This window comes from Bradyrhizobium sp. UFLA05-108, assembly GCF_059803455.1.
The window spans coordinates 1-57,671 of the sequence record NZ_JBANAZ010000056.1 but is presented as its reverse complement, the minus strand read 5'-3'; the positions used below and the strand labels follow the sequence as shown (position 1 = coordinate 57,671).

Genomic DNA, 57,671 nt, shown 5'->3' with positions numbered 1-57,671 from the left:
GCGACAGCCGCCCTCCGTATCATTACGTAGGGTCCCATCAGCAATGTCGCGATGATTTCGCAGCGCCCCCCTTAAGCTAAGATTCTTGAACGGTGCCTAAGCCGCTTTGCAGAGCGATGTTCGTCGGACGCGCGGCATCATTTGCCACCTTGCAATGCTCTATGATGAGATCAAAGAGCTTAGGTATGAAAGTTCGAGATCCTGCCTCGTGCTCGTCTTTTTGAAGACCTGCGCTTTTCAGACGGAGACTGCACCAGACGGCGGTATTTCGCCGCCCCGGCGCAATGCGAAAGGTTTCCACTCCCTCGCAACTGCGACTACCGGGATTAGACAGCGCATCGGATATCGCAAACCCGTGACGTTACTTCGTAAACCTTACCTACGAGGTTGTGACGTTAGGTTGGCCTCGCTGCCGCTTGTGTGTGGTGGCAGCACATGTTGTCGTAGGGACAACGTGCCTGATGTCGGGAATGCGCCAAGCTGTTTGCGAATATGACATCGGGCAGGTTGCTGCTTGCGCAGCCAGTGGCCCTTGTGGAGGAGAAGAGTATATGCAGTTTAGTGCGAGAGGCCTGTCGATCCTGTTGTCCTTGCCTTTGGCTGCAAGCGTGAGCACGATCGCCAAGGCTGATGATCCCTCGCCGAAATACGCCGAGGTGCTCAGCGCCCTGCAGGCCGGCAAGGATGTCAGGCTCGTACTGGATCTCAGCCGCTGTACCACCATCGATGGCGGTAAGCCCGGGCCGGCTGTGCAGGGCGGACTAGTTATCAGCGCCTTCAGGGTGAGCACGCAGCACGGCATCAGCTTTGCAAATGCGCACCAAACGGTGGACAGCTCGGGACATCCGGTGACGGAATACATTCGCCACAGCCTCAGCCGCGAAGGCAAGCTCACGGTGCGGGCCTCCAAGCTGACTGTCGGGGCGACCGAAGTCGTCAACCAGGGCGAATTCGTCTGCGAACTACCGGACGGCGCGAAGTTCGTCTGGTAATGGAACTGCGCACGACCTCGGTCCGGTTTCGCCTTCCTAGCGGCCGGATTCGGTGAGCAAGCGAGCGCCAAAAGATCCGCGGTGGGGACCATCATTGCTAATGGCCCCTGCACGGATTCGAGCAGAGCCATTTTGAGCACTCGACTCCCATTTTGAGTGTTTCACAGAAACGCGCGCTTGCGGCGAGCCACGAGTCCTTCGCTTCAGCGAAGCGCCCATTGCGCGGACCTCCGCTGAAGGTGAAGCCGAGGAACTTGAAGGTTTACCGTCTGCCATACCGAGGCGCAGTGCGACGGTTCGCCGTGAAGCGGCTAATGGTCACGAACCGGTCTTAAAACGTTCGCCTTCAGCCATTCCTGGATAAGGCCAATCATGCACGGATCAGCCGTCCAGTGCTTCGGAAAACAAATTGGCGCGTCAGTTATTCTTCTCCCCAACCGACGCCAGATAAGCATTCGTCCACCCCCAATAAACATTTGAGCCATCACGGGGAACAACGCGACCAGCACGATCAATCGCATTTTTTAGAAGTCGCCCAGCCCAGGCGCGCACCAAAACCTGCTATCCGACGAAAAAATAGCAAAGGCTCTGGCTGGAATTTTACGCTGCACATCCTCGGTAGCTGCAGGAATTCAACGCAAAAGGGCTGGCCAGCGAGAAAAACACGCGCTCGAGCTTGGACATCGTGTCCGAGGAAACACTGGACAGCGGCTAGCCGCAGCTTCGCATTTGTTATAGCAGGGCCTTTCCGGCTATGTATCGCCTCGCCTATGTTGCCTTCTCCAATGAGCGTTCAGATGGAAAACTGTGTGATTGTGCGTGCCCACGGAAGACTATTAGATCAGTTGCGCGAAGAGGCATCCCGCGTTTCACGAGGACACAAGGCGGACTGGTCGATTGAGCGCTGCGACAAAGGGGCACGGTTTTGTTTCGAGGACGCGGAAGCGAAAAAGGCGTTCGCGTCGATCTGCGAAAACCTCACTGTTTCGTATACGGAATCTTAGGTAGGTGATCCGAATCAGAGGCCGGCTGACGGAAGGTAACCGATGAATACCGCGGGATGGCTTTGCACCTAGCCATCGTCGTGCGTCTGCTTTCCCGGAACGGCAGCAATCGGAGCAAGCACTCTCTGTGCATCACGGCAAGCGCAATAGTGGAACTCCAAAGGATCGTAGAGAGCTGCCAACGAATCACCGTCTGATGCACACGTTGAGTCCCGCCACATCGGTCCGTTCAATTTGCTGCCCCGTCGCTTTTATCGCCCGCTAAGACGGCGCTCACGCGCCGTCCCTGCCGAATCTCCAGACCGGAATGCCAAGCTTTTTTGCCTTGTCGGCGAGGTTATCCTGAATGCCTGTGCCGGGGAAATGCATGACTCCGATCGGCATGACCTCCAGCATCACATCATTGCGCTTGAATGGTGCGGCCTTCGCATGTTTCGTCCAGTCCGGTTTGAAGGCGATCTGCGGCACTTTCCGATTGTTGGCCCATTTTGCAGCGATCAACTCGGCGCCTTTCGGCGAGCCGCCGTGGAGCAGAACCATATCGGGATGTTTCGCGCGGACCTTGTCGAGCCGATCCCAGACGAGCGAGACGTCATTGAAATCGAGCCCACCGGTGAACGCGATCTTTGGTCCGGGTGGAAGCATGACCTCGGTTTCGGCCCGACGCCTGGCAGCGATAAAATCGCGACTGTCGATCATCGCGGCCGTGAGGTTACGATGGCTGACGACTGAGCCGGAGCGCGGCCGCCAAGGCGAACCCGTATGGACTTCGAAATATTCGGCAGCCTGATCGCGGAGGAGTTCCATGGTATTGCGGCGTTCGATGAGCGTGATGCCCTGGGCAGTGAGCCGTTCGAGCTCGACGGATCGCACTTCCGAGCCGTTTTGCTCGCGCTGGCTCCTCTGCTGCGCTTGCTCGTTGGCATCGAGCTGGCGTTCAATGCGGTCCGCTGCACGATGAAAGAGATTGACGGTCGACCACAGCAAGTCTTGAAGGTCCGGTTCGAGGCGCGTGTCATTCAGGGTCGAGACTAACGCATCGAAGATGTCGGCGATGGCGCCGGTGATGGCCTTGCTTTCGGGAAGCGGCCGTGGATCGGGCTCATCCTGTAAGGGATGGAAACCGAAGAGCTGAAGTTCAGCGAGAACGTGATCGGTCGGGGACGAAGCATGGGGTAGCTCGGAATGAGGGTTGTGGTGGTCGGTCGTCATGGGTGAGGTCCTTTGGCCGAATCGGCCGCGCCCATCGCGGCCTTCGTGGCGATCACCTGACGGCGGGCGGAACGGACCAGAACCCGAAGCGAAGCGGAGGGCCGAAGCAGAGCGAAGGATGGTAGAGGCACGGCTATTTTGTTCGCGATGCAAAGGCGCGGAACGCGCCGGCGGAAAATAGCCGTGACTTCTGCCATTGCAGGGGCGTACCGCTTGCCGTCCGATCGCCCTTGAGAAGGCCAGGGGCGGCTCTGTCGGCGAGGGCAACCTCACAACTCGCCAAGCGCATAGGCATGAAGAAAGCATGCGTAGCAGTCGCGAGAAAGTTGGCTATCATCATGCATCGTATGTGGGTGGCTGGCACAGAGTTTCACTTCGGCCAGCCGCCCGCCCCGCGAGCGAGTGTCATTCCGGCGTAGCCGTCTGCTCTGCCGAGGACGTGGGGCAGGTCAGTCTGCTTCGATCCCTGTGCGGATTCAAGCACGTTTGTGAGCTTGGACGACCTCGCCTCGCCGGAGGCCATCATGGAGCGACCCAATGGTCGACTCCGAACAGAAGCGCGGACCAGGCAGAAGTCCTAGGCGGCAACGATCGTTACCCAAGGGGCGGAGACGCTTCGCGGCTCCGGTCGCGGGCGTATGCCTGCGAGTAGAGCGTGACCGACGGAACGGAGCGCCGGCAAAGCGATAAATCTCATTTGCCATCACGACCAGCGCCGGATTTGATCAAGATTTGCGGGCCGCAAGCACTAAGGGATGGTAGAGGAGCGCCCGTAGGAGCAGCGGTGCCGCGACGAGGAGAGGGAGCAGCCAATACGTGACGTGCGGAAGATCTTTCCAGATTGGCAGTTGCTTTCCATTGTCAACATAGAAAGCGATCACCAGCAGGACATAAGACAAGCTCATTCCAGTCATGTGTAATCTGATCCAATGTCTCCAACGCAGCCGAAGTGCCGAGCGACCAAACCATGCGCAGCCGAAGGAACAAGCTCCCAGAACGAACAGGTGATAATTTTCGCTCCAGCGCATGATCGAGAGAAATGTCACGGAGGCGAACAACGCGAGCAGGCACCAGAAGTAGATCGTACCGAACGTAGAATGACGCCCCCGGCGCTTCTGTAAGAGCAGCGCGACCACCCCTGCGAGAACGCAAGCGATCCCGAGCGGGATATGCAGGCCCACAGTCACTTCAAGAAACGCTGGATCGGTCGAGGGAATGGCAATCCCCCCGATGGAGGTCGTGTCTCCATACATGCCACTTATCTATCGTTGCTTGACATTTGATCGTCAATTCAATAATCGTTGAATTATGGAAAAGACAGATGCTGTGAGTGCGCTGGCCGCGCTCGCGCAGGATAATCGCCTCGATGTATTCCGCTTGCTCGTAGGGGCAGGGCCGGACGGCATGCCGGCTGGTGCCGTTGCTGACGCGCTCGGTGTCGCGCCAAACACACTGACGTTTCACTTTGACCGGCTACGGACCGCCGGTCTCGTCAGCTCTCGGCGCGACGGCCGCTCGATCATCTATGCCGCGCGTTTTGAGGTCATGAACGCGCTGATCGCTTTTCTCACTGAAAATTGCTGCGGCGGGGTGTCCTGCGCGCCGGCCGCGGTATGCAAGTCCGCCCGCACACGCACGAGAGTCCCATCCTGAAAGGATAGCCCATGAAGCGTCTCCATGTTCATGTCTCGGTCGCGGACATTCCCCATTCCATTCAATTTTATTCCGCACTGTTTGCAGCGCAGCCATCGGTGGCGAAGTCTGACTACGCGAAATGGACGCTGGACGATCCGCGCGTCAATTTCGCGATCTCGACGCGCGGGCGCGAACCCGGCCTCGATCACCTCGGCATCCAGGTGGAGAACACGGAGGAACTACACGAGGTTTATGAGCGCCTGCGGCAGGCGGGCGGTGAGGTCGTCGAGCAGGGCCAGACGACCTGCTGCTACGCCAAATCTGAGAAGTCCTGGATCGATGATCCCGCTGGCATCGCCTGGGAGACCTTCCATACGACAGGCGAAAGCACGGTCTATGGCGACGGCACGGGCGAGAACGCAGTGCGGATCGCGCATGAGAAGCAGAGCGCGTGCCGCGCGCCGCAGCCGGTTGCGAAGGAAGCCACGGCCTGCTGCAACTAGGGACATTCGAGATGGCCGATCACCCATACAGTGTCTTGTTTCTCTGCACCGGCAACTCGGCGCGCTCGGTCATTGCGGAAGCGGTCCTCAACAGGATTGGAGCGGGAAAATTCCGCGCCTACAGCGCTGGTAGTCAGCCGAAGGGCCGAGTCCATCCTGAGACGTTACGACTGTTGCGCAGCCTGGGCTATAACACCAGGGGTTTTCGTTCAAAGTCCTGGGTTGAGTTCCTCAAGGGACCGAAACTCGATTTTGTCATCACCGTCTGCGACAACGCCGCAGAGGAAGTCTGCCCAGTCTGGCCCGGCCAGCCGATGACGGCACACTGGGGTATCCCTGATCCCGCGGAAGCCACCGGCACTCCGGCCGAAGTCGCGCTGGCCTTCAAGGAAGCATATCGTCTCCTCAATCAGCGCATCAGTATCTTCACATCATTGCCGCTGCGCTCGCTTGACGAACTCAGCCTCTCGAGCAAGCTCCGCGCAATCGGCGAGATTGAAGGGGCGACGCGGGTAAGGGAACGCCATTGATGCCGTCGCTCGCCCGTTCCATCGTTGCCGAATGGCTCGGCACCGCATTCCTGCTCGCAGCGGTCGTTGGCTCAGGGATCATGGCGCAGAAGCTGGCGGGCGGAAACATCGCGCTTGCACTTCTCTGCAACACCATTCCGACTGGCGCAATCCTTGTCGTTCTCATCCTCGTCTTCGGCCCTATCTCCGGCGCGCATTTCAATCCGGCCGTGACGCTCGCTCTGGCTTGGCGTAACAAGCTACCATGGACCGCTGCGCCGATTTATATCGCAGCTCAGATCGTCGGCGGCATCGCAGGTGTCTGGACGGCACATCTGATGTATGAACTTCCGGTCCTGCAGGTTTCGCTGACGCAGCGGACCGGGGCCGCGCAATGGCTTGCCGAAGCCGTTGCGACCTTCGGGCTGCTGCTTACGATATTCGGGTGTGCGGCGCGCACGCCCACGGCCATCCCGTACGCCGTCGGTCTCTACATTACTTCCGCCTACTGGTTCACGGCCTCAACCTCCTTTGCCAATCCAGCCGTGACGATTGCTCGGTCGCTGTCGGATACATTCGCTGGTATCGCTCCCGGCGGGGTCGTCGCGTTCGTCGTCGCGCAATTGCTAGGCGCGGCTGCGGCGGTGGTATTAGATGGATGGATGTGCGAGCAGAAGCAGAAGCGCAAAAGGCGGCGTGACTGCTACAGATCAAAGCGAGAATTCAACGTTTCGATCCCGACTGGGTCGCTTTTATCCCAAAACGAGACGTGAAGCCCTGGAAAAGAGCTTGATCTTCAAGTTCGGATTACAGAAGGGATTGTCACCCGATGGGACCGAGACCCAAGACTCGGTGAGCGCAGCGAGTAAAGCCCGGCCCGCCATCTGCGGGCGCGCCCCGAGGAAGGCACAAATCTGGCCCGCATAACGCTTTCCGGCGAACATGCCGTTGAGTGGATTGGCACGTCGTACCGATTAAAAGGTCCGCAGGTCCCCGGCCCCGATATTTGTGGCGAACCGGAATAGCCCTGAGCGATCGGTGTAATCGCACTCTTCCGATCGACGCGCGGCGGCTCGTTGAAGGCAAAGAATAGAAAGCGGGTCGACCAAATTCTTGAGCAGAATTTCCGCGCAGTTCATGAGCGGCTCCCAAGGGCATGAACACAGAGGCGGGAAAGAACAGTGCCGTCGAAAAGACTCGGTGAGCGGGGCGATATCGGATCCGACCCGCTTGCTTTTGTTCTTGCTATGTTCTATAATGACCCAATGATCGATCACCGCCCACGCCCCAACCTGCGCATCGTCGAGGGACGCAAGCCCAGCGTCCTCAACGACGGCAGCGCCGTGCTCGAATTCACCCAGATCAAGGTCGTCGGGATCATCGATTCCGAGTCCGGCCTGATCACGGACTTGTCGCGGCGCCGACCCGAACCGGCGAAGTGGCGGCTGGCGCGAGGGGTAAATCGCTTCCTCCAAGTTCGACACAGCGGAGCTCTACGGGGCCGCATCTGAATGGAGAGCTACAGGCTGAAGCTCCAATCTGACGCGCGTCGAGATTCCCGAGAAGCTCGCGCAGAGCGCGGCTGTACGCGAACGAGCGATCGCCTACGTCACCGAAGACCATTCGGGGTTTCGGAGCGGCGATGTCCTGGTCTGCAACGCCAGCGCCCCATGGTCTGATGGGCGATGGACGCGAAGCTGCTCAAGCGCCTTCATGAAGGCGGTGTAGCGGTTCACGCGTGCCCTGCTTGCATTCGAAGGCCATGCTGTAGGCAGCCACGCGATCGTGGGCTCTCTGACGGCGGCCAGAACCACGAAGCGCGTGGCGTCCCGCCGGAACTCGAGCATCAGCAAGGCGGAGCGAAAATCCATCCGCGCCAAAGGTGGCGCACAGAATCCACATTGAACCCGGTATGGACTGGTGGACACCGACGACGTGATTGTTGCGGACAATCTGCGCCCGTTCCGGCACGGAAATTGCTGTCTTGACTGTTTGAGCGTGCTGGTCAGCACGATGTACGGAGATCGACAATGTCGTTCGCGTCGAGCGTCATAGAACGTCCCATTCTGTTCGACGAAGGTGAGTTCACTCTCCGCCGCTGGTTCAGATTGCATGACCAAAGAGACACTTCAATCGCTCGTCACGCCGCGGTTCCGACGAACGCGAAATGAGCTGACCAAAGCGGGCAGGACGTGCTGGGGTCACCAATTCGCGCCTCGGATATCTCAACAACGATCTCGCACAGGCTTTCGTGACCTATGAGCCTGTGCATCCAACACGAAAGAGAGGCAGATGAATCGGCCGACGGTTACGGAAGTCAATCTCCATGACTTAACGATCACGGATCCGCTTATTGGAAAATGCCAGCAATTGGTGAGGGACGTGACGATTCCTTATCAGTGGGAGGCGCTGAACGATCGTATTCCAGAAGTCACAGCGAGCCATGCGATAGAGAACTTTCGGATCGCCGCCAACCGAGCAAAGGGCGAGTTCTGCGGTACAGTTTTTCAGGACAGTGATGTCGCGAAATGGCTGGAAGCGGTCGCCTGGTCGCTGTGCCAAACCTCCAATCCAGAACTGGAGAAAACCGCCGATGACCTGATTGAACTGATTGCGGCCGCGCAGTGCGGCGACGGCTATCTGAACACTTACTTCACGGTAAAGGCGCCTGGGGAGCGCTGGAGCAACTTAAGCGAATGCCACGAGCTTTACTGCGCCGGCCATTTGATTGAAGCTGGCGTCGCTTTCTTTCTGGCTACTGGAAAACGGCGGTTGCTGGAGGTCGTCTGCAGGCTAGCCGACCGTATCGCCGCGGATTTTGGGCCAGAGCACCATCAGTTACACGGCTATGATGCTCATCCGGAAATCGAACTTGCATTGGCACGCCTCTACGAAGTGACCCAGGAGCGCCGATATCTCACACTCGCCAATTATTTCGTGGAGCAACGCGGCACCGAGCCGCACTTCTACGACATAGAGTATGAGAAGCGATCCCGTCACCGCAAATCACACGCCACGCCCCTGGTGGTGAAAGATAAAGCCTATAGCCAGGCGCACTTGCCAGTCTCGGAGCAGCGAACCGCAACAGGTCACGCGGTTCGCTTTGTATACCTCATGACTGGGGTTGCCCATCTGGCGCGTTTACTTCAGAACGAGCAGCAACGCCAAGCTTGCCTGCGGCTATGGCAAAACATGGTGCAGCGGCAGATCTATGTGACCGGCGGTATCGGTTCGCAAAGTGCCGGCGAAGCGTTCAGTAGCGACTACGATCTGCCGAATGATACTGTGTACGCGGAAAGCTGCGCGTCGATTGGCCTGATAATGTTCGCCCGCCGGATGCTCGAGATGGAAGCGGACAGTCACTATGCCGATGTGATGGAGCGCGCGCTCTATAACACCGTTCTGGGCAGTATCGCCTTGGATGGACGCCACTTTTTCTATGTCAATCCACTCGAAGTTCATCCCAAAACGCTGCGGTCCAACCGCATCTACAGTCATGTCACACCGGTGCGACAGCCCTGGTTTGGCTGCGCCTGCTGTCCGCCGAACATTGCGCGCCTTTTCACATCAATTGGCCATTACATCTATACGGCACGTCCCGACGCGCTCTATGTCAATCTCTACATTGGTAACAGCCTGGCGCTGCCGGTCGGAGAACATACGCTGCGCCTGCGCGTGAGCGGCAACTATCCCTGGGAGGACTGTGTAGAGATCTTCGTAGAATCGGACCAGCCAATCACGCACACGATCGCCCTGCGACTGCCGGAATGGTGCACGGCGCCGGAGGCCAGGCTGAACGGCGAGGTCGTCAATTGCGAGTCGCGCAAAGGCTATTTGCACATTCACCGCACGTGGCAACAGGGCGATCGCCTCAAATTGCTGCTGCCGATGCCGGTACGCCGCGTGTATGGTCATCCGCAACTTCGCCACTTGGCCGGCAAAGTGGCTATTCAGCGGGGTCCTCTGGTTTATTGTCTGGAAGAAGTCGACAACGGGCCGGAGCTCCACAATGTTTGGCTTGATGAAGATAGCCGGTTTTCGCTTAGCGAAGGCACTGGTCTTCTCGCCGGCAAGTTCTTGCTGCAGGCTGAGGGCTTTCGTTTGCAGCACAGACACTCTGAGGAAGCACCGCTTTATCACTACGATAAAGTGCCTGGACAGCGGGAATCGCAGCGGTTGACATTCATTCCGTGGTTCAGCTGGGCCAACCGTGGCGAAGGCGAAATGCGAATCTGGATCAATGAATGGTAACGCGAACCATGGGTGGCGCCTGTTTGAAGCGGCCGAGAGGGGAGGATGGGTTGCGACCCGGCATGGGCTGGGCCCTTGCAGACAGGGCAGCCTGCCTTATCGAGACCGACGGATAGGTCGATGTTTCAACCCGGCTTTCGGTCGTTTAGCGATTCCAATCCCATCGACTCGATGTTCAAGACGGCGTTGGAAGCGGTCGGCCTTTGAGAGGCGACGAGGCGCCAGCATGGCCAATCGACGGGGTCGCATTCAGCGGGCTTGATTGCGACCTGGCGTACGAAGCGCGCGACATCCTGCAGATGTAAACTTGAGCTGCAGGGCTGAGCGCATTTGGCAGCGCGGTTCGCAAAATCGCTTTTGCACAGGACGTGTTGCATAGTCGGCGTTCACGAATGCCAACCGAGCGCAGAAATTCATTCGATGACTGCGGCCTCAACCCGCGCCACACCAGATCCGACGAAGCCGAGTTCGTGCGGCCGGCGCGCGCGCCAGGCGCAATACGCGGCCGCACACCAAGGGGCCACGGTCGTTGATGGTGACGACAACCGATCCGCGCGCTGTGCGCCTTCAATTATCGCTAGGGCGAGGATGCGCGGTTTCGCCGCGCGCCAGGCCACCATTGCGCAGGCCATCGCGCCGAAGCCATGTTGAAGAGCCTTCCACCAAAGCATTTTTAAAATGAACGGGTCCGCGCCGGAACGTCCCAAAATCGTAGAGATCTTTGGGCGTGGCGCGGATGCGGATAGCTTTTGCCCTACTTAGCGCGAAGCAGGCGCGATGGCGGACTCCAGCCGGGCCCGCTTACGCCCCTCGATCCGCAACAGTTCTCCGCCAGCAATCCCAACCGCCAATACGTAAAGCCAGCCTTCGTACGCGTCCATCAGGTGCGAATTGAAAACCGAGCTCGCAATATTCTGCACTGCCGCAAGCATTCCGATCCAGGCAACAAGGGCCCTGCTGCAGAACAGCTGCACCTGCGATATCCACATCGCCCAGACAACGACGATACCGATGCTGCCCCATTGAACCGCGGCAGCAAGCGTCTGATTGTGAGGATTGCTTACAACGAGGGCCGATATTCCAGTTCGCCCGATCGATTCTTGCCCGAAAAGATGTCGGATCGAACCAGTCCCATGGCCCAGGACCGGAGCTCTTTCGATGAACTGAATTGACTTGCGCCAAAATTCGAGCCTTTCAGCTGCCGAAGGTTCTTTCTCTCCAATTTGGGCATTTGGCTGGAACGCATCCAATTCTGTGAAAATCGCAGAGACTTTTCGTTGCAGATTGGGAGATGCCTGCCACAACGCTCCGCATAAGATGCAGACACCGATGACGGCGACCAACGCAGTTCGTTGGCTTGAGTAACGTATGGCCAGGAGAACCAGCATGATCGGCAAATAGAAAAACGCTGTTCGAGCGACGTTGATAAAGGCAAGGTTAGCAAAGAACAGGACGCTGACCAGACCCAGCGCCACACCCCAATAGCGCTTCTGCTGAGACGCCGCCTCAAATGCAAGGCCTGCCAAAGCCACGGCAACAAGCGAAAACCCCTGGCTTTGGTCAATGTAATTTCTCACGGGAACGCCGAAGCCACCGGTTCTTTGAACAATCGCCAATTCCGGCATCGTCGATGCAACGAACGAGTAGATCAGCAGAATCACGTTCGAGACTACGAAGGTCGCGAACACCCATTTAGCGCGCGCACTGGATTGGAAGTGGAACAACAGGAGCGGGAGCAGCAGTAGCTTGGTCATTTTCCCCAAAGCACTGAGCCGTTCTGGCCAGGGTACTTCGTTGGCCCAGATGACCCCTATCGCCGCTAGCAATACGAGAGCCAGCGGCAGGGCGCCAGCGGGACGACTGATCGTAGCGAGCATCCGCTCGGAGCGGATCGTTGTCAAAATGCCAAAGAAGAGGACTAGTCCAAGTATACTGGTTAGGCTGGTCGACCAAGGTAGTCCGGCCACAAGCGCAAGCACGACGATGTCAACATTCCGGAGCCTCAAACTGTGTGCGCGGCCTACTTCTGGGCCGCTCCACGTTGTGCAGGCGAGCGACGCTTCCGTCACAAATCGCCGAGAATAAAGTAGAACATCGGACATTATCTGCATATTGAGTACCGTGTCCCAAGCGGGCGGCTGCGCTCGCGCTGAGGCCTATGAAGCGGATCGATCGGCCATGTCGTGATCGGGCCGACTGTGTTTCTTTGGAAGGAAGCGCTAAGAGGCGATTACAATTTCCATCACCGCCAAATTCCAGCTAACCGCTCTACAATCTCCCAACCTGGAAACTCAGAGTGGCAACTCTTCCCGGGGTCGACGAGGCGAGGATGATGATCCAGTATGGTTTCGCGATGGAAAATCCACGAGGAGCTGACGGACTTCGTTGTTCTTGCCAGCCCTGCTGTCGAGCCCGAGCGTGATGTCAGTCAAACGATCGACGGTCAAACGATAAAGCCCATTTCAGAGCAGGTGTTGTCATTCTCGGGTCGCAGACGTCGACGCATCCAGCTGCGCGCTCCTGCCAATCGCTCAACGGGATTATCGTCGATCGGCGCAGCGAGGCCACACGCCAGACTAGGAATCCCGGCGAGGCACATAGCAGTGGAATAAACTCCCCGCGCGTCCCATTTGGGATGCGTCAGGAAGATCCTTCGCTAGGCCAGCGGCGCATTGCCATTTCCCACACGCCTTCTAGCGCGGAGCGCGTTGCTCCCCCGGCCGCTTGCACCGCCACTCCCTGATTGACCGTCCAGACACGGGGATCACGTCGGTGCGCGCGCCCGCAAGCAGCACAGGGCCGGGCCGGAGTGTTGCTTTTGGCCGCGCGCTGGTGATTCACCCCCCAAACTGGGCGCTCGAATTATACGTTATGGACTCACCGATTTTGAATGGGCTGCCATAAAGCCGATATTCGGCGTCGCTCGCGCAACAATCGGGCACTTCAATGAGCAGGCACCTTCTCGGATGACGCCGTTCAAGATCGTGACGCGTTTGAGCCGCACCTAAGAGCGTAGACCTTGGACAACGCCAACTCGCACACTTCATCTCGGCCAGAGAACTTTTTCCGATAGGCCGAGCGGCCGGCCTTCGGCGAAAGGTGAGCGCGATAAATGAGGGGCTCCCTATCTCAAATGGGACTGGCACTCCTTTAAAGCTTCCCGCATGTGTACGGAAATCGACACCCACGGCCGGCATATGCAAGGTAACCGACGAACTATTCACTTTGGTGCGATCGCGCCATCGCTCGAGATCTCGCATTCGAGGTTGATTGCAGGATTCCGTGCAGTGATCTCCTTTGTCAAAGGACAACGGCAGCCAAGACGGGCTGGCCCAACCCCGCCTTTCAGCTACCGAAGCTTGAGCAATTGAATGCGCATTCTGGTATCGGGCGGTGCCGGCTTTATAGGGTCGGCGGTTTGCCGTCATTTCGTTTTAGAGCTCGGCTACGAAGTGGTCGTGGTGGACAGGCTAACCTATGCGGGGAACTTGGCGTCGTTGGCACCCATTGCCAACAATCCGCGCTATCATTTTGAGCAGCGGGACATCTGCGATGCCGAGGCCGTCGACGCCCTGTTCTCGAAATATCACCCCGATGGCGTGATTCACTTGGCCGCTGAGAGCCACGTTGATCGATCGATTTCAGGATCTGATGTCTTTGTGCAAACCAATGTGGTCGGAACCTTCGCCTTGCTCGAAGCTGCCCGGCGGTACTTCTCATCTCAAAACGTGGCAGACTTTCGTTTTGTCCACGTATCGACTGATGAAGTCTATGGCTCGCTCGGAGCGAGCGGACTATTCACGGAAGCTACGCCGTACGATCCAAGCTCTCCTTACTCCGCAACCAAGGCCGCATCAGATCATCTCGCGAAGGCCTGGCATCGCACGTATGGCTTGCCGGTGATCGTTTCCAATTGTTCGAACAATTACGGCCCTTATCATTTCCCGGAAAAGCTCATCCCATTGATGATCCTTAATGCCCTGAATCGCCAGCCGCTTCCGGTATACGGGACCGGCTCGAATGTTCGCGATTGGCTCCATGTGGAAGACCATGCGCGCGCGCTGGGCCTCATTTTGAAGGGCGGACGACCAGGCGAGACCTACAATATCGGCGGCAGAAATGAGCGCCAGAACATCGATGTGGTGCGCCAAGTTTGCTCGTGGATGGACATACTGCGGCCAACTGACCAGTCGCATCACGAGCTCATCCAATTTGTGCCGGACCGGCCGGGTCATGACCGCCGCTATGCTATCGACGCCTCAAAGCTCGAACATGAGTTGGGTTGGCAGGCGCAAGAAACATTTGAAGCCGGACTCGCGAAAACAGTCCGTTGGTACCTGCTAAACGAACATTGGTGGCAGCCCTTACGAGAGAAGATATATGCCGGCGAACGTCTCGGTCTCGTAAGAGGGTGAGCATCGTGCGCCTCTACGTGATCGGGACGAAGGGACAAGTATCAAGGTCCCTCAGAGAGTTGGCTGCGTCCGCGAGTGACGCGGTCTTTGGTTTTGCGGCGCGGCCCGAGTTCGATCTCACGCGGCCCAAGTCCTTGGCCAGTGCAATTATGTCGTTCAGGCCGGATATCGTGATCAATCCGGCTGCCTACACAGCTGTTGATCGGGCGGAAACGGAATCCGATCTAGCCTATGCCATAAACCGCGACGCGGCCGGCGAGGTCGCGAAGGCGGCAAACGCGGTTGGTGCGACCATCATTCATCTCTCCACTGATTACGTTTTCGACGGGAAAAAGCCGGGCGCTTACGGAGAGACGGACCAACCTAATCCGCAAGGCGTTTACGGACGCTCCAAACTGGAGGGCGAACTTGCTGTCGCCGCGGCCAATCCCCGCCACGTGATCTTGAGGACGTCTTGGGTTTATGCGCCGTTTGGACACAATTTCGTTCGCACTATGCTGAAGGTCGGCGCGGAACGAGAGTGCGTTCGCGTGGTGGGCGATCAACGGGGCTGCCCGACCTATGCACCCGACATCGCCGCCTCGATCGTCTCAATGGCCAGACGGTTGAGACAATGGCAGCAGCAATATAGCGGGATTACCCACCTCGCCGGGTTAGACGCTATGACGTGGCATGAATTTGCCGGTCTGATTTTTCGCGAAAGCGCGAAACGAGCGGGTCCATCGGCCGCAGTCGAAACCATTTCGTCCGCGCAATATCCGACTGCAGCCGTACGGCCTGCCAATTCACAGCTGTCGACTGAAAGATTGCGCTCACTTTTCGAGATCAGCTTGCCACCGACACCATCATCCATCTCGGCCTGCTTGGACCGCATTTCGCATGAGGGGAAAGAACTATGAAGGGAATCATCCTTGCCGGGGGCAACGGTACACGCCTTTATCCAATGACGGCAGTGACATCCAAGCAGCTTCTGCCGGTCTACGACAAGCCGATGATCTACTACCCCCTTACAACCCTGATGCTCGCAGGTATTCGAGACATTTTGATCATCGCAACACCCCACGACCTTCCGTTGTTTCAGTCCCTTCTTGGAGATGGAAATCAATGGGGGCTGTCACTGTCGTATATGACGCAGCCAAAGCCTGAGGGGCTGGCGCAAGCCTTTATTATTGGTGCGACGTTCGTGGAAGGGCACAATTCAGCGCTTATCCTCGGCGATAACATTTTCTTCGGGCACGGCCTTCCCGCGCTGCTTGCCAACGCACGCTCACGCACAAACGGCGCCACGGTGTTCGCCTATCAGGTTTCGGATCCTGAGCGTTACGGGGTCATCACTTTTAATGAGAGCGGTAAGGCCAATTCTCTTGAGGAGAAGCCAAGACAACCAAAGTCCAACTTTGCCGTGACGGGACTTTATTTCTACGACCCGCAGGTTGTCCATCTGGCAGCAGATATACGGCCTTCGGCTAGGGGCGAGCTGGAGATCACCGATCTGAATAGGGCGTACCTCGATCGGGAACAGCTTGCCGTCGAGCGCATGAGTCGCGGCTTCACGTGGCTTGACGCCGGAACGCCCGACAGCCTGCTCACGGCCGCAGAATTTGTTTCCGTGCTTGAGCGACGTCAGGGATTCAGAATTGCGTGCCCGGAGGAGATTGCCTTCGGACAGGGGTTCATTGATCGCGACCAGTTGATGCGGCTAGCCGGAACGTTGGGAAAAGGTGACTACGCGCGCTACATCGTCGGCGTCGCCGACGGCCACAGCTGACACTGGAACATTGGATCCAGCATAGAGAGCCAGCAAGACAGTGTTCGACAAACTCGCTTCAGATGACCAGCTTGACTATTTGAGGTCGCGCGCGCGTCGGCTGCCCAACTGGATGCGCTCGCCGCTCAAACGTCTATTCAAGGTTACGAACCAACTCCAAAATCGGCGATACCAGAGCTGGGTGCAACAATACGACACGCTGACGCCGTCCGATATTGACGCGATCCGTCGTCATCTAGACGTGTTGCGATACAAGCCCCTACTGTCCGTCGTTATGCCGGTTTATAACCCGCCGACATGGGCTCTCCGTGCAGCAATTGAAAGCGTTCGCGAGCAACTGTACCCCAATTGGGAGCTGTGCATTGCCAACGATGCATCGCCAGACCGCCAGGTACAAGCCTTGCTGGAAGCGTCGACGCGAGATCCCCGAATCAAACTGGTCCGGCGAACTGTTAACGGCAACATTTCGGCTGCCTCCAATTCTGCGTTATCGCTCGTTCAAGGTGAGTTCGTCGCCTTGATGGATCAAGACGACCTGCTGCCTTCGCACGCCCTTTATGAAGTTGTCGTGGCGCTCAATGACCGCTCCGATCTTGATATCATCTACAGCGATGAAGATCAGATCGATCGGCGAGGTCGCCGTCAGACTCCATATTTCAAGACGGACTGGAACAAAGAACTGTTCTTAGGCCATAACCTCATTAGTCATCTGGGAGTCTATCGGCGCTCTCTCGTGGAGAAAGTCGGCGGATTTCGATTGGGCTTTGAGGGTAGTCAAGACTACGATCTCGCGCTGCGCTGTATTGAATCGACCTCACCCGATCGCATTCACCATATTCCAACGGTCCTTTATCACTGGCGTCGCGAATTTGGCGCGCGCTCGTTCTCCGAAGCAATACCTGCGCGGTGTGCGCAAGCCGCTCGACTGGCCATCGACGAGCACCTGCAGAGAGGTCATGAGAATGCCGTCGCGGAACAACATCCGGTTTTGCCTGATTGGGTGCGGGTTCGCCGACAGCCTCCAACACAGGCGCCGACCGTCACACTCATTGTGCCGACGCTCGACGGATCAGGCCTGCGTGCCGCTTACGCAAGAAGCTTCCTCGAGCAAACCGACTACCCCGATCTTGAGCTTTTCGTGGTCGACCACGAAAGCCGATCTACGGAAGCCCAGTCGCTGCTTCAAAGGCGCAGTGAAGTTCCCCGCATGCGTATCCTCACGTACAACGGGCCGGTCAATTATTCCGCGATGATCAATATGGCGGCCCGTCTGGCGAACGGAGCAGTACTCGGTTTGTTGAGTGATGATATTGAGGTCATCAATCCAGGCTGGCTTTCCGAAATGGTCTCATGGGCGGTTCGAGACGACGTGGGTGCGGTTGGGGCCAAGCTGATCTATTCGGATGGCCGCGTTCGACATGGTGGGTTGGCACTGGGCTTTCCCGGTATTGCCAAGCCGTTCAATTATCGATTGCGCCGGGAGGCGGCCGGGTATTTCGGTCGGAACGCGCTGGTCTCCGAAGTCTCCGCCGTAACTGGAGCCTGTCTCCTTGTACGAAGATCGGTGTACGAACAGGTTGGCGAGCTGGATGAAATCAACCTGCCCAATGCCTTTCATGATGTTGACCTTTGTCTAAAACTCAGACGCCGCGGGTACCGGAACATCTGGACCCCGCATGCGGAGCTCTATCATCATCAATCCAGGCGGGATAACTCCGACTCGCGCGAAGAACATTCGAAAGATTTGCGAAGCGAGACCGCCTACATGCTCAAAACATGGAGGCGGGAGCTGTCGCGTGATCCCTTCCACAACGACAATCTCGCCAATGACGCGACAACCTCCTTTGAGCTCGCGTTTCCTCCGCGACGCCGAAAGCCATGGAAAGAACAATATGTGGCACGCGTTGATTGTTCGGTGATTGAGGAGCGCCCCTTTGGCGAAGACGCCTCCAGTTCGAGCGCGCATAACGTCCAGATTCACCACCGCGAGCCGACGGCATGATTGATGCGAACAATCTCAGACCAAACGTCTTTGCAATCTTGAGACAACGTCCGTACGCCGCAAAAGTAACTGAGCAAGCCGATGCACCCATTGTCTGTTGATCGAAGTCATTTCGACGTCCGCCTCCCGGCAACGACGACCGCGCGAGGCTTCAAGAGCGCCCGCTTGGACCTCCTAGATGGCCTAACCCATTGGAGGCTTTGGGGGTCGTTGGGCTGGAACGAGATCGTTCAGCGGTATCGGCGCTCCGTGCTGGGCCCGTTTTGGTTGACCGCCAGCATGGCGGTCATGGTCATCGCTTTGGGCGTGGTATATGCGGAGCTCTTTCAGCAGGAAGTCGACCGATTTATTCCGTTTTTCTGTTCCGGCATGTTGGTCTGGACGTTGCTGTCGAGCTATTTGACGGAGAGCGGAACGCTGTTCACCGGCTCTGAGTGCTACATTAAGCAGATTAGCTTGCCTTTCTCGGTCTATGTTTTTCGTTTCAACTGGACCAAGTTGATCATTTTTGCACACAATCTCATTGTCTATTTCGGCGTCATCATCTATTTCAGAATTTGGCCCGGATCAGTTGCCCTTTTGGCCATCGTTGGCCTCTTAGCCATCGTCGTGAATGGGATCTTTGCAAGCCTGACAATTGGAATGGTCTCGGCGAGATTTCGCGACATTCCGCAAGTCATCAATTCAGCCGTGCAAATTCTGTTCTTTCTTACACCGATCTTTTGGCGGCCAGACTCGCTGAAGGGGCACTCCTTTATCACCCGGTACAATCCGTTTTTTCATCTTCTGCAGGTGGCGCGCGCGCCGCTCCTGGGAGAGATGCCATCAACAGAGAACTACTGCGCAGTAGGATTGATCACAGCTCTCAACATCGGCATCTCAGTCTATCTGCTTTCGCGCTTCCGCGGCCGAATCGCGTATTGGATTTAAGGATGGTTACATCAGCCTTTGACCAGACGCCTCTGCTTGCGCTTGATGATGTAAGCGTTTCCTTTCCTATCTACCAAACAGGTTCACGCTCTCTCAAAAAGCATCTGTTGTTTCGTGGCACTGGCGGCCAGCTTGCAACAGATGCCAGTCATAGGATTGTCGTTGAGGCGCTCAGAAACGTCTCTTTCCAGTTGACTGCCGGTGATCGCATAGCCCTCATCGGCAGTAATGGGGCCGGCAAGACGACCCTGCTTCGCGTCATGGCCGGAGTCTACCAACCGACAATCGGGAATGTAACGTCCTGTGGCCGAATTTCACCTCTGTTTGATATCGCACTGGGAATCGATGCTGACTTGAGCGGATATGACAATATCCGGCTGCGTGGCATGCTGCTTGGTCTAAGCTCAAGCGAGATAGAATCGCACATGGCGGACATCGGCGATTTTACCGGCCTCGGTGACTATCTGAGCATCCCGGTACGCACCTATTCGTCGGGTATGATGACGCGATTGACGTTCGCCGTGGCAACCTGTTTCTCGCCAGAAATCCTATTGATGGATGAATGGATCATGGCTGGCGATGCAGCTTTTCTTGCCAAAGCGCAGCGTCGTGTAGCTTCCTTCGTCGAGCGAGCGAGCATCCTGGTGCTCGCTTCTCATAGCTTCGAAATTTGTCGGCAGTGGTGCACGAAAGCCATCTGGATGGAGCGCGGTGAAATCCAGATGTTTGGTGAAATTGAAGCTGTCCTACAAGCCTACTCTGAGATCTGTGCTGGTGGTCCTTGATGCTTGCTAGCCTCCGCTCTGGGCTGAGCTTGGGGCCGTGCTGCCGCAGTCTCAAGATGATGCGACTGCGAGGACAGACGCCTTGCGTCGGAATGGCTTTCATTGAGGGCCGCGCCGATGCCACCTGGTCTAGATCGACAATTTTACTACCGCATAGCGCTGTCGCCAACCTGTTCAACAACCTGATGGCGGCGCATTCAACTTTAGGTTATATCCCCTTCAGAGCAGGCCTACAACTAGGAGTTACCATGGGCGCGTCCGATGATCTCTCGATCGTGGCTATTATTCCCATGTACAATGGTGCCACGTTCATCAAAGAATCCCTCGCGAGCGTGCTGGCTCAAACGCTTCCGCCGAGCGAAGTTATCGTGGTGGACGACGGTTCAACCGATGACGGAGCGGCCATCGTCGCGAGCCTGGCGATGGTCCATCCGAGGATCAGGCTGCTTCGCAAGGCGAACGGCGGCCAATCGTCTGCTCGAAATTTTGGCGTCTCCTACTCCAGAAGCCGTCTGATTGCCCTCCTTGACCAGGATGATGTCTGGCATCCTCATCATCTCGAGATGCTGTCCAAACCGTTCCAAAAGAAGCGTGGAATTCCGCTCGGCTGGGTCTACAGCAACCTTGATGAAATCGATGAAAGCGGCGGGATGGTCACAAAGCGCTATTTGGACAAAGTGCCCGCCGAACACCCGAAACAAAGCATTATCGAGTGTTTGGCCAGGGACATGTTCATCTTGCCATCAGCCTCACTCATCTCGCGCCGAGCGTTCGAGGCAGTCGGTGGATTCGATGATAGGCTATCCGGTTACGAGGACGACGACCTTTTTCTGCGGCTCTTTCGCGCTGGATACGATCACGTCTATCTTGACGAACCTCTTTCGAAATGGCGCATTTATCCAGGCTCGACATCGTATAGCCCGCGCATGGCGAGGTCCCGTATGATCTATGCATACAAGCTTGCGACGACCTTCCCCGACAATCCTCGCCAGAATCGGTATTTCGTGCGTGATCTGATCGCGCCGCGGTTCTACGCAAACCTGCACGGCGAATACGTAACGGCCCTTCGCCGCGGTGACCGCGAGGCAATGGACCGCGTCCTGAGCGACATCGGATCAATCCTGCCGCACTTGAGGAAGCGACATGCCTTGATGTTTCGTTCGATGGGCAGTTTGCTGCGCGATCCAACCATCGGCTACGTCGGTGTCGGTATCAGGCATTGTCTGACAGGACTGATGCGGGCCCGTTTATCGTGAAGGAATCCGGCATGATCCACGAAGTCGCAAAGACAGTTTCTGAGCAGCTTCCAACGATACACGATTGTCAGTCCTCGCCAGGCGCTGCGATGTCAGATTGGCGGAGCAATGCCGCAGCAAGCAAGGCTGATAGAGCATAGCCGACGCCCGGCAATATCAGCGTAACCCCGTAACCTAATCTTGCCGCGAGAAACCCGCTCGCTGCGAAGCCCACCAGTGCAAACGCCGACATTACCGAAGTCAGGAACGTGACATCAGTTCCCGTCTTGCCCGGCCTGGCAATCCCGAGAAACCAGCTCGTGAATGTAACATGCTGGACTGCGAGCGCGGCGAACACCATCCCAACGCTCGCGACGGCGCTCACGCTTACGTCCAAATAGTGATCGATCACCGAAAGCCCTCCAAAACCGATGGCCAGGACGGCGCAGCCCCATATCAGGCCACGGTGCGGTGCCATTCGCGTCAGGATCGCGCTCGTCAGCGGCGCAATGATAGTATACGTCACCACGTTCGAGAGAGCTCCGATCCAGCCGATATCTGCCGCGGCAAAGCCGATATCAACGAGCCGCAACTGCACCGTTGCGAAGGCCACTGCGATTCCGATAACGCCGGGCCCGATCAAAGCAGCCGTCGACCACAGGCCGTTGTTGCGTAGCATCGCAAAGATGGATAGGTGCTGTGGCGAGCGCGACCGACCCTTGCAAAGAAGCGGTTCAGGAATCGCAAACACCCATCCAGCGAAGACGGCTACCAGTAGCGTCAAGCCCAGCAAAGCCGGGCGCCAGCCGAAAATCTCGATCAATTGCAGGCAGACCGCGCCACCGATTACGTGGCCGATGGCCCGGCCCCAACCCAGCAGCGCAGCCCCGAGCGGCCGCTCGCGGGAATCGAGGGCGTCCGCTATGTACCCCAACGTTGCGATCCGCTGTGTGGCGGCAATGGTCGCAAGCGCGAGAGAGACAAGAAAAACTGGCACGAAGTCGGTCTTCGGGTTCAGAAATGCCATCGTTGCCAGCACCGTGGTGCTGGCGACTTGAGTCACCAGGATCCATGAACGTCTCAGCCCGAGACGATTGACGCTCCATCGATCCACGACCGGGGCCCAAAGGAAGTTAACGGTGAAGGCAACGAATGCCGTGCTATATAAGCCGACGAGTTCCAGGCTGGCACCGTTGCCCCGGAGGATCACAGGAATGGCCGAATAGATGAACGCGATCGCCAGATACTGCTGACTGGCCAACGCAACCATTCCGATGTGTGGCATGAAGCGACTTTCCATCAACCTCTTCCTCCGAAAGAGCGATTTCGCATGTGCACTTAAAGCGTCGTTTGAATAGACAGCGGAACAGCGCAGCCGCCCCTGAAAGCGGGATATGCAGCTTTCGAGATCTCGAGAAAGCGCCGAGGCCGGAGACAGCTCGTCCGTCTCGATCGCTCGTTGGCCAACTTGTAACGCCTTCAACTTGCCCGCCGATGTGCCTATTGCCGAACGCAAACGCGCCCGGTCCCGAGTGGCTCGCGCGATTTCAATATTGCGAAATGAAAATGAGACGCAGGCAAACGCTGTCGCCTCAGCTGCGTTCAGGACCTCGCGTTGAGGATTGCGATCATTGAACGGACGTCCGTGCAGACCACAATTGGGCACAAGATCGGTATTCGTCGCGGGCTACGCCGTGCTCGATCGGGGCGAAGTACGGATGGCCGTTACTACCTCCAATCAGGTTGTGCGCAAAGGATGCACACTGCGCCTGACCATGATCTCTTCGAGCAAAGCTTGCTTTCAGGAAAACGGGACTGTCGACAATGCCGCCATGCCGGCAAACACGGATTACAGAATCACTTCCAGCGGTAACCATCGCCGAATTGCGCGCCAGTATATCTTCCGACCAGCTCCAAACAATGGGCGGCGGCTTCACTGCTGGCCGAGGGCCCGCAGAATTGGCTGCGCGACTTGCGAGGGACGCAATGGTTGTGGCTTCGCAAAACCGAACTCCAGATCGCATCAAACACTCCGCTGCACTCTCCCGCCTTTCAGCCGAGCGCTGTGAAACTGGCGTCGGTGACGGCGGTACGAATGAAGCAAGCGGCGTGCCGCCCAAAACCGTCGGGTTCTCCAGCGCCTCGTATTGAGTGTGCGCGTCGGATTTTGGACATTCGTCTCAAGCCCGACAATCACGCGGTGATGTTTCGACTGTATAAGCCGTACCAAACTATGCGCAATTCAAAGGTCGAACGCTAGGATTGACACGTGCGGATTCCTTGCGGATTGGGTTCTCATTCGCCACCGCATTCACCTTGCTCCGGACGATCGCGGGCGCTTCCTGAAACTGGTGGGGACGGCTTAACTCGATGCTGGCTGGCAGCTACGGCGCAACGCTGAGGGCGACTACAGCCCAAACCCAAAGGCCCAGCGCTTTCCGCCTATCGAAACGGTTGCAGCGGTCAAACCAAAGCAGACGATCACGAGCTTGTTTGAGCTATGGTGGAAGGAGACTAAGGCCGCCGGTCGCTCCCAGAGCACTCACGACACCTACAAAGGTGCCATAGACCGGCTCATCAAACATCTTGGTCATGATGTTGCCGGCCGAGTGTCTGAGCAGAACATGCTCGCGTTCAAAGATGCTCGGCTCAAGGTGGTCAGCGCCAAGACCCTGAAGGACGGCGATCTCCCCGGGATTAAGTCGGTGTTCGGCTGGGCGGTAGACAATCGAAAGCTGACCAAAAATCCGGTCGATGCAATCAAGGTCAAGTCGGAAAAGAAGATCCGGTCGAAAGGCTTCACGGATCAGGAGCCGAAGGAGTTATTCAACGCCTGCCTTGCTTACGAACGAAGGCCGAAAGAGGACGCCAAGACTGCCGCTGCCAAAAGTTGGGCTCCACTAATAGCCGCTTACACCGGTGCCGGATCAGTGAAGCTCTACAGCTTCGCAAGGAAGATGTTCGCAAGGAGTCCGGACGCCATACCTTCGATCTCAATCCGCTTTGCGGCAGCATCAAATCAGGGACCTACCGGCTGGTGCCGGTGCATCGACACCTGATTTAGCTAGGCTTCCTAGATTTTGTTGACGGTTGCGATGATGGTCCGTTATTCGCCTCGAGCGGTCGGATGGCCAGGCGCTCGCGGGCGAAAGCCTGGGGGACTTTCCAGAACCGTCCCTTGAAGGAGATGTAGGGTCTCGTCGATGAAACTCTGCGCACGGTCTCGCTGCTCTCGTACTCTTGAAGGCGGCCGGCACACCGCTCTCGCGGCGCCCAATCGCTGATCTTGGGCGCGGCTCTCTTGCCCGAGTTCGCCCGGCGCCTTTCGCGGCGAACTTCGTTCTCGCCGGATCCCAGGGCGGACGGGAGTCCGGAGCACTCGGCAAAGCGTCCGTTCGATCCAGCTGGACGCCTAAGCACCACGCCTGGCCTGGACATCGTCGCGGTGACGACGTCGGGGTCGTCCGTCTCCTTGGCGACACCTTGATGAAAGAGATTGCTTCCGGCGCCCCAAGCCTCGAGCGCCGCCTTCATAGAAGGCGCTGCGATCGCAAGATCGTAGAAGCCCAGCGAGGTCTGAAATGTCCTGAGCTTCCTAGCCACGAGGCACGTGCAGGTTCGCAGCTCCCTACCGCCGACGGGCGACCCAGACTCCGAGCAGGAACGCGACAAAGAGCGACTGCAACGGAGCCTCCACGGTCAGCTTGCGCAACTGGTCGGCCCAGCGCAGCGCGGCGTCCGGCGGAGGCGAGTGGGTGCGTCGACGGCTTCCTTCCACTTCGGTCTTGGCGTCCGGCCTTGCTCCGGAAGCCTGCTCGATGCCGCCATCCTCGTTCGTTAGCCCGGAGGCTTCCGTCATTGCCGAGGCTTCCCTCATGTCCATGCGAGTCCTCCTATTCGTCTTTTGCGGAGCAACCGGGCGCCGGACTGACTGGTTCCTACGCTGTCGCTCCGGAGGGCCTGAGCTAAGCCGACTTCCGCTGCAACCTGGCCGCCGACTTCTTCGCCGCCTCTTTCGGGTTCTTGCCCTCGATCGGCATCAGCATTTCCTTCTGGGCGGCCGCGGCCTTGCGCGGCTTCTTGGCGGGCTTGCCCGCCTTCGCCGGCGCGCGCTCCCGACCGACGCTCTGCCGCATCGCCTGCTGGCGTTCTGCACAGGCGCTGCGGAGCTGGACGATCTCGTGCTACGTGCTCAGTGGCCGCAGCAGCCGAATCGCGGCCGCCAAGAAGCTTCAGCGCGGTCTCGATCTTGGCGAGACGCGCCTGGATCTCGGCGCTCTCGTTCGAGCCGGGATGGACTTGGAGCCGCGCCAGCAACTGCACTTTCTGGGCCAGGAGTTTCGCAACAGCAGACATCTCATCACCGCCAGAGGAAATCAATATCGAAAGGGCCGCTCTTCGAGCGGCCCTTTCCTAGTTCACCAGCTTCGGGTGCCGAAGCTGAAACCGATGCTCGGGCCACCGCCGTAGTAGCCGTAACCGCGATCGTAGTAACCGGGCCCTCCATAGTAGCCGTAGCTGCGGCGGACCACGTAACTATCATCGTCGTCATAATAGCGCTGAACGTAGCGAGGGCCGCGGGTACGGTAGCAGCGACCGTATTCGTTGCAGACCAGGCGAACCTGATCGATGGCGGAGGCTTCGGTCGAACCGATGGCCGCGGAATTGAGCGGAGCGGCAACCGCCGCGGATCCTAGCAGCGCCGCGGCGACTGCGCCAAGTGCAATTGTTTTCATGGTCGTTTCTCCTGATGCAGATCATTCGATTTCTTCGATGATGCGACGGTCGCCGGGTTCGACGATGTAGGTACGGCTGTCGCGGTTGATGTACCGATACTCGCGAAGGGTCGGAGCTTCGCGATAGACTTCTTCCGGGAAGGCCTCGATCTCCACTCCCTCCGGCACGCGCTCGCCGGTCCGGATCTCGGTCCGGACCGAGCTGCCGGTGGTCACCCGCTTCTCCCGCTCGACCGGGTGTGCCTTGGCGTGCTTGCGGACGACTTCTCGATCGCGCTCAGTGAACGTCGCCTTGCGCTGCTCCGTGCGCGCCGGCGCGGCTGCGGTCGAGCGGCCGGAGTACGGCACGACCGTCACGATCTTGTAGGTCGAAGGCTCGACGATCACGATCTCGTCCTTCACCAGTACGAAGTCGTAGCCGCGGTACTGCGGCAAGATTTCGACGACCTCGGCCGGCAGCGGCTGCAGGCGGACGTCGCGCGGCACGACGGTGCCCACCGAGAGCGAGAAGTTCACGTTGGTGAGCGGCTGCACGTTCAGGTGCGAAATCGACGCGCTGATGCGGGTCCGCTGCTGGTCGTTGATGTTCACCGATGCGTTCACGTTGGTGTTGGACGAACGATCAGCCGTGTTCTGCTGATTGTTGGGCTGCTGGGCCGTGTTGGTCGAACCGCTGCCCGTAGGCGATTGCGCCTGGTTGTTGCCGGAGGCGGATGGGTTGGCGCTTTGATTGTTTGTGTTCGAAGGCGGATTGGTCTGCGCCTGGTTGGAAGGCGTCGTTGTCTGGTTGGACGGCTGATTGGTCTGGGCCTGGTTGGTCGAGTTGTTTGAGGACGGTGCCTGCGTCGTGTTGGTGCCGGACCCGGAATTGGACGACTGGCCAGCAGCGGTCTGACCGCTCGACGCCGGAGACTGCGTCTGGGCCGAATTCGTCGAAGGATTGGCCGTCTGAGAAGAGGAGGACGAAGGCGAGGGCGCCGAGGTCGTGCTCGACGAAGACGGCGAGGTCGAGCTCGAATCCTGCTGCCGCTGGGTCGTCGAGGGGCTTGTAGTATTGTTAGGCGAAGATTGCGCAAAGGCCGAGGTCGCGATCGCCAGCGCGGCGGTGGTGGCCAACAGCAAACGCTTGTTCATGTGAAAACTCCCGATTATCAGATGCCGAACAACTTTCAGCGATGGCTTCGGTTCCAAACCGGGAAAAAGCGGCAACCTCACTTCGTCTTTTCCGACCTCCCTTTTTTGCTCTCCCGGAAAATATCCGCGTAAGCCTGCCAATTCCGATGTCGGGAAGAAGTGGAACTTCGAAGAAGGATGGAGGTTTCCCAACGCTAGTTCAGCAAGGGAGACGACCATGAAGAAACTGATCCTGTGCGGCGCGCTCGCCGCTTTCGCGTTGGGCACCCAAGCCGCGAGCGCCGCCGAGTTCTACATCGTGCGCGATGCGACCACCAAGAAGTGCACAGTCGTGGACAGCAAGCCGACGACCACCACCACGACCGTCGTCGGCAACGGCATCTACAAGACCCGCACCGAAGCGGACGCCGCCGTCAAGACCACGAAGGTCTGCACCGAGCAGTAATCAGCGCGCGGTCGCTTGACGGCCATGAAGGAGGACATCATGCCCGGATTGCTTTTGTGGGCCGTGCCCGCCGTCATCGTCGTCGGTGGCGCCGGCTATTGGCTGGCTCACATGCACTAAGCAAACTGGCTTCCAACCGCCGGGGATGCGGTGCGGGCTCTTCATTTGCGTGTGCCCTGAAAGCGGCCCCCGTGAGACGCCAAAAGCCGACCGCCGCGAAATGCAAGCTCCCAAGCAAAGACCCCAGCTCCGGGCAAGCGGGGGAGGAGCTGGGGTCTCGCGCCTGATTGGCGTCCTGTCGGAGTACGCAAAGGGAAAACCCCGATGTGATCTCGACGGCATGAAAGACCGGCATGAACGGGGAGCGCTGGAAGAGACGCTCGCCTTGGCACTGCGGATACTGCGTCGATAAATCAGGAATGATCCCTACGTTCGAGGCTCGAAATAGATCATCCTCCAAGATCTGCTTGATGGTGCCGCGCAAAGGCGGATGATCCAGAAGCTCGCTCGCAGTTCAAATCCAAGCCGTTCGCGAGCTCGTTCTTGCGTTCGGCGGAACCTTCCCGCCCGACGCATGTTCGCCACAAGTTTCCGGTGACGCCTTTGAAGTCCCCAAACAGCCTTTCGTTCACCTAGGGTTCGCTGATGCCACCGTCCGATCCAGCTAGAAGTTCTCACGATCGCCGCCAACGAAGACTGTTGATCGTGTTGGCTCTGGGGTTCGTCGTCTTCGGCGCCGCAGCGGCTGCCCTGTTCTACCTCCTGCAGCCCGAGACCCTCCGGATCGCCGTCGGCCCCTCGGGTAGCGAAGACCACCAGGTGGTCCAGACGATGGCCGAGGCTTTCGAGGAGGAAAGCAGGACCGTCAGGCTCTCGCCCGTCACGACCGGCGGAGCGGCCGAATCCCTGGCTTTGCTAGGCGCCGGCAAAGCCGACCTGGCGGTCGGCCGCGGCGACCTGGGAATGCCGGCCGACGCGCAGACACTGGCCGTCCTGCGGAAGAACTACGTTGTCCTATGGTCGCCCTCTGGGCGCAAGGACTCCAGGAAAAAGGCAGCGAGTAAGATCGGAGAGATCGCCGATCTGGCCGGTCATAAGGTCGGCATCATCGGAAGGACGGGCGCCAACGTCGCACTCCTGCGGACAATTCTAGAGGGCTCAGGCGTGCAGCCCGACAAGGTTGCCACGGCTCAATTCGGGACCGATGAGATCGAGAAGCTCGCTAAAGACGTCACCCTCGACGCGTACCTCGCCGTCGGTCCGCTCGACAGCAAGATCACGACCGACGCCATCGCCATGACGTCCCGATCGCGCGGAGCGCCGAGGTTTCTCCCGATCGAAGCGTCCGAGGCCATCGCCCTGAGGCACCCTCGGTACGAAGCCGAAGAGATCCCCGGCAGCGTCTTCAACGCGAACCCGGCCTGGCCTGAGGACAAGGTCGACACCATCAGCGTCAACCATCTCATCCTTGCCAGAAAAGAATTGTCCGAAGCCAAAGCTGCGGCCTTCTACCGGCAGCTTTTCGCGGTACGCGATACCATAAGCCAACGTGTCGCTGGCGCCGCGCACATCGCAAAACCAGAAACCGAGAAGGAGGCGGAGCCCTCCGTGCACCGTGGCGCGGCGGCGGTCATCAACGGGACCGAGCGGACGTTTCTGGACAAGTACAGCGACTATTTCTGGTTCGCGTTGCTTCTTCTTTCCGGCATCGGTTCGGCCGCCGCCTGGCTGCGTCGCTATCTGAATAGGGACGAACGGGACGACAACACCAGCCAGCGCAACCGCATTCTTGCCGTGGTCTCTGAGGTTCGCGGTGCCGGGTCCGAACAGGACCTGATGAGGTCGCAGCGCGAAGTCGACGCGATCATCGCCGAAGCGATCAAGTGCTACGACGATGGAGCGCTCGAACAAGAGGACTTGGCCGCATTCGGTCTCGTGCTTGAACTGTTCGATCATGCCGTCGCCCAAAGGGGGGCGGCGCTGCAGAGCGGTCCGGCCGACGAATCTCGCACGCCGGGTCCAACTCTTGCCTCCAGACGATAGCGCCCCCCGCACTACAATCCCAGCGATACAACGCAAAAGTACCGGACTACTTCCTGGTTCAAACCCAGGCCGGGTCTCCCACCGCCGTTCCTGTTCATCCCTTCTGCAGCACCGCCGACAACGCTGGACCATCGTTCAGGATCGAAAAAACCTCCCGCGACGACAGATAGGCAGCCGCCTGCTCGAAGCTATCGCTCGCGTCGACCTTGGCGCGTCCGACCGCCAGGTTGACGTCGACCGTGTCAGGCCGGGCGGCGCGAGGAGGTGACTGCTGCGCGAGGTGGAAGGCCAGGAGCCCGGCGTCTTCGCGCAGCTCCACCAAGGCCGGTCTTATGCCTACATCGATCGACCCGCTCAATTCGTTCGCTCGACGCAAGACGAGAGGCGATTCTTTTTCCTCCGGCGTGGCAAACAATTTGCCGGAGACGGGGGCGGCAGTCAGCGCCCCTATGGGAACGGCGAACAGGAGCCCCACGATGACCGGCGACATCCAGAGCAGAAGCGGCAGCGAAACGGCGTAGGCGCTTGCAGCCATCACGACGCCGCACGCGGTCGGAACGCCGTATTTCCGATAGAGCTCGCGGCGCTCCACCGTGCCGTCGTCGCGCCTCTGCGTCTGCCAGCCCGCATCGCGGCCGGCCAGAATCTCGACGACCGCGATCGACTGAAAGATCATCATCACGGGCGCCATTAACGCGGATACGACGATCTCCGCGAAAACTCCGGCCAAGGCACGCAACGCGCCGCCGAATTGCCTTCGCAACGATCGCCGCATCCAGACGAGGACCAAGCTAAGTAGCTTCGGCAACAGCAACAGACCCATGGTGGCGACGAACACCCAGATGGCGAGCACGGGATCCTGGGCCGGCCACGTCGGAAACAATGAGAAGCCCTTCGGGAAATATTCCGGCCGTACGAACCGGGCCTGCAGAGAGATCAACATTCCCAGCAGCAGGAATAGCAGCCACAGCGGCGCCGTCAGATAGGCCCCGATGCCTACCATGAAATGCAGGCGCGACACCCAATGCAGACCTCGCGCTGGGACCACGGCCAGATGCTGAAGATTGCCCTGACACCAACGCCGGTCGCGCGCGGCGAAATCGAGCAGCGAAGGCGGCACCTCTTCGTAGCTTCCGCCGAGCGTCGGCACCATGTAGATGCCCCACCCGGCCCGCCGCATCAGCGCGGCCTCGACGAAATCATGGCTGAGGATGTGCCCGCCGAACGGCTTCCGTCCTCGGAGCTGCGGCAGCGCGGCCGCTTCGGCGAATGCCTTTACTCGGATGATCGCGTTGTGGCCCCAATAGTTGCCTTCGGAGCCGTGCCACCAGGCGACGCCCGCGGCGATCAGCGGACCGTACAGGCGGCCCGCGAATTGCTGGACGCGGCTGAACAGGCTCCGCGCGTTGACGATCATGGGGAGCGTCTGGACCAGCCCCGCGGTAGGGTTGGTCTCGATGGCGTGAACCAGTCGCACGATCGTCTGCCCGCTCATGAGGCTGTCCGCGTCGAGCACGATCATGAAGTCGTAGCCCGCGCCGAAACGGTTGATCCACTCGGAGATGTTGCCGGCCTTGCGCGCTGTGTTGTCGGCGCGGTGACGATAGTACAGCCGCGGCGTTCCGACGGCCTGTCGCAATGCAAGCAACGCCTTCTCCTCCGCGATCCAGATGTCGGGATCTGTGCTGTCGCTCAGAACGAACCAGTCGAACAGATTTCCTCGCGAGGTCCCCTCCAAGGACTCGAGGATCGCACGCAGCCGGGCCGTCAATCGGTGCGGGTCCTCGTTGTATGTGGGAAGCAGCATGGCTGTGCGGCTTGCGATGACAGGCAATTCCGCACCAGGCGCGAAGGCGTCCCCGTCCGAACGTTGGGCCAGCAGCACGAAGAATCCCGCGACGGCGGACGCGAACGAAAAGGCGACCCAAGCGAGCAGGACAAGGAAGAGCGCCAGCACCATGGCTTCGAGGACGGTGACGCCGCCGACCTCCAGCACGCGATACATCTCATATCCCCCCGCCCCCGTGAGCGCCGCCGTGCAAAAGAGGATAAGACCGCGTCGCCAAACCATCGTGGTGGCGACCGGCGCAGGGACGCGGTCCGGCACCCGGTCTTTTCCGAGATCGGCAGGCGCCATGGGAAGGGGAGACTCGCGCGGCAGCAGGCGTTGGGTCGCGATAGCGCCGGCAACCGGCCGCGGGGCCGTGCTCAGGGTGCCCATCGGTAGACCCAGACTTCCGACAAGGGCTTGTCGCCTTCGGCAAGGAACGCGCGCAGCTCGATCGGCTCGCCCTTGACCTGACACTGGAAGCTCAGCCGCCAGCCGCCGGTGTGGGGGTTGGGCTGCGTGACGATGTTCTTCACTTCCGACTTGTCAGCCGTCACCACACCTTTTACGCCCGCAGGGTCGATGCCTTTCAAGTTGTCGCCGACCAGATCGAGAACAAAGAGGCGGGCGTCTTCGCCCCTCGCGCCGATGCCGGTGCGCGTGAAGCGGGCGAGCGAGTGCGGTTTGGGATTGTCCGGTCCCCAATGCAGCCGATAGGTGTAGTTGTGTTCACCCTTGGCTTGCAGCGGGTTCTTAGGCCGCCAGAATGCGGCAATGTTGTCGTGGACCTCCTCCTTGGTCGGGATCTCGAACAGCATGACCCCGCCCTCGCCCCAGTCCCCGATCGGCTCCATCCAGAGACTGGGACGTTTTTCGAAGCTGGATTCGATGTCCTGATAAGCAAAGAAGTTTCTCTCCCGCTGCATCAACCCAAACCCGCGGGGATTGAGATCCTGAAAAGTGCTGATCTGGAGGTCTCGGGGATTGCTGAGCGGCCGCCAGAGGCTTTCGCCCTTCCCGTTGAAGATCGCAAGGCCGTCGGAATCGTGAACGGACGGGCGGAAATCGTCGATGTCGTTGCGGTCGTTCGGACCGTAGAAGAACATGCTGGTCATCGGCGCGAGCCCGACCCGCTGCACTTCGACACGCGGATAGACCGACATCTCGACGTCGAAGACCGTCGTGTCCCCCGGCCGAACGGTGAATCGGTAGCTCGCCGCGCAGCTTTTGCTGTCGAGCAAAGCATGGATAACCAGCGCAGTCGCACCAGGCGCAGGCCGCTCCAGCCAGAAGGTCTTGAAGAGCGGAAATTCCTCGCCCTTGGCTTCGCCCGTATCGATCGAAAGACCCCGAGCGGAAAGCCCATACGTCTGTCCCTTGGCGACGGCGCGGAAGTAGCTCGCGCCCAGAAAGACGCAGACCTCGTCGTAATAGTCGGCCCGGTTCATCGGCGCGTGGATTCGGAAACCGGCGAACCCCAGATCGGCGTCCTCGAACCCTGGAACTTTGTCGCCGAAGGAGAAGTCCGCCTTGCGATACTTGATCTCGGTGGCCTTTCCGTCCGCGACCTCGAAGATGTTCACCCGGGTCTTATAGAAGAATCCGCGATGGAAGAACTGCGCTTCGAAAGGGAGATTCTTGCCGCGCCAGAGCGCGCGCTCGGACAGGAAGCGGATCGAACGGTACTGATCGTAATCGAGGTCCCGCAAGCCGCTCGGCAGCTTCTCGTCGGGCGCCTCGTACGATTTGCTCGCCAGCATGCGGGCGAGGTCCCTCACGTTGGATGGCTCGAATGCGCCCTCCGACGGACCAATGGCGGCGAATCCGCTCCGCGAGGCGAGCAGCAACGCCGGCAGCACCGCCGACCCTCGAACAAGCTGGCGTCGGTTCACGGATCCTCCTACTCGCTACTGCTACCGCGGCCAAGCAACGACCGCAGCGCCCGCGAGTTCCACCGCCGGCCATCACTGGCCAGACAAGAAGCGAGCACCGGCCCAATCACAAGGAAAAGCAGCCGAAATTCAGAGATCCGGCCCTGACCTAAGATCCGTGAGGGCATCGTGGAACGTCTTGGCTTCGGGGAGCCTTGTCTGGTCGGAGGATGAAATGGCGCGAGTCTGGAATACACCGATCTTCGCTATCGCTACCGTTTATTTTGCCATCGATGCGCTGTTCTCGGCCGTTACGGGACCGATCGCGGCGTGGCTGAGCAAGAAGAGGTTGCTGGAACGTGCTCGTCGCTGGGTCATGTCCTTGGGGCCCTATCAATCCTTCGCGCTGTTTGCGGTACCCGTGATCATTTTGGAGCCCGCAAAGCCCCTGAGCGCCTATCTGCTCGGTACGGGCCATTTTCTGCCCGGAGCGATCGTCTTCATCGGCGCGGAAGTCCTGAAGCTGACCGTTGTCGAAAGACTTTTTCAGCTGAACAAGGAAAAGCTCCTATCGATCCCTCTCTTCGCGTGGGGCCACGGGTACTGGCGACGTATGATGGATTTTCTGGAGTCTACCTCGGCATGGCGGACCTCTCGCCGAGCCCTCTGCGCGGCTTTGGAGCGGATCCGAACTCTGAAGTCGCGACTGCGATCCCAACTCCGCTCTGCCGAAGGGAAGATCAGGGGAGCAAGGGTGTCCTCGCCGCGCCGAGATGCTCGGCAGCGGCCCGCACGCAGGCTCCATGCTTTCGACGACAATCGGTGAATCCCGAGGCATCGATCGATCGTCCGTAGCCTGCGGCGCTCAGTCGGGCGTACACCTGCCGTACTGTCGCAATCGTCGTGTCGTCTGCGACAGGATCGAGGTCGATCGGAACATTCATTTCGTCGATGAAGGCAGACGATCCGCCCGTTGATCGTCGTGGTCGTCAAGAGGCGCCCCGTTGTCTTCTTGTCCGCAGTCCAAAGCGGCTTGGGCAATCGAGCAGCAGCAGCCGCGATGAAGAGGTTGATCTCTTTGACGCAAAACTCCGGCATACTCGCTCGTCAGAGCATCTGTTGGCACGTTCATAAGATCCGCCTCATCGGACGAACGGAAGTTTGTTTGGAGCTTCGTCAGCTGCGAGCCCAAGGGATCGGGCCGAAAGAGGATCTCTTCGCTGGAATTTGAGATGACACTCACGCCACGAACATACGAACGCCATGCCAGGGCTTATCGACTGCCAACACCAGACCAGGCTCGGTGCTGTCGCTGGAAATTCCCTGGTTGGTTGCTCCAAGGCAAGGGCCGGAGCCTCGCCTCAAAGAAAAGATCATCGGGGTTCCGAGCATATATTTGTCAAATCCCTGAGCCGCGGAAACCGACTGTCCTTGTCCGAAAGAACCGCACTCGCAAGAGGTAGCGGCCACTCGATCCCGAGGTCGGGATCGCTCCAGAGAATGCCTCTGTCGCAGTCTGGTGCGTAATAATCGGTGACTTTGTAAAGGACCTCCGTATTCTCTTCGAGTGTCATGAAGCCATGTGCAAAGCCTGTAGGCACCAGAAGCTGGCTCCATGTCTCGGCCGAAATCACAGCGCTCACATGCTGGCCATAGGTCGGTGAGTTGGCGCGGATATCGACGGCGACATCAAAGATGACGCCGCGCACCACACGCACAAGCTTTGCTTGCGCGCGCGGCGGGATCTGAAAATGTAGCCCGCGCACGGTGCCTGTCGCAGCCGAGAACGAGTGGTTGTCCTGCACGAAGTCAAGATCAAGGCCATGTTCCTGCAAGGCGCGCTTATTCCAGGTCTCGGAAAAGAAGCCTCGATGATCGCTGAGTTTCGGTGACCGGATGAGCTTCACATCCGGGATGGCAAGGGACTGGATTTCGACTGTCATGGGAATTCCTTCTCAAGGATAATTGAATACGATCGCGGTCTTCACCATGAACCGTGTAAGCGCTGGCTATTACCAACTGATGGCGAGCTGGCAGACCGATCAGGAACGGGGGAAGCGGCTTTGAGGCGATAGCCGAACAAAGTTAGGCTGCAGGCGCCCAAGCTCATGTCGGAAGCTGCTCAATCAAATCTTGTTCGCGATCACTGCCAACAGCATTGCGAGATTTGCGAGCGGCGTCTGCCGGTAAACTCCGGATCGCCAGAAGTTCCACAAGCGTCGCGGGAGGTTTCCCGATAGGCGCATCTCAACGAATCTCTCGAGAACACTCACGTTCTCCTCTGTGATGCGGTGTGATAGGTGGTGCTGCAGCACCCTGACATTGAGGGAATTCCAAACCCGCCACTGCCCCGCAAAAATCTTCCTCGCGCGATGAACGGCGGCCTGAAGACCCAAATTCGACCCAACCAGATTGTCCCGATGCTGACGATACCTCACGGAAGGTGTCTGATCATAGAAGACAGTCCCGCCTGCAGCAGAGACTGTAAGATAAGTCATCCAGTCATGGGCGACAACGATCTCGTCTGGCACATGCCGGAGTAGATCGCCGGCAAACCGATTGAAAACCATAGTATTTCCCCCGCCGACATTTTGGACAAGCGCGTTTCGAAAGCTCGGAGGACGTTTGAATGCGGTCGAATAACCAAGATGGCGCCCTGCTTCATCAATCAGTTCAGTTCGCGAACAGTAGAGCGCGGGCTGGTCGCGCGGCACGGTGCGCAGCATGCTGATCGCTCGGTCGAGCTTTTCGGCATACCAAATGTCATCCTGATCGCTGAAGGCGAAATAATCCGCTTCAATTTTGCCATCGCACAACAGGCTTAAGAAGTTGGCCGCAGCTCCTGCGCGAGGGCCACAGCGCAGGGTCACTTCCTGCGACACGCCGCCCGCGAAGTCTTGAATTATATCGCGGGTTTGATCGCTGGATCCGTCATCCGAGACATGGACGGACCAGTTGGGGTGCGTCTGCTCGGCGTATGATTGGAGCTGTTCGGACAGGAACCGCGCGCCATTCCTGACGGCAAGCAGGATCGCGACGTGCGGGCGATACGTGTTTAGATCGCTTGTAACAGCGAAAGCCATTCGGCCACCTCTCATAAACGTGGCCCGCTTGCGCTAGCGACCATCCGTCTAGATTCGTCTCTCAGTGGTGTTGCCGCCAACGCCGGACATAAATGCCTCAGAATGGAGCCACTTGCCTTCACCGAGCGGCCGTCTCGACGCAATCGCCGACGCGCGCAAGGCGCCCCTCTCACACCAAGCGCTGGCAGCACTATCGAAGGCGGGACAGCAGCGAGATCAACTCGCCCTGTCGCTTGGTCGCCGTCCGTACAAACACGGCCTTGAGGTGATTGCGAGCTGTTCCCGGGGCAATGTTCATTTCGCGAGCGACTTCCTTTAGCGATTTTCCCATGACGAGGAGCCGTGCGAGATGTGCTTGAGCGCGCGTCAGGCCGAAGATCTCCATGAGGGACACTTGAGAAATGACGGGCACCTCATTGAGGTCCGTCAAGAGAAGAAGAGCGCCGGTGTCGCAAGATGAGCTTTGGCAGTTCCAATCCTGCCAGATGGCTTCGATAACGATCGGTCGACGGTCAGAAAGATGGATCACGACATGCGAAGAGAAAATCTTTTGCGAAGAGGACGCCAAGCGGACCCGATTCAGCAACTCCTCCAGTTTGATGCGCGATTGCAGACCTCTGACATAAAGGCGCCGCGCCCGCACGAAGAGCTCGCCGTCAAAGAGCTTGGAAGCCTTGGCGCTCACAGCCAGCACAGAGCCGTTTCGATCCATCCAAATGGCTGGACAGTTGATAGCGTCGAGCACGCTGATGATGCTCGAATGCTCCTCTGAATCCACGGAGGACTGACAGACCGCGGCTCTTCCTGCGCACAAATCAAGCATTTCAACTCTACGCGTCGTTGGCCATGAGCAAACCTCCAAGCTTGCCTACAACCTGACGCTACGTGCGATTCAAGCGATTTCCGACAAGAAGCGGAGCCTTGTCCGAATCTGCGGCCTAACGAGAATAAAGTTTCCCATTCGCAAGGCCGCAATCCGGAACAACGACGCGAGTGCCACGTTTGACCACTCGTTCCGTTTTCCGCCTCGCTAGGTGCCGAGAGAATCTTGCACTAAGCTAAAGCGCGATGAGATTAGATGAATCATCGTCGGGCTCTAGGTTGTTGTGTGAGCATGATCTCCGCGCAAACGCGTTCCGCTGATGTCGCGAGGGAAACCCACTCAATACTTTGCGCTAACGCGGCCCTTCGCGGCCGGGTCATTCTCTGGTTGAGACCAGATGGCCTCAAGAACGAATGCCGGATCGTATTTGTGCGCAAACCCGACTTACTGCCGCGCGTGCCGCTTTTATCAGCCTCGGACTAATCGGCGATGCGAACCCACTTTGGCTGCGGCGCAGCGATCATCCGCCTGAAGGCCTGCGCGGCTTTGTTGGCACGGGCCTTTCCAGATCGGCTAAGACAGCAAAACCGACGTCTGTCACTTTGTCTTGGCCGTTGTTTTGGCCGTTATCTTGGCCGTTTCCTGGCGCATGAAGCGAACGACATCCTGCGGCGCGAGCTGGCGGCGCAGTGCCGCCCGCAGGGCGCCGAGACCGAATGCACGCAGGTCCTCGTTGAAGTCGCCCATCCGCGGAGACAGGGCAAGCGCCTCAATCCCCGCAGCTGCGGCGCGTTCGGTCAATGAAGCGAGCGCCATGTCGCCCGCGGCATCGGCGTCGTGGGCGATGTAGAGCCGGCGCAGCGTCAGTGGGAGCAGAAGGGCGGCAAGGTGGTTGGCTGAGAGTGCGGCAGTCATCGGCATGGCAGGCAGTGCGCTGCGCAGCGACAGCATCGTCTCGATGCCTTCGCCGACAGCGAGGATGTCGTCGGTCGTGCCAAAGCGGACGCCATGGCCGAGGAGACCGCCGAGGGCCCGCCGCGGCGTGTCGATCGGCGCCTTACCAAAACCGTCCGGCGCAAGCCAGGTGCGATGCGCGCCGGTGACGATGCCGGAAAGATCTGTGACGGCGGCGATCATCGCCGGCCACGTCTCAGTCGTCGAACTCTCATCCGGACGATAGTAGCAGCGCGGATGAAAGCGCAACGCACCCGCATCGTGCACAGTTTTGATGCCGCGATTGCGCAGGTAGGTCTCAACGAGCGTCCGGCGGATCGGTTGCGACATGGTGATCAGCCGCTGTGCCGCTTCCCGCGATCCGTCAGGGACAGGTGTTTGAGCAGGCTTTGGGCTGCGGCGAGGTCCTTCGCGCGACAGATTCAGAAAACGCCGTGCCTCCTTGGCGACATCGCGAAAGTCGATGAACCCGCAGCTCTCACGGATCACATCGAGGAGATCGCCATATTCGGCCGAGGCAGCATCGGTCCAATGCCCGGCGGCGCCGGGACCGGATTCCGGTCCGCTGAGCCGGACGAACATCGATCGGCCGGGCGTATTGCGGACGTCGCCCACCGTCCAGTAGCGGCCTTGGCGCCGCCCGTTGGAGAGGTAATGGCGGCATACCGCCTCAGCCTCGCGGGCGAGGCGGCGTGCCAGCTCGGAAGCGTCGCGGGACATCACGCAACCCTCCGCCGCGCGAAGGGATTATGATTCTGAGGGGCTGTCGATCGTCTGTGAGACAGCCCCCAATCTCGAATACGCAACATAATTTGCCGCGCAACATCATCAGTCCATTTGCTGGCGGGCCCGCCGACCGTGTTCTGCATGGCATGGGACCTGTCGAAAGCAATCACTCCGTCAAAGGTGGCGCCCAACCATTGAGCGATCCGCCTGACGCGCGAAAGCTTCTCGCGACGCTCATCGGTGCGCAGCGCGGCATAGGTCGTAAAAAGGATGCCTTCGGCGGGTCGGATTGGCGCACCCTTTCGGAAACGCGAGAGGAGCGTGACAAGCAGCCGCTCTATCACAAGCGCCGAGGCGCGAAGGGCGCGCCCAAGTGGGATTGGCCTCGAAAACCGCTGAAGCGCCTGGCTCTCCTCCGGGCGATCCGTAGGGATAGGAAGAAGGCCAGCGATTTTCGATAGGATCGGCAACGTGGCAATCGGCGATCCCGCCTTGTCAGTGATGGCCGCCCCATATTTGCAAAGGAATAGGACCGTTGCCGCCTCGCAGAGGTCATAGGCGGTTTTGCGATCCCAGGAGCCGGCGGTGCCAGTGGCGCCGAGCGCAGATTCCATGACGCTGCGCAAAATTTTCGCAGCGATGAGAAGGCCGTGCTCGAGATTGGGGAGGAGAAGCCGCGCGGCACGATGGACGAAAGAGGCTGATGTGAGCGTAGCATTGGCGGCAACGGCCGCCATACGATCTGATGGCTTGAACATGTGAGAAGACCTACGGAGAGCGATTGCGCCATGAGCCGTCGGCGCTCTCTCTTGATCCGACCGGCTCAAACCCTCCTTGGCCTGCTCTTCCTCTCATCACCGCTGGCTGCATCGGCGTAGGCTGGACAAAGCCAGGCGCGCGCTGGCCCAGCCAGGAAGAGCTTGTGAAGAAGTGCGAGGGACGGGAGCCCCATCCCTCGCCGTGGCGTCACTCTACGACTTGCGACGAATCTTCCTCGCTGCGCGTGGTGTCCTCCTCATCCTCGACATCGATGAGAGGTCCTGGCAGCGGTTCGGCTTGAGCGCTTTACTCAGTTCGGAAGGAGCGCGGTCTCGGCAAGGCGCAGCGGCTCGGCAAACAGCCCGTATCATCGAGAAGACGCCTGGCCTTATTCGCCATACCTGTCTTCTTGAGCTGATCAATGAGCTGTACTTAAGGTTTCCTCGTTCGTTTCCCGAACCGCCTCCAGAACGTGGCCTTGGTCATCCGCCCACCCGTCTCACTCTCCCGCAACGGGGTAAGAACGGTTCACGCCGCCTCACTCTCCGCCGCCTCCATCGTCTCGCCCGCGACTGCATCCGGCAGAAAACCGAGAATGTAATCGGCCGCCTTGCTGGCCTGGCTTGCGGCACGCACAATCGCCCGATTGTCCTCTCGAAGAACCTCGAGCCACGAGGCGATGTAATCGGCATGCCGTACCGTCGGGACGATGCCGAGCGAGGCACAGGAAAACGCAGCGGACAGCTCCGCTATCAATTCCTCGAAGGCGTACTTCCTGCTACCAAAAGAGCCGCTAAGATCGCGGTTGAGCCGTGAGGAATGACCGCTTGCATGGCCAAGTTCGTGGAGCGCGGTGCGATGCCAATTGATCGGCTCGAAGTAGGCTTGCGGGGGCGGCACCTGCACGTAGTCCTCCGCGGGTACATAGAAGGCGCGATCGCCGCCAATGCGGAATTCAATGCCGGTCGCCTTGATCAGGGCTTCGACAGTTGGCTCAATCAGCCCTTGCGACGGGGGAGGCGCCGTGGCCACAATTTCTGCAGGCAAGCCGTCGCACTGGTCGGTATTGAAGACGGTGAACTGTTTCAGGAACGGGATTGCCTGCGCTTCCTCTCCGGTACTGGCGGCTCGCAGCTTCTCATCCTTCGGGATGAAGCGATCCGCATAGACCACAGTTGTGCCGCGCTCGCCCTTGCGCACATGGCCGCCGAGCGATAGCGCCTGGCGGAAGGTGAGCCAGCTTTGGCCAGCGAATCCACGCTCGATGACCGCGCCCCAGAGGATCAGGACGTTGATCGCGTGGTACTGCCGGCCCGTCGCGGCGTTCCTCGGCATGACGAGCGGCGCCTTCGCCGCCGCGGTCCCCCAGGGCTGCACCCATGGCACACGACCGGCCTCGAGCTCGGCGATGATCTTGTCGGTGATTTCGTCATAAAGGCCTGTTCGGTCCTGGCCGGTCCCGATCCGAGACTGTCGTCTGGACATCGCTTTTCTCCGAGAACGGGCACCGTCGAGCCTCTCTCGCGGCTATGAACCCGTCACGGCGATCAGGACCTCCCCTCTTCCTCTATGAGGCTGCCGAAGCAAGACGCGGATCTGACCGCGCTGCGACGGCAGGCCAGCGCCTGGCGGCAGATGAATGGCATAGCTGCAAGCGAGCCATGAAGTACTCAGAGGTATCGCGGAAGCAAAAGCGCTCGATGCGCGCGCTTGTATCAAGATGGTAGGCTTAGCAGTGAGTCTGCGCCGCCCTTTGGCCTGGATGCGGTGCAGTCCCAAGACGGATGAAATGAGTCCCGCGGGGACGGTCAGCTGAGTGCCGCGTTGACGCGTCGGGATCTGGAAGAGAGCATTTCGGGCCAGTATTCATCCGCAAGAGATCAAAGCGCGCTCGCCGACATCCGGTCCCACTCAGACAACAAGATGCTGACTGCAGGAGAAATGATCGCCGCGGAGATAGGCGTAGATTCCCCCGAGCAGTCACCTGATTGGCGCGTCGAATTTGAGATCGAATAGGCCTGAGGTGTGTGAACCATGCCAGTTTAAAACGGATGTTGTCCCGACAGCTGCAACATCGTTCGAACCCGCTGGCTTGGGTAAGCCTAAGCCAACCGCGATGCCGGTCCCACGAATTGCAGCACGCCAAAAAAACTGACTTACGAGATTGACGGGGACCTCTGGAGGGCAAATCTGCTCGACAGCAGCAGGAAACGCAGAATGAGAAAGCCCGCGTAGACGGTCGTCCCAACTGACAAGCCAATCCAGATACCAATGGCACCCAGCCCGATCTTCAAACCAAGCACGTAGCTAAGACTGAAGCCGATCGCCCAATTGGCTATGCCGGCGAACAGAAGCGGGACGCGGGTGTCCTTCAATCCGCGCAGGCCGCCCGCCGCAATGTGCTGCGCGGAATCACTGATGAAGAAGCTCGCGCCGATCAAAAGTAGGTTTGCCGCCAATTCCGCTGTCGCGCCAGCACCGTCAGTCGTCTTGTCCAGAAAAAGACCCGTAATTTCAAAACGCATCGCAACGACTACGGTCGTCAGCATCGCAGCGGCCAGAATGCCGAGCAGTATAGCGATCAGCCCGGCCCTTTTGACGCCGGGAGCGTCGCCGCGGCCAACCGCATGACCAACGCGCACGGCCGCCGCCGTGCTGATGCCTAACGGAACCACGTACAGCATCAAGTCAACCTGGAATGCGATCTGATGGGCAGTGAGTGCGTTGATGCCGACCAGGCCCGCCAGCAGTCCCGCGGCCGAAAACAATCCGTACTCCAGCAAAACCATGAATGAGATCGGAATCCCGGTCACGATCAACCGTCGCATGAATGGCCAATCGAAATGCCAGACATGTGCAAGTACCTGGTAATCACGGAAAGGGCGGTGTATTGTGGCAAACCACAAAACGGCAAGGAGCATCGTAAAGTTCACGAAGGTGCTCGCAAGACCGGCTCCGAACAGCCCAAGCGGCGGCAGGCCAAACTTCCCGTAGATCAAGAGATAAGCCATAAGGGCGTTGACGGGGATCGCCCCAAGCGTAATCCACAACACCGGCTGCGGCCGGTGAACCGCGGCCATGAAGTTGCGGAAACCCTGAAACCACAGTGCCGGCACCGCGCCCCAGGCTAGTCCGAACAGGTATTGCTGCGCGAGCCGCGCCACATCGCTCGCCTGGCCGCAAGCGACCAGTATTTGCTCTCCGTGTAGCGCAAACACCATGATCGGGAGCGACAGTAGCAGCGCGGCCCAGAGCCCCATGCGCAGCGTGCATCTGACCGCGGCAAGATCCTTTGCACCGAATGCCTGAGCTGCTAGCGGCGCGATCGGGGCCAGCAAACCAATGCCGAGAGTGAAGCCAATGAGGAAGATCGTGGCCCCCAGCGCTGCCGCAGCAAGCGCCTCAGGGCCGATGCGCCCGATGAAGGCAAGATCCGTCGTCATCATCGCGACCTGCCCCAGCTGCGTCAATACCATCGGCCATGCGAGCTTCGCAACCTCGGCGAACTCGATTGCGAGCTGATGGTATTTCCCTCGTATCGTCGGTTTAGGCTGCAAGGTCGGTTTTTCGACTAGCTTGTGCATAGAAATGACACTGTCCGGTTGGCGTCGTCGCTCCCATCACCTCTGTTTCACAGAGAGGAGGATCCGCGTCCCCGCCCTAAAACTCACGATGGCTACTGAGGCGAGCTGACATCAGCCATTGTTCAGGTCTGTTACAGATGAACCGCGCCAGCGCGATAGACGAGCTCGAGCCCCGCCCACTTCTCGCCGACCACTGAGCGCAGCTCGGTCAGCTCGACCTTCGCACTACCTTTTGCGTCAAGGAGATGCGGCCGGTGGCCGGCATGCCGAAATGGTCGATCACCAGCATCGCACGTGGGTATCGGCGCGAATTGGATCCTGGCGTGTGCTCGAACTAGCCGGGAAAATCGCGCACCAGCGCACAGCCGACGGGACCCGTTGAAAGTCCCGATGCCACATTCCACGCGTACTGGTCGCTGATATCGTCGGTCACTGTGAATCCTTGCGTCCTGAACGAGTTCCTATTTTCAAGACTCATGCCAACGCGAAAAACCTTGAATAGAAGGCGATCTGCCTCAAGCGGACGCGTCGTGGCCCTGACAGCATGTCGCAACTCCGACAGCCGGCATCGGGAATGCTTGATCGTGATCTTGCAGTCGTCTGCGACAAGACGTTCGGGCGAGGCCCGACGCTTCCTGTCTTCTGCATCGACCGCTAAAGCGCGATGAGATGAGGATGAATCATCATCGCGCTTTAGGTTGTGGTTTGAGCATGATCTCAGCGCAAAACGCGTTCCGCTGATATCGCGAGGCAAAACCGCTCCACACTTTGCGCTAACGCCGCTTCGAGTCCGGATGATGCTCTAGGACTTTTTGAGGCTGCTAAGGACGCTGCACGATGCTCTTTCCGCGAATGCTTTAAGGGCCAGCCCACGCGTCGGATCTTGGACCGGTTCAGCACCCACCTGTTGAAGACCATTGCCTGACGGAGAATAGGACAGCGATAGCTTTGGCGGTCTCGATTCTCCACGGCGATCGGCCGGGAGCCTCGCTTTCGCCGGGTCTTCCAAAATGGTGGCGTAGATTCCCCCATCCGCCTCACTCTGTCCTCGAGCCACCCAGGAAGACGTCACGCGAGTTCGCGGGTCCGCAAAGTTTCCGTGTGTGTCAGCAGACATCGAGCAAAAGGCGTAGAATTCAATTTGCTGCCCCGCTAAAAGCGCGATGAGATTAGGATGAATATCATCGCGCTTTAAGTTGTTGTTTGAGCACGATCTGCGCGCAAACGCGTTCCCCTGATGTCGCGAGGGAAAACCGCTTCACGCTTTGCGCTAACGCGGCCCTTCGGGTCCGGATCTGCTTTTAGCCTTCCTTGAAGCGTGGAGCTGCAACGCAGCCACGAGCAGATGTATCGGTGTGCAGCAAGGTAAGGCGCGGCAAACCACAAGGGAGGCTGTTGCAGATGCGCAAGCATAGCGTCCCGCCTTGGGCGAGACGCTAGCGACGACAATCCCTGAGTTTGCTTAATAAAGGCGCACCCAGGGAGGAGCCCGTGTCAGCGCCGACGCGGCGCGGCGGGACCTTATTCCCGAGCGTCTTCGACGAGGGGCACATCTTTGTTATGCACTTGTTACGCGCGAGGGATCGAAGCCGCACGGACGAGACGCGACGCGGCTCGTTTCACGAGAGCCCGGTGCGGCCCGCCGCACGCGCAGCAAAAACCCAGAACGGAAAAGTTAGGCACGTGAAAGCTGGACTTCCTCTCTGGCCTTTACCTCGGCATCATAAATTCTGACCTGAAGCATGGGAAAGCGCTGCTTTAGCTCCTTCGCTGCGGACCAGGCCCCGTCTTTGGTCGCAAATTCGGTTTTCAATTGGCCATCCACTTCGAGAGCATAACCGGAGGCGGGAAGTTTTGCAGAGGCTGCGACCATTTCATTCCTTTGGCATGTTGGTCTCATCGACGAGGGCTGCTTAACCTGAGTCGCCCGGCCCTCGCCAGTCGCGTTGGATGACCGGCATCTGTCGCCAAAATAAGGACGGAAGCGCACAGCCCGGGCACCCGGGTTACCGACGGGGAACAGGGAATTCGTGTCTTCAGGCCCGCTGAGGGACACATCTTCGCGCAATTTAAGCCAGAGCAGCGAGATTTGGGCTGCGGACGACCGGCGCCCAGTCGGGGCCTGCATCGTCCTTTTGCCGTAAACGAATCGCCCATATATTCGAAAAATGGGAGGTTCTGCGTTCGAGCCTGGCCAGATTACGAAATTGGGGAATTCGGCCGCACAGCCAGTTGCAGGCGGCATCGTAGGCGCTTCCTTGCGCTTTCTAACCGGAGATGCGGCGTGACACTTCAGATCATCCTGCCCATGCATCCAGAGGATGCATCATGAGCGAGCTCTCGCAATCGATGCAGCCTCGCAGGGGTACCGATGAAGCCATCGTCCTCGTCGTCGACGACGACATTTCGATGCGCGAGGCTCTCACAAATCTTTTTGAATCGGTGGGCCTTCGGGTCGAGGCTTTCGGCTCGGCGGCGGAGATTTTGCAGGCCAACCCGCCCGAGGTGCCGAGTTGCCTCGTGCTCGACATCCGTCTACCGGGATCGAGCGGTCTCGAGCTGCAGTTGGATCTCGCCAAGGCTAACATCCACACACCCATCATCTTCATCACAGGTCATGGCGATATTCCCATGACCGTCCAGGCGATGAAGAGCGGTGCGGTCGACTTCCTGACCAAGCCGGTACGCGACCAGGACCTACTCGACGCGGTCCAGGCCGCCATCGAACGGGACCGCAAGCGGCGCGATCTCGAGAAAACGGTCTCCGAGCTGCGATCCCGCCTCAAACAACTGACCCCACGCGAGCGCGACATTCTGCCCCTGGTCACGTCCGGCCTGCTGAACAAGCAAGTGGCAGGCGAGCTTGGCCTAGCGGAGATTACCGTCAAAATCTATCGCGGGCAGGTCATGCGCAAAATGGGCGCCAAGTCGCTGGCCGAGCTCATAAAAATGGCCGAAGCGCTCGGAATTTCCCGAAGCAAAGGGGACGTACAAACCTAAGTATGATTTTCAATCCTGCGCCGCGCCCCCACACTTCACTGCGCGGCCGCGACCGCGGCAGGCAGTTCCCGGATTACGAGCCATCATCTTGTCAATGCCATCTGTCATCTCGGTCATCGACGATGATCCATCCGTTCGCGCCGCAACGACCAACCTACTGACATCGTGCGGATATAGCGTCCGCACCTTTAGCTCCGCTGATGAATTCCTCCGCTCGGCGGAACTGCACGACATGTCCTGCGTGATTACGGACATCCAGATGCCGTCGATGAATGGACTTGACCTGCTCAGACACATGCGCAGCCTCGGCCATCACATGCCTTTTATCCTTATCACGGCCTTTCCGGATGATGCCGTGCGCGCTCATGCAATCGAGGCCGGCGCGATCGGCTTCCTTGCCAAACCGTTTGCCACGCCAGCCTTGATCGAATGCCTGAAGATTGCGCTGAAAGGATCGGACGGCCCAGGCGGATGATGCCTGAGCCGCTGTCGCCCGCTCATGCGTGGTCCTCGTTCACCTCTGAATCAGCGGCTGGTACATATTGCGGCTCGGTCCTGACAAACATTCTCGAATGACCGGGCGGCGATACGGGCGCCCGAGCTTGCACCGGCCGTCCCTCGCTTTGCTGGATTATGCGACCGTTCGAACTCTAGGCGAGCAGTTGCTTCGAGCTCGCTGGCACGAGGTTCTTGCTGACGACGATCATGGGGTAGCTAGCAATCGATCGTGGTGCTCGCTCACGTCGTAACGATCCGCAACTTCAGAGAAGCGCCGAACAAATGAGAAGAACTGAAAACGACAATCTGGCGTTCACCAGTTTCGTATCTGTAAAGGTCGCTGTGGGTTACTCCCAACATAACGGCAGCAAAGTCCACGCGGTCCGGTATTTCGGGAATATCCAATTCTCGTAAAAGACGGCCAACCCAACCCATTCTTTCCCAGGCGATACCAATGAACAACCGCAGACAACAGCCGCGTCCTGCGAATGCAACGGGCGCTTCCTCGCCTTGCCGTCAAGGGGCAAGGCGAGGTCAGCGGTACTGCAGCTTCGGCCCTGCTTAGGCCGCAGGCGGGGGCCCGATTTCTTCAGACGCCCTGGACGGCCGCAGCCGCAACTTCACACCCTGCGGCATGGTCCCAGATCCGCGAGGGGTCAAAGAGCCACGAACTTCTTTTGACTTGGTCTGTTCCTGGCTTGGCGTTGGCGCTTTCTCTCCGTAAGCCCAAGATCCTGTCGTGCTGGTCATGTTCAGCTCCTTCAAATTGGCCTCTTTTGGCCTACTGCTAGACCGAGCAAGGCCCGTGCCAGCGCACCACGCACGCATTAAACGCATGATGGCGCTTCGCAATTGCTCGCATAGAGCAATCGCATACCCTGTTTTGGATCTCACACTTTGAGTGCCGCTGTCAGACTTCGAACAAAGAACGAGGGGACTGGCGCAGCTGGATCCTTCCAACAAGTCCAGGCTGACTTTTGCTCCAATTCAAGATTCCGCGCCGGTCCAAGATTTCGCTCCGTCCAAGATCTGCGCTCGGACATCAAACGCAGCCGCCTCTTTGAAAAACGGCGTTTCGATCATCTGACCCGCCTAGTCGCTCTTGACCGACCATCATCGACCGATTCTCATCCAACGAGACGAGAACACCGGTCGAGCTCAGAAGGAGGACAGGTGAGGCATCATCGACTTTGCTAAGACCTTGGGTTGGTCAAGTTGAGCCGGTGGCACTTAAGGGCAGGATCTATCGTGGAATTGCTGATCGATGGTCGCTCCGGCAATTCTTGTCGCCGCGTCTGCGGATTCTTGTCCGTTTTCTTGCGCTCGTCGCCGTCACCTTGGAGCGACTTTCATCTCTGCTACGGCAGAACAAACGGGGCCGGCATGCTGCAACTTGACGCTACGTCCGATACAAGCCTCATCGGGAGCCCCTCTGGCATGAAATGGTTGCAGTAGTTGCAGCGTCAGGGCGTCTGCTACGTTCAAAGCACCATCACTTGCTCCCAGGTGATGTAGGGGCGGACTCGGCGTGACTTCCGATCCAGGCGTCGGTGCCGCCCCAACCAACTCTCTACGACAGATCGCAGGGAGCGCTGGGAAACCAAGGGGTCGCGGCTGCCTCGTGTTAGCTCCCGGAGGCATTTGGTCATCAGACTGTGCACAGGAAAGACCGGTGCCTATCGATGATCAGCATTTCCGCAAAAGAATGAAGTTGAGTGGATGAAGCCGGCAAATAGGGCTTTGCGCCACGTGCTAATTTTAGGGTCCCTTCCCCTTCTCGGTGTTTCGGCCCGAGACCTGAACCTTGGCACGGGACGTGCAAACCCCTTGTTTACCGGGATTTTGCACCACCCTCCCGAGCCCCGCGTAACGCCGCCCGCGATCATTTCAAGCGGGCGGCGTTGCTGTTTCATCAGCCGAGAAGCCACACCGCGAGCGCCGCACACATAAATGTACAGCCTGTGACGAGCATTGCGATGAAGAAGCCCTGTACGCGGTTCATCGCGATTCCTCTTGTTTGCCCTTGCGCTCTACGAATGTTCGAAGCGGACAAGTGCCCCAAATCTGGCGAAACGTTTCGTCCGAATTGGAACAGAACGGCTTTCGGCTAAAAGCCGCAGTCTCCGTTCTTTGCCCAACTTCGCTGGCTCCAAATACGGGGGTTTATTGTAGGCCGCTACTGCGGCGGCGTCCGCTTGCTGCCGCACGCCTTGCTCCGCCGCTTGAGTGAAACGCCGTCATCGACGACATCAAAATCAAGGCGTTGTGTTGGCTACCACGCCGCCGCTCTAAATTGTCAGTAACCTCACCAGCTCTTCTTGAATTCCGCCTTCAGGCTCATATTCGTTGTGCCCTGTGCCGTCTCGCCGATCGCGCTGGAGATGGTTACACCATTGAACAGCTTCTGCTCGGCGCCGAACGTGCGCAGCCATTTGTCGTCGACGGTCGACATGGTCTGGCCGACGACAAAGCTTGTGCCGATCCCGGTGATCGTGACTTTGGCCGATTGATGAGTCTCGTAGTTGCGCATCTCCTGTCCGGCGCCCCCGAAGAGCGGCATCTTCCCCTGCTGAATCATGTTGTAGTCGACGTCCACGGCCAGGGTATAATCGTTCGATAGCGGCATCGATTTGGTGAGCAAGGCTTGGATGTTGCTATTCTCCGTGCCCGGATCGACGCGCGCTTTAACGACGGTTTTGTCCCAGATGACGCCGGCACCGGGCGCGGTTGCTGCAGCCCAGGCGCTGCCGGAGGATTGGGGCACGCTGCCACCATTAGCCGCCTTCTCCGCCAGCAATTCCAACATGGTCGCGGGCTCGCGCGCCACCGTCATGTCGCCGCCGATCCAACTATCCCAGAACGGCGAGATCGACTGCTTGACGGCCACGGCGGAGGAGCCGTTCGATTGCGTGCTGGATGACCAGTTCATACCGTCGCTGGGGGGCCCAGCTTGCGCGAGCCGCGGGGCCGCGGCAAATATAGACGCAAAAACGAACGTAGCGGCATGGAACGCCTGCTTGGCGCAGTCAAATCCTGGCTTGGAATCTCCAATCCTGACCGCAACAGATTCCGCGGCAAAATGAGTAGCGAGAAAGGACTTTGTCATTTCGAAGGTCCCGCGGACGGTGTTCTCGCATTTTGTTTACAACCTGACGCCACGCTCGATTCAAGCCTTTTCGCGCGAGCGTCTTAAGCGACGACCCAAGATCGCATCAGTAGATCGTAAGAGACAGCTGCGTCCATTGGAGAAGCTGTGACCAAAATTATCGAGGTTTGACAGAGCTCGCCGCCTGCTTGATGGTCGGGCTTGCCCCGCAAATGAGAGTTTCGCCGCGCCCCAGCACAAATGGCCGGTGAAGCTCTGTGCCCCCGCGTGTCCCAGCCATCCACCTCTTTCATGATGCGGTCGGTTATTATGGGTCTTCCAGACACGCCTACGACGTTCCCGACAAGCGCGCAGTGCGGATCCAAACCTTTCTGCCGGCTTGGTAACTCATATGGAAGTAGAGGGCTTGTCCGTTGCTCGCGATTTCGCAACTTGCAGATCGGCGAGATGAGCGAAAAGCACAGTGTGCTTGCACGGTCGGTCGAACAGCGCTGCCTGACGACGCAAATCATGACAGGGCAGCATAAGGACAGGTGGAATTGGAATGGCTGACTGAGATACCGCAATTTGCGAAAAGCAGGTGTCGTACGGACAAATGCGCTAAGCGCGGGCCTGTTTGCTTGGATGCTTCTCTTGGGACTTTCGACTAATTTCGAGCTCGCCGGACCTGCACAACCTCCCGGCTTTTCAGTTCGGCACAGAGCTTGCTTCTGCGCACAACAACATCGCCGAGCCGTCGCGGTGATGGAGGGGCGGACCCGGCGCCGCCATGAACGGCGCCGCGTTCGCCCCGCTCTGTCTTAATCGGGGTCAGGCAGCCTGATACCGGACCGAGCAATTTGAGACCGCTTCAGTCGCGTTCGGCTCATAGTCGTGTCGCATTTCTCGGAGAGACTAACAACACAAGGCGAAAACATGTTGTTCTTAGTTATTGGAAAGAAGCTCTGTACTGAACGTAACGAATTCATGGCCAATTGTTCGCGATGACAGGCTATCCCATCAACCGACAGATAATCCCGATCACAGTGATTGCGGTCTCCGCATGGCTATTCACGGAGTCAGGCGGCATAGCGAGTGGGCCTCGACCCGCACAGGCCAGCGCTCCGTCGAGCGAGATCTTCGCCGATCCGGCCGCCCCTGATGACATGGATGCGGATCATAAGTCAGTTGACGCTCGCTCATTGCCGAGCGGGCATTGTCGCGTCAGAAGCTCCCAGCTAAGCGTTGTCAAGCCTGGCGCGAACTACGCAGACGTCGTTCACGTATTCGGTTGCGCGGGCACTCTCACATCAAGCGAGATTGTGGAAGGCACCAAGTTCCAGCTATTTGCATGGAACGACGGGCGGATTTTGGTGCTGTTCGTCGACGGGAGGCTGTTGCTCGCATCGCGGTCTGCCCCATCATAAGGCATCTTTGGTTCTTGTAGCGTTGCTACGCACGCATTTTCATTTACGAGAATGGCGAAGCAGAGAAGCGAAAGAGCAGCCGGCCGCTTCTAAAGGTCGCTCCGGGCGGAATTGTTCGCCGCGTAGCTAGTCCGCAGATTAAACATTGGATCGCGCCAGCGCCGTGACGATCGCGCGCTACTTGGTTTGTTAGCTTCGAGACATTTCTGACAGACGGCAGCCGGCGCAAGGTTCAGCCTCAAACATGTCTGAAGCCCATGCCGGTTAGAAGCGGCGATTTCCCTTCGGCATGCTGTTTGCTTTGTCGTAACCAGCATCACCGTCCTCCCAGCCACCCGGTGATGTAGGGCGGACCCGAGGCTTTGGGCTCATCGCTGAGGGGCCGCCCGCTCTGTGATGCATGCCGGTTGCCGCGTCTCGAAACGTCATGTTCACGGCTTCCGGCGCGAGGCGCCGAGCCGGAAATTCGTGGTTGCGACAGAACAAGTGTGTCCATGCGCAAGCGGAGGACGTCGGGGAGGCGCAGACTTCGCTCGGTCTGAATAATTCATTGGAACTCATGGCCACCGAAGAATCGGCACTGGCAAATTTCCAACTGCAAATGGGCGACGCGCCGAACGCGCTCGCCGTCAGTCACGATCAAGGCTCCGACGCCCTGGTATTGGTCGAGGCAGCGGTTGACTATCGCCGCGCAATATCAATCCTCAAGGAGGCATTCACTTTAACGGACTTAGAAGCGGACGATAGACTCAAGGAGCTCTTTGACAAACCTCGCATCGCGCGCTTTTTCCTGCTCGTTCGTGCGCAACACGCAATCGGGGCTGGTTTGGTCCGGCTAAACCCCATGATCCCACAGTCAATATATGTTCCATACATTGCTATCCGCTCAACCGACCGCGGAAGACTATCTACGCGGAGGATGAAGCAACTGTTCGCCAGGTTCACGCGGGAGATGGGCGCCCGCAGAATTCTGGTTGAGGCCGAAAGCCCGCCTCGCATGCTACGCGATGGTCACTATCGGAAAGGACGCATGCAAAATTCTGCCATGAGAATACATTTGCTGCATCGCGTCTTAGGCACGATCTTCATTGACGATCCGGAACGGGCGATCGCGTATACACGGCCTGCTTCCGATGATCCGCAGAAGGTGAGAACCTCTCTTCTGCTGGGTTTCGTGCCTGTCGCGGCAGAACCGGCAAACTTCTTCAATTCCGAGCGTACCGCGATAACAGTTGACAGCTATCGGCAACTCTATGTGGAACTTATGCAGCTAGATTACGGCACCGAAACACTTATTCCCACGCCGAGTCAGCTGGCCGGAAGATACCCCGCAATTCGCGATTTCATGACTCGGACGGACGCTTGTCGCAGAGAGCGCTGTTGGGTATCGCTTCGTCCCTCCTGATTGTCTAACCACCGTTGGCCGCAAAGAGTTGAGCGTGGCGGCTCCGACGCCATCCCTCCTCAAGTGCTCGCGACCACCGTCTGCGAGAGCAATCCTGTAGGCGCCCGAACTCACCGCCCGCAAGCGCGAACTAATGCGGATCATCATCGCTGTCCATCGGACACTACCACGAAAAGCCGCGTTCAGCATTGCCGCGTCAAGCGTCCTACCGATCCGCATCCAGAGCCTCGGCCCTAAACTCGATCGCGATCGGGTCGCGACTGCCGGTAAGAACATCAAGTGCGATCATCACAAAGACGATTGCAACGTGCGAAAAGAAGATCAACACAACTGCCCTGAGCCCCATTGGGGGCGCAATGAACATTCGCCTGGAAGAACAAGGCGAGCGGATACGAACGCGAGTGAGCCCGTCGAATCCAACACGTTGTTCCGCGACTCGAAATGCGTACCGATCCGCTCGAGCTTCTTGACCAATGGCCTCAATGACCAAACCGGTCTGATGTATTTGGAAAATCGGTCCAAATTGAGTTCGATGTTTACGCACGATCCCAACTTTTCCCGCCTTGAAGTTTCGGGGAGTCGGTCGGATCTTTCGGAAGTGAAAATGTGAGCGGGAAGGTCTTGGCTAATAAAGAGTTGAACGCGGCCTGCTCCTTTGCAAGGCGTCTCTCGATTAGCTGGCGTTCTATGACCGACAATCTCGTCCTTAGCAGCAGTCGACACCGGTGTATATTGTTGCGGTGAGCACGAATGCGAGCCAAGTCTTCATCGAGCATTGTCACTGAAGAGTCATGTCCTCTTTAACGTCGAGCAGCAGCAGAGATTTCGCAGCGCGAGACTCTGGCGTCCTTTAAGAGTGCGCACCGCGTCAGCTGATGGTGCTTTGTGGTGAGTTCGCCGATAACGGTATAAAGTCGCCCAGCTTTTGAAATGACTCTCGTTCTTTAAGTCGTTTTTCGCTCGGGAAGCGGCTTACCTGATCCCGCTCGCAGCTTGGTCCATACATAGACGATGCCTGGTATCGATTGCTGCGATGACCTGCCTCGGGGCGTCTGAAACGCCCATTTGAGCGGCGTTTTTGAAGGATTCCTTCATGCAGGCAAGAGCATGGCTTGGGCGGAGCAATGAACCGATGCCGCGCAATGATGAACTCGTGGTGAAGCCAGGCGGGCACCGCTCCAGCCTTGCGCGCGTACAGCCCAAGCTTCCGCTCTAGCTTGGCAAGCACTAGCTGCTCCAGCGCGCGGGTTTCCAACTAATTCACTTTGAGATTGGATAACCAGGCTACAGATGATAACGAAGAGTTGTTGCGGGGGGAGTTTGGAACGGTCGTTGATTGGCGGGATCCCGCGGCAAGTAAAGCCCCAAACGGCATGGCTTTTCCCCGAGTGCTGGCCAGAGTATCAGGTCGGCAGCCACGTCGCGGCGGGGCCTGTAGCTCAATGGTTAGAGCCGGCCGCTCATAACGGTCTGGTTCCTGGTTCGAGTCCAGGCAGGCCCACCAATCAGATCAAGGGTTATGTGCGGACACTTTGAAAACGACTCGATTTCCCTTTTAGAGCGACTCGATTTCGTTTTGAAAACGACTCGATCTCAGATCCCACTGAGATGACTGGCGAATTCCGGTCCGATTTTTCGCCAATTTTTGAGCCCGAAAAAAACCGAGGGGGGTCTATTTGGTTGGCGAGGGCCGCTCTCACCATTGAAACGACACGCACGGACACCGCTCCGATATCCGTCGACGACATTTTTCCCCGGTGGCGAAGTTGCCGTATGGCGCCTATTTGTCGTGATCACTGCCTCCATGTCAAACGCCATCCGGAACTGCCCCCCGCATTGCCTCACTAAAAATGTTACCGGACAACTTCTCTGTCGTGTCTGGGGCGGAGCTGCCGAATCAGTTCGGTGGCGGGTATGGCAGGGAAGATCAGCATGCGCGCAAAGCGCGAGATCACATCAGCGCTGGTGGAGCGTTATCGGGCGAGCGGACGGCTCGAGAAGGCACGGATCCTGGACGAGCTGTGTGCCGTTACGGGATGGCATCGCAAGCACGCGATCCGAGCGCTGTCGGTGGACGGGGCATCGGGATCGGCCGTGCCGCGGCGACGGAGTCGGACCTACGGAGCTTCCATTCGCGTTGCACTGATTGTGCTATGGGACGCCTCTGACCGGCTCTGCAGTAAGCGGCTCGTCGCGATGATCCCGTTTTTGCTTCCGGCTCTTGAACGGCACGGCAGATTGAAGCTTTCTGCCGATGAGAGGTCGAAAGTTTTGAAGGTGAGCGCGGCGACGATCGATCGCCTGCTGAGCGACGTAAAGATTGCAGCAGCCGGAGGACGCCGACGGCGGGCGGGCTTTTCCAGTGCCGTACGGCGGCAAGTCCCGGTGCGTACATTCAATGATTGGGGGGCACCTCCGCCGGGGTACTGCGAAGCGGATCTGGTTGCGCACGGAGGCATGTCCGTATCCGGCGCGTTCATTCAGACGCTAACAATGGTGGATATCGCAACGGGGTGGACCGAATGCTTTCCGCTTGTTGTGCGTGAAGCAGCTCTTGTGGTCGAAGCTCTCGAGCGCGCGCAGAACCTATTTCCCTGGCCCGTTCGGGGGCTCGATTTTGACAACGACAGCGCCTTCATGAACGACACGGTCGTGTCGTGGTGCCGTTCTCACGATGTCGAAGTCACTCGTTCCAGGGCCTACAAGAAGAACGATCAGGCATTCGTTGAACAAAAGAACGGAGCTATCGTTCGCCGCCTGGTGGGCTACGGGCGGTTTGAAGGCATTGATGCCGCTCGTTCATTGGCTCGCCTGTTTGCGGCGGCCCGGCTATACATCAATTTCTTCCAGCCCTCGTTTAAGCTGAAGGAGAAGCACCGCGAAGGTGCCAAGATGATCAAGCGCTATCTTCCTCCCGCTACGCCGTACGAAAGAGCATTGGTCCACCCGAGGCTCAATGAGGCATTCAAAGGTCGGCTGCGGGAGATTTACCGGACGCTTGATCCGGTGGCATTGCTGGCACAGATGCGGGACGCTCAGAATGAGTTGGGTAAGCGTGTCGATCAACGGGCTGGAAAGTCAGCGATGACTGTCGCGCAGGGGCACAGTGATTTGGCGGCCTTTGCCCGAGAGCTCGGCGATGGTTGGAAACAGGGTGAGCAGCGAGGCATTCATCGGCGTCGCTATGTGCGGCGCAAGCCTGTGCCACGTCGGCCATCGATGCTCGACCCATACATTCCCATCATCGAGGAATGGCTCGCCGCAGCTCCGCACTTGTCCGCGGTCGATCTTCTCTCCCTGCTGGAAGCGCATGCGCCCGGTCGGTTCAGCGGCCATCAGCGGCGCACGGTGCAGCGATTGGTGAAGAATTGGCGATCAAAGGCCGCTCGACAGCTCATCAGCAACACAGAGATCACACTATCGGTCCAAGCTTCGCGCCTTCGTATTTAATCCTGACAGGTTCTTTCGCTGAAGCACCGCAAGCCGCTCGCTCGCTACGGCACTCTGGGGGGCGCGCTTCGCGAGCGGCTTGCTCCGACTCGCGGCAGCCGATCCAGAAGACACCAGGGTGACTTCGGTAACATTGTCATCTGAGGCAATATGAGGGGGCAGTATTCCATGGCGCGCGACAGCCTCCATTTCATTTCCCAGCAGGCATCCTTTGTTTGAGCCAGTTGAACCGCTGAACGTTGGGCACCAGCTCGCCGAATACGTCGACAAGACGTGCTTGGACAGGGCGGCTTCGGAACGACCTACCTCTGCCGCGACGAGCACCTGCAAAAGCGTGTCGTCATCAAGGAATACACGCCGCATCGATTGGTCAAACGAAGCCACGGTGGCGACCTTGAGGCTTTGAGCAGTCGCGCAGCATCCCTGTTCGCCAACGGCCTGAGCAAGTTCTTGGAGGAAGCGCGGAAGCTTGCCCTGTTTCTTCACCCCAACATCCTGCGTGTAAGTCGGTTTTTTCAGGCCCACGGCACCGGCTACTTTGTCATGGATTACGAAGCCGGCGGCAGTCTGCGCGATCAGATTTCCAGCATTAGCGGCTCGATGCCAGACCAAGAAATCGAAGGATTGATCTTACCCCTGTGCGACGGACTGGCCCAATTGCACCGTCGGGGCTTGCTCCATCGGGACATCAAGCCCGACAACACCGTCGTCCGACCTGACGGCTCGCCTCCACTGATTGACTTCGGCGCGGCCGTCCACTTCGGAGATGCCGTCAAAGGGCCTATTCAGTTCATCGGAACGGAAACCTACGCGCCCCCGGAGCAATTCGACCCGGTCGGCGACATCGGCCCCTGGACTAATATTTATTCGTTGGGCGCTGTGATGTTCGAGATGGTGACCGGAAGCCCTCCGCCTACCTCCCGGCAACGGCTTGCCGGACAAGATTTTCTGTCGGTGAAGGAACATTGTTGGCGGGAAGTATAGCGTAAGCGGCGTGTCTCCCGCACCTTGTTGCTGTTGAGCAGATTGGCAATATGCGTTCGTCTTGAAGTGGACGGATTGCACAGATGGTCGAGCGTGTTGTTGATGCATCGCAGCTGCGAGTTCGGCGGCGCTGGAGCGACGCGGTCAAGGAACGGATCGTCGCGGAATCCTTGGTGCCAGGCGCGATCGTCTCGGATGTCGCGCGGCGCCACGGTCTGTCGCCGCAGCACTTGTCAGCCTGGCGCAAGGCGGCACGGGACGGCTTGTTGAAGCTGCCAGAACACACGGAGCCGAGGCCTGCAGGAGCGGTCGCGATCCAGGAGGCGAGTTCATCAAGCGGCGAGGCCGTTAGCTCGCTCGGTGCTCCACGTCCAGGGCATGAGTTCGTCCAAACGCGAGGCCGGCCAGAGGTTGACCAGTCTGGTGAGGACGTCGGTCAAATAGGCCTGTGGCTCGACGCCGCAGAGCTTGCAAGTTTATGCCGCTCGGCGAACTATGCCGAACGGGCTCGTTTTCCCCATGATTCACACTGATCTGCATGTAATCGATTCGGCATAGTGCGTTCTGTGTCTCCGCCCTCAACAGCGGAGAACGG

The 57,671-nt window shown here is 58.8% G+C and carries 43 protein-coding genes, 1 tRNA gene and 6 pseudogenes; 27 read left to right on the top strand and 23 right to left on the bottom strand.

Annotation, left to right across the window (positions count from 1 at the left end):
- Window positions 1-551 precede the first annotated feature (551 nt).
- Window positions 552-992, top strand: a complete 441-nt coding sequence (locus SO140_RS32695; RefSeq protein WP_498543603.1) for a VirK family protein — start codon at window positions 552-554, stop codon at window positions 990-992.
- Window positions 993-2,269: 1,277 nt separating this feature from the next.
- Here SO140_RS32695 and SO140_RS32690 read toward each other — a convergent pair.
- Window positions 2,270-3,208: a DUF2493 domain-containing protein gene (locus tag SO140_RS32690; RefSeq protein ID WP_498543606.1), complete on the bottom strand. Its 939-nt coding sequence runs from the start codon at window positions 3,206-3,208 to the stop codon at window positions 2,270-2,272.
- Between the two features lie 272 nt (window positions 3,209-3,480).
- Between SO140_RS32690 and SO140_RS32685 the strand changes: the two are divergent.
- Window positions 3,481-3,627: pseudogene (locus SO140_RS32685) on the top strand (IS110 family transposase); the annotation flags it as partial.
- Between the two features lie 306 nt (window positions 3,628-3,933).
- Here SO140_RS32685 and SO140_RS32680 read toward each other — a convergent pair.
- Entirely contained in the window at window positions 3,934-4,461 is a 528-nt protein-coding gene (locus SO140_RS32680) for a hypothetical protein (protein ID WP_498543602.1), read from the bottom strand.
- Window positions 4,462-4,516: 55 nt separating this feature from the next.
- Between SO140_RS32680 and SO140_RS32675 the strand changes: the two genes are divergently transcribed.
- From SO140_RS32675 to SO140_RS32650, 6 genes are all read left to right on the top strand, one after another.
- On the top strand, window positions 4,517-4,861 hold the full coding sequence (locus SO140_RS32675; RefSeq protein ID WP_449382419.1) for an ArsR/SmtB family transcription factor: 345 nt from the start codon (window positions 4,517-4,519) through the stop codon (window positions 4,859-4,861).
- 11 nt (window positions 4,862-4,872) lie between these two features.
- Window positions 4,873-5,346 carry an ArsI/CadI family heavy metal resistance metalloenzyme gene (locus tag SO140_RS32670; protein WP_498543601.1) on the top strand — a complete coding sequence of 158 codons (474 nt, stop codon included), beginning with the start codon at window positions 4,873-4,875 and terminating at the stop codon, window positions 5,344-5,346.
- A gap of 11 nt (window positions 5,347-5,357) precedes the next feature.
- The gene (locus SO140_RS32665; protein WP_498543600.1) at window positions 5,358-5,876 is read left to right on the top strand and encodes an arsenate reductase ArsC; all 519 of its coding nucleotides are present in this window, start codon (window positions 5,358-5,360) and stop codon (window positions 5,874-5,876) included.
- Complete coding sequence (locus SO140_RS32660) at window positions 5,876-6,628, top strand: MIP/aquaporin family protein (RefSeq protein WP_498543599.1); 753 nt, start codon at window positions 5,876-5,878, stop codon at window positions 6,626-6,628. Before SO140_RS32665 ends, SO140_RS32660 begins: the two co-directional genes overlap by 1 nt.
- Before the next feature lie 492 nt (window positions 6,629-7,120).
- Window positions 7,121-7,366, top strand: coding sequence for a hypothetical protein (locus SO140_RS32655; RefSeq protein ID WP_498543598.1), 246 nt, complete (start codon window positions 7,121-7,123; stop codon window positions 7,364-7,366).
- 781 nt (window positions 7,367-8,147) lie between these two features.
- Window positions 8,148-10,106 (top strand): glycoside hydrolase family 127 protein, encoded by a 1,959-nt coding sequence (locus SO140_RS32650; RefSeq protein WP_498543597.1) that lies wholly within the window; start codon window positions 8,148-8,150, stop codon window positions 10,104-10,106.
- Window positions 10,107-10,519: 413 nt separating this feature from the next.
- Here the strand turns inward: SO140_RS32650 and SO140_RS32645 are convergent, their stop codons facing one another.
- Both SO140_RS32645 and SO140_RS32640 read right to left on the bottom strand, forming a co-directional pair.
- Entirely contained in the window at window positions 10,520-10,813 is a 294-nt protein-coding gene (locus SO140_RS32645; RefSeq protein ID WP_498543596.1) for a hypothetical protein, read from the bottom strand.
- Window positions 10,814-10,864: 51 nt separating this feature from the next.
- A complete protein-coding gene (locus SO140_RS32640) occupies window positions 10,865-11,860 on the bottom strand; it encodes an O-antigen ligase family protein (RefSeq protein ID WP_498543595.1) in 996 nt (331 codons plus the stop codon).
- A 1,617-nt stretch (window positions 11,861-13,477) separates the two neighbouring features.
- Here SO140_RS32640 and rfbB point away from each other — a divergent pair.
- From rfbB to SO140_RS32605, 7 genes are all read left to right on the top strand, one after another.
- A complete protein-coding gene (rfbB, locus tag SO140_RS32635) occupies window positions 13,478-14,521 on the top strand; it encodes a dTDP-glucose 4,6-dehydratase (protein WP_498543594.1) in 1,044 nt (347 codons plus the stop codon).
- Between the two features lie 5 nt (window positions 14,522-14,526).
- Window positions 14,527-15,420, top strand: coding sequence for a dTDP-4-dehydrorhamnose reductase (rfbD, locus tag SO140_RS32630; RefSeq protein WP_498543593.1), 894 nt, complete (start codon window positions 14,527-14,529; stop codon window positions 15,418-15,420).
- Entirely contained in the window at window positions 15,417-16,289 is an 873-nt protein-coding gene (rfbA, locus tag SO140_RS32625) for a glucose-1-phosphate thymidylyltransferase RfbA (protein ID WP_449382410.1), read from the top strand. Before rfbD ends, rfbA begins: the two co-directional genes overlap by 4 nt.
- Window positions 16,290-16,329: 40 nt before the next feature.
- Window positions 16,330-18,291, top strand: coding sequence for a glycosyltransferase family 2 protein (locus SO140_RS32620; RefSeq protein ID WP_498543592.1), 1,962 nt, complete (start codon window positions 16,330-16,332; stop codon window positions 18,289-18,291).
- Between the two features lie 210 nt (window positions 18,292-18,501).
- Complete coding sequence (locus SO140_RS32615; RefSeq protein WP_498543591.1) at window positions 18,502-19,221, top strand: ABC transporter permease; 720 nt, start codon at window positions 18,502-18,504, stop codon at window positions 19,219-19,221.
- Window positions 19,222-19,223: 2 nt separating this feature from the next.
- Window positions 19,224-20,006 (top strand): ABC transporter ATP-binding protein, encoded by a 783-nt coding sequence (locus SO140_RS32610; protein WP_449382407.1) that lies wholly within the window; start codon window positions 19,224-19,226, stop codon window positions 20,004-20,006.
- Between the two features lie 248 nt (window positions 20,007-20,254).
- Window positions 20,255-21,262, top strand: coding sequence for a glycosyltransferase family 2 protein (locus SO140_RS32605; RefSeq protein ID WP_449382406.1), 1,008 nt, complete (start codon window positions 20,255-20,257; stop codon window positions 21,260-21,262).
- 67 nt (window positions 21,263-21,329) lie between these two features.
- Here the strand turns inward: SO140_RS32605 and SO140_RS32600 are convergent, their stop codons facing one another.
- A complete protein-coding gene (locus tag SO140_RS32600) occupies window positions 21,330-22,541 on the bottom strand; it encodes an MFS transporter (RefSeq protein WP_498543590.1) in 1,212 nt (403 codons plus the stop codon).
- A 1,189-nt stretch (window positions 22,542-23,730) separates the two neighbouring features.
- Here SO140_RS32600 and SO140_RS32595 point away from each other — a divergent pair.
- Window positions 23,731-24,300 (top strand): hypothetical protein, encoded by a 570-nt coding sequence (locus SO140_RS32595; RefSeq protein ID WP_498543589.1) that lies wholly within the window; start codon window positions 23,731-23,733, stop codon window positions 24,298-24,300.
- A gap of 55 nt (window positions 24,301-24,355) precedes the next feature.
- Here the strand turns inward: SO140_RS32595 and SO140_RS32590 are convergent.
- The 6 genes and pseudogenes from SO140_RS32590 to SO140_RS32565 form a co-directional block, all read right to left on the bottom strand.
- Window positions 24,356-24,481, bottom strand: a pseudogene (locus SO140_RS32590) (IS481 family transposase); the annotation flags it as partial.
- A 113-nt stretch (window positions 24,482-24,594) separates the two neighbouring features.
- Window positions 24,595-24,844: pseudogene (locus SO140_RS32585) on the bottom strand (cell envelope biogenesis protein TolA); the annotation flags it as partial.
- A gap of 25 nt (window positions 24,845-24,869) precedes the next feature.
- Window positions 24,870-25,124 carry a hypothetical protein gene (locus SO140_RS32580; RefSeq protein ID WP_498543588.1) on the bottom strand — a complete coding sequence of 85 codons (255 nt, stop codon included), beginning with the start codon at window positions 25,122-25,124 and terminating at the stop codon, window positions 24,870-24,872.
- An 82-nt stretch (window positions 25,125-25,206) separates the two neighbouring features.
- Window positions 25,207-25,377: a hypothetical protein gene (locus tag SO140_RS32575; protein WP_498543587.1), complete on the bottom strand. Its 171-nt coding sequence runs from the start codon at window positions 25,375-25,377 to the stop codon at window positions 25,207-25,209.
- Window positions 25,378-25,659: 282 nt separating this feature from the next.
- Window positions 25,660-25,977 carry a hypothetical protein gene (locus tag SO140_RS32570; protein WP_498543586.1) on the bottom strand — a complete coding sequence of 106 codons (318 nt, stop codon included), beginning with the start codon at window positions 25,975-25,977 and terminating at the stop codon, window positions 25,660-25,662.
- Between the two features lie 21 nt (window positions 25,978-25,998).
- A complete protein-coding gene (locus SO140_RS32565) occupies window positions 25,999-27,111 on the bottom strand; it encodes a DUF1236 domain-containing protein (protein ID WP_449382425.1) in 1,113 nt (370 codons plus the stop codon).
- A 217-nt stretch (window positions 27,112-27,328) separates the two neighbouring features.
- Between SO140_RS32565 and SO140_RS32560 the strand changes: the two genes are divergently transcribed.
- Together SO140_RS32560 and SO140_RS32555 are read left to right on the top strand one after the other, a co-directional pair.
- Window positions 27,329-27,556, top strand: coding sequence for a hypothetical protein (locus SO140_RS32560; protein WP_449382402.1), 228 nt, complete (start codon window positions 27,329-27,331; stop codon window positions 27,554-27,556).
- Between the two features lie 645 nt (window positions 27,557-28,201).
- Window positions 28,202-29,599: a TAXI family TRAP transporter solute-binding subunit gene (locus SO140_RS32555; RefSeq protein WP_498543585.1), complete on the top strand. Its 1,398-nt coding sequence runs from the start codon at window positions 28,202-28,204 to the stop codon at window positions 29,597-29,599.
- A 94-nt stretch (window positions 29,600-29,693) separates the two neighbouring features.
- Here SO140_RS32555 and mdoH read toward each other — a convergent pair whose 3' ends face one another.
- Window positions 29,694-31,820, bottom strand: coding sequence for a glucans biosynthesis glucosyltransferase MdoH (mdoH, locus tag SO140_RS32550; RefSeq protein ID WP_498543584.1), 2,127 nt, complete (start codon window positions 31,818-31,820; stop codon window positions 29,694-29,696).
- Window positions 31,808-33,319, bottom strand: a complete 1,512-nt coding sequence (locus tag SO140_RS32545; protein WP_498543583.1) for a glucan biosynthesis protein G — start codon at window positions 33,317-33,319, stop codon at window positions 31,808-31,810. Before SO140_RS32545 ends, mdoH begins: the two co-directional genes overlap by 13 nt.
- Before the next feature lie 214 nt (window positions 33,320-33,533).
- Here SO140_RS32545 and SO140_RS32540 point away from each other — a divergent pair, with 214 nt between their 5' ends.
- Complete coding sequence (locus SO140_RS32540; protein WP_498543582.1) at window positions 33,534-34,124, top strand: hypothetical protein; 591 nt, start codon at window positions 33,534-33,536, stop codon at window positions 34,122-34,124.
- Window positions 34,125-34,671: 547 nt separating this feature from the next.
- On the opposite strand, the gene rfbC is transcribed toward SO140_RS32540, so the two are convergent.
- The 8 genes and pseudogenes from rfbC to SO140_RS32500 all read right to left on the bottom strand — a co-directional run bounded on the left by rfbC (window position 34,672) and on the right by SO140_RS32500 (window position 45,100).
- Complete coding sequence (gene rfbC / locus SO140_RS32535) at window positions 34,672-35,241, bottom strand: dTDP-4-dehydrorhamnose 3,5-epimerase (RefSeq protein ID WP_498543581.1); 570 nt, start codon at window positions 35,239-35,241, stop codon at window positions 34,672-34,674.
- 183 nt (window positions 35,242-35,424) lie between these two features.
- On the bottom strand, window positions 35,425-36,381 hold the full coding sequence (locus tag SO140_RS32530) for a glycosyltransferase family 2 protein (RefSeq protein ID WP_498543580.1): 957 nt from the start codon (window positions 36,379-36,381) through the stop codon (window positions 35,425-35,427).
- 190 nt (window positions 36,382-36,571) lie between these two features.
- Window positions 36,572-37,159, bottom strand: a complete 588-nt coding sequence (locus SO140_RS32525; protein ID WP_449382395.1) for a helix-turn-helix transcriptional regulator — start codon at window positions 37,157-37,159, stop codon at window positions 36,572-36,574.
- A gap of 642 nt (window positions 37,160-37,801) precedes the next feature.
- Window positions 37,802-38,878 carry a DUF7146 domain-containing protein gene (locus SO140_RS32520; RefSeq protein WP_498543579.1) on the bottom strand — a complete coding sequence of 359 codons (1,077 nt, stop codon included), beginning with the start codon at window positions 38,876-38,878 and terminating at the stop codon, window positions 37,802-37,804.
- A gap of 92 nt (window positions 38,879-38,970) precedes the next feature.
- Window positions 38,971-39,237: pseudogene (locus SO140_RS32515) on the bottom strand (strawberry notch-like NTP hydrolase domain-containing protein); the annotation flags it as partial.
- Window positions 39,238-40,171: 934 nt separating this feature from the next.
- A complete protein-coding gene (locus SO140_RS32510; RefSeq protein ID WP_498543578.1) occupies window positions 40,172-41,128 on the bottom strand; it encodes an ArdC family protein in 957 nt (318 codons plus the stop codon).
- Between the two features lie 671 nt (window positions 41,129-41,799).
- On the bottom strand, window positions 41,800-43,227 hold the full coding sequence (locus tag SO140_RS32505; protein ID WP_498543577.1) for an MATE family efflux transporter: 1,428 nt from the start codon (window positions 43,225-43,227) through the stop codon (window positions 41,800-41,802).
- A gap of 1,675 nt (window positions 43,228-44,902) precedes the next feature.
- Window positions 44,903-45,100, bottom strand: a complete 198-nt coding sequence (locus SO140_RS32500) for a hypothetical protein (protein ID WP_449382390.1) — start codon at window positions 45,098-45,100, stop codon at window positions 44,903-44,905.
- Between the two features lie 455 nt (window positions 45,101-45,555).
- Between SO140_RS32500 and SO140_RS32495 the strand changes: the two genes are divergently transcribed.
- Window positions 45,556-46,227, top strand: coding sequence for a response regulator transcription factor (locus SO140_RS32495; RefSeq protein WP_498543576.1), 672 nt, complete (start codon window positions 45,556-45,558; stop codon window positions 46,225-46,227).
- Between the two features lie 88 nt (window positions 46,228-46,315).
- Window positions 46,316-46,702: a response regulator transcription factor gene (locus SO140_RS32490; RefSeq protein ID WP_498543575.1), complete on the top strand. Its 387-nt coding sequence runs from the start codon at window positions 46,316-46,318 to the stop codon at window positions 46,700-46,702.
- A 2,328-nt stretch (window positions 46,703-49,030) separates the two neighbouring features.
- On the opposite strand, the gene SO140_RS32485 is transcribed toward SO140_RS32490, so the two are convergent.
- On the bottom strand, window positions 49,031-49,612 hold the full coding sequence (locus tag SO140_RS32485; RefSeq protein WP_498543574.1) for a hypothetical protein: 582 nt from the start codon (window positions 49,610-49,612) through the stop codon (window positions 49,031-49,033).
- A gap of 2,097 nt (window positions 49,613-51,709) precedes the next feature.
- On the opposite strand from SO140_RS32485, the gene SO140_RS32480 reads away from it, so the two are divergent.
- The 6 genes and pseudogenes from SO140_RS32480 to SO140_RS32455 all read left to right on the top strand — a co-directional run.
- The gene (locus SO140_RS32480; RefSeq protein ID WP_498543573.1) at window positions 51,710-52,642 is read left to right on the top strand and encodes a hypothetical protein; all 933 of its coding nucleotides are present in this window, start codon (window positions 51,710-51,712) and stop codon (window positions 52,640-52,642) included.
- 133 nt (window positions 52,643-52,775) lie between these two features.
- A complete protein-coding gene (locus SO140_RS32475; protein ID WP_498543572.1) occupies window positions 52,776-53,252 on the top strand; it encodes a hypothetical protein in 477 nt (158 codons plus the stop codon).
- Window positions 53,253-54,070: 818 nt separating this feature from the next.
- Window positions 54,071-54,146, top strand: a tRNA-Ile gene (locus SO140_RS32470).
- Between the two features lie 410 nt (window positions 54,147-54,556).
- Window positions 54,557-56,092: an integrase catalytic domain-containing protein gene (locus tag SO140_RS32465; RefSeq protein WP_498543571.1), complete on the top strand. Its 1,536-nt coding sequence runs from the start codon at window positions 54,557-54,559 to the stop codon at window positions 56,090-56,092.
- 273 nt (window positions 56,093-56,365) lie between these two features.
- Complete coding sequence (locus SO140_RS32460; RefSeq protein WP_498543570.1) at window positions 56,366-57,076, top strand: serine/threonine protein kinase; 711 nt, start codon at window positions 56,366-56,368, stop codon at window positions 57,074-57,076.
- 83 nt (window positions 57,077-57,159) lie between these two features.
- Window positions 57,160-57,312: pseudogene (locus tag SO140_RS32455) on the top strand (transposase); the annotation flags it as partial.
- A 96-nt stretch (window positions 57,313-57,408) separates the two neighbouring features.
- Here the strand turns inward: SO140_RS32455 and SO140_RS32450 are convergent.
- A pseudogene (locus SO140_RS32450) lies at window positions 57,409-57,552 on the bottom strand (transposase domain-containing protein); the annotation flags it as partial.
- Window positions 57,553-57,671: the final 119 nt, after the last annotated feature.

What these genes read in the sequence shown, in the direction of transcription:
- mdoH (WP_498543584.1), bottom strand. Translation starts at nt 31,820, where the DNA reads ATGGGCACCCTGAGCACGGCCCCGCGGCCGGTTGCCGGCGCTATCGCG.
- SO140_RS32640 (WP_498543595.1), bottom strand. Translation starts at nt 11,860, where the DNA reads ATGACCAAGCTACTGCTGCTCCCGCTCCTGTTGTTCCACTTCCAATCC.
- SO140_RS32520 (WP_498543579.1), bottom strand. Translation starts at nt 38,878, where the DNA reads ATGTCCCGCGACGCTTCCGAGCTGGCACGCCGCCTCGCCCGCGAGGCT.
- SO140_RS32570 (WP_498543586.1), bottom strand. Translation starts at nt 25,977, where the DNA reads ATGAAAACAATTGCACTTGGCGCAGTCGCCGCGGCGCTGCTAGGATCC.
- SO140_RS32675 (WP_449382419.1), top strand. Translation starts at nt 4,517, where the DNA reads ATGGAAAAGACAGATGCTGTGAGTGCGCTGGCCGCGCTCGCGCAGGAT.
- rfbA (WP_449382410.1), top strand. Translation starts at nt 15,417, where the DNA reads ATGAAGGGAATCATCCTTGCCGGGGGCAACGGTACACGCCTTTATCCA.
- SO140_RS32665 (WP_498543600.1), top strand. Translation starts at nt 5,358, where the DNA reads ATGGCCGATCACCCATACAGTGTCTTGTTTCTCTGCACCGGCAACTCG.
- SO140_RS32575 (WP_498543587.1), bottom strand. Translation starts at nt 25,377, where the DNA reads ATGCGGCAGAGCGTCGGTCGGGAGCGCGCGCCGGCGAAGGCGGGCAAG.
- SO140_RS32500 (WP_449382390.1), bottom strand. Translation starts at nt 45,100, where the DNA reads ATGGTCGCAGCCTCTGCAAAACTTCCCGCCTCCGGTTATGCTCTCGAA.
- SO140_RS32600 (WP_498543590.1), bottom strand. Translation starts at nt 22,541, where the DNA reads ATGGAAAGTCGCTTCATGCCACACATCGGAATGGTTGCGTTGGCCAGT.
- SO140_RS32565 (WP_449382425.1), bottom strand. Translation starts at nt 27,111, where the DNA reads ATGAACAAGCGTTTGCTGTTGGCCACCACCGCCGCGCTGGCGATCGCG.
- SO140_RS32495 (WP_498543576.1), top strand. Translation starts at nt 45,556, where the DNA reads ATGAGCGAGCTCTCGCAATCGATGCAGCCTCGCAGGGGTACCGATGAA.
- SO140_RS32670 (WP_498543601.1), top strand. Translation starts at nt 4,873, where the DNA reads ATGAAGCGTCTCCATGTTCATGTCTCGGTCGCGGACATTCCCCATTCC.
- SO140_RS32680 (WP_498543602.1), bottom strand. Translation starts at nt 4,461, where the DNA reads ATGTATGGAGACACGACCTCCATCGGGGGGATTGCCATTCCCTCGACC.
- SO140_RS32660 (WP_498543599.1), top strand. Translation starts at nt 5,876, where the DNA reads ATGCCGTCGCTCGCCCGTTCCATCGTTGCCGAATGGCTCGGCACCGCA.
- SO140_RS32580 (WP_498543588.1), bottom strand. Translation starts at nt 25,124, where the DNA reads ATGGACATGAGGGAAGCCTCGGCAATGACGGAAGCCTCCGGGCTAACG.
- SO140_RS32510 (WP_498543578.1), bottom strand. Translation starts at nt 41,128, where the DNA reads ATGTCCAGACGACAGTCTCGGATCGGGACCGGCCAGGACCGAACAGGC.
- SO140_RS32475 (WP_498543572.1), top strand. Translation starts at nt 52,776, where the DNA reads ATGCGGATCATCATCGCTGTCCATCGGACACTACCACGAAAAGCCGCG.
- SO140_RS32695 (WP_498543603.1), top strand. Translation starts at nt 552, where the DNA reads ATGCAGTTTAGTGCGAGAGGCCTGTCGATCCTGTTGTCCTTGCCTTTG.
- SO140_RS32465 (WP_498543571.1), top strand. Translation starts at nt 54,557, where the DNA reads ATGGCAGGGAAGATCAGCATGCGCGCAAAGCGCGAGATCACATCAGCG.
- SO140_RS32690 (WP_498543606.1), bottom strand. Translation starts at nt 3,208, where the DNA reads ATGACGACCGACCACCACAACCCTCATTCCGAGCTACCCCATGCTTCG.
- SO140_RS32650 (WP_498543597.1), top strand. Translation starts at nt 8,148, where the DNA reads ATGAATCGGCCGACGGTTACGGAAGTCAATCTCCATGACTTAACGATC.
- rfbC (WP_498543581.1), bottom strand. Translation starts at nt 35,241, where the DNA reads ATGACAGTCGAAATCCAGTCCCTTGCCATCCCGGATGTGAAGCTCATC.
- SO140_RS32655 (WP_498543598.1), top strand. Translation starts at nt 7,121, where the DNA reads ATGATCGATCACCGCCCACGCCCCAACCTGCGCATCGTCGAGGGACGC.
- SO140_RS32505 (WP_498543577.1), bottom strand. Translation starts at nt 43,227, where the DNA reads ATGCACAAGCTAGTCGAAAAACCGACCTTGCAGCCTAAACCGACGATA.
- SO140_RS32605 (WP_449382406.1), top strand. Translation starts at nt 20,255, where the DNA reads ATGGGCGCGTCCGATGATCTCTCGATCGTGGCTATTATTCCCATGTAC.
- SO140_RS32540 (WP_498543582.1), top strand. Translation starts at nt 33,534, where the DNA reads ATGGCGCGAGTCTGGAATACACCGATCTTCGCTATCGCTACCGTTTAT.
- SO140_RS32555 (WP_498543585.1), top strand. Translation starts at nt 28,202, where the DNA reads ATGCCACCGTCCGATCCAGCTAGAAGTTCTCACGATCGCCGCCAACGA.
- SO140_RS32560 (WP_449382402.1), top strand. Translation starts at nt 27,329, where the DNA reads ATGAAGAAACTGATCCTGTGCGGCGCGCTCGCCGCTTTCGCGTTGGGC.
- rfbB (WP_498543594.1), top strand. Translation starts at nt 13,478, where the DNA reads ATGCGCATTCTGGTATCGGGCGGTGCCGGCTTTATAGGGTCGGCGGTT.
- SO140_RS32530 (WP_498543580.1), bottom strand. Translation starts at nt 36,381, where the DNA reads ATGGCTTTCGCTGTTACAAGCGATCTAAACACGTATCGCCCGCACGTC.
- SO140_RS32610 (WP_449382407.1), top strand. Translation starts at nt 19,224, where the DNA reads ATGGTTACATCAGCCTTTGACCAGACGCCTCTGCTTGCGCTTGATGAT.